Here is a 57,671-nt window from a genome sequence, read left to right on the forward strand (position 1 = left end):
CGCTGCCTAAGGCGGTCTTTGAGAATGGATGGCTTCCCTTGGGAGCTGTCTTTCCCATGGTCGATTCCTGGGAGGAAGGGGGAGCCTTATTACTGCCGAGTGGTGACATCGCTTGGCTTCCCTTCGGCGATATGTGGGAATGGCCCCATAAGAGATCCTCCGAAAATGATCGACCTATGGGGGAAGAGGTTCTCCAGACGGCGGCTCAATTTTTAGGTACCCCCTATCTTTGGGGAGGGATGAGCTGCCTAGGAATCGATTGCTCAGGGCTGGTGTTCATGGCCTATCGACTGCAGGGTATTGAGCTTCCGCGAGATGCCCACGAACAGTGGGAGGTTCTCGAACCTGTGGAAAAGGAGAAATACCTGAAACCGGGAGATCTGATCTTTTTCTCTACTGACGGAACTATCGCTGATCATGTTGGGATTGTCGGGGACGGGGGACAAGGACAATTTATCCACGCGTCCAGCAGTCTCGGCGGTGTTCAATGGTCAAATTGGAATGAACCGAGATGGAAGGATAGCTTATTCAGTTTCCGGCGAGTACAAGTGTCGACATAATTAAAAAAGTGATGGACCATCAATGAGGAGACTTCTTTTATTGAGCCTACGATTACTGATCATGTGGAGAGCTATTCGGGCGCAGAACCTTCTATTTTCCGAGGATTTACCCAGAGCGTCTGTTGATGATCATAGATGACAAAGCCCGGTTTTCCACCGGCCGGTTTCCGGACGAAGCGCCGTTCTGTGTAATCGACAGGCACCTTGTCGGCCTCCCGGCTGCGGCTGTAGTAAGCCGAATACATAGCCGCCAACTCAAGGACCGAATCAGGAAGGGTCTTTCGCTCTCGCATGGGTATGACGACGTGAGCGCCCGGAATATCTTTGGTGTGTAGCCAAATATCTGTATCTCGGGACATTTTCATGGTCAGGTAATCGTTCTGGCGGTTGTTGCGGCCGACCCAAATGGTCCAACCTTCCGGTGTCGTTAGGGTCAACGGCTTTGGAGCGGGGGCCGTTTCTTTAGCTGGACTTTTGTTTCCCTTGCCTGGCTTACCGCCTTTTTTGGGATGTCTCGCCTTTTCTTTCGGTTTTTCCCCGGGAAGGTAACCGCTTTGAACGAGTTCCTGCCGGATCTCTGCCAGATCATCAAGGTTTTCCGCTTGTTCCAGCGATATGAGCACCGAATCCAGGTAAGCTAGTTCCTGGGCGGTGCTCTCTTTTTGTTCCGTCGCCAGCAGAACCGTCTGTCTCGCTTTGTTATAGCGGCTGAAGAAAACTTGCGCGTTTTCTGCCGGAGTCAATGAGGGGTCCAATTCGATCTCAAAAGTCTTATCGGGGTCGACAAAGTCTTGAACAGTGATGGAACAGTCACCTGGCTGGACCCGGTACAAGTTTGCCATCAACAATTCGCCCCAACTGCGATAGACTAGGTCTTTTTCTGCCGCAGAGATGTCCTTTTCTTGGCTGGTTTTTCGGCGGTGTACCCGATCCCACTCAGCGGCGACCCGCTTTAACAGAGCGGAACGCATATTCGACAGCTTTTCTAGCTGGCTTTTGCTGTTATAGAAGAGGTCGATCGCCTCATTCACTGTGGCGTATCTTTCCCGCCGCAGCGATCGGCCCAAATGCAGCAGCGGCCAAGGGGCGAAGGCTTTTGGAGTCATGTTCTCCCAGACCACTTCAGGAGTGTATGTGCCTGCTTCGACCATAGCCAACAGGTCCCGGATCGCTAAGGCGAGGCGGCCGAATTCGTAACCGGCGCACTCTCCCGTGACGATCGTCTTGGCGATGCCGGCGCGGAAACAGATTTCCCGAGCCGTCTCGGGGCTGATCCCCATCAGGTGCTGCTGCAACGCTTTGTCTACAGGCGTTTTTTCCGATGCTTGATACAACAATTCCCCCAAACTTTCGTCGGTCACCGCTGGAGGCAGCAGTTTCTCCTGGGTAGGAGGGGCGATATAGGGACGTCCGGGGAGCACTTCCCGGTGGCGGCTGACAGCGTGACTGTACCTGCGGATGCCGTCTAGGATGGTCTCCGATGCGTCATCAACGAGAATGAGGTTGGAGTGCTTGCCCATGATTTCCAAGTACAAGCTTTTTTCGGTACGTCCCCCTAGTTCGTCGCTGCCTTCGATGCGCAGGCGTACGACCCGTTCCCAGGGGATTTGTTCTACGGCCCGGATTCGTCCACCTTCCAAATGCTTGCGCAGGACCATGCAGTAGAGCGGCGGTTGTGTGGGATTTGGCTTGTTCGTTTTCGTCAGGTGAATACGTCCCCCGGTTGGTGAAGCCGAAAGGAGCAATCGCCATGATTTGGGGCCGGTTCGGCCAATTAGATGTATCTCGTCGGTAAGGGGCTGCACGATACGGTCAATGCGCCCGCCTGTTAAAGCTGGGTGAAGTTCTTTTACGATCGTCGTTAGTGTCAATCCATCAAGAGCCACGGGACAAACCCTCCTTTGTGTCATTCATCATAGCACGGGATCTGTTGAGCCAGCAACGTCGGTATGATGCATGGACATGCCAGGTCGTTCATAGGTATAGGACAAGGGGGAGCCCGTCCCACGGGTGGAGCCCAGGAACATCTGACGATGGGGGAAACGAGGGAAGTGTATGAGTAAAAAACGTAGGGGAATGGGTGGACCAGAAACAGATCATGAACCGGACAAGCCCTGGCATCAGTTGGACAAGGCCGAGCTTTTCGGCGCTTTACAGACAGGCGTTGATGGATTGACATCGAGAGAGGCCCGGGAAAGGTTGTCCCAGATCGGCCCGAACGCACTCGAAGCTGCCGAAGCGACGCCGCTGTGGAAAAAGTTTTTCGCCCAGTTCCAAGATTTTATGATCCTCGTGTTGCTGGCGGCGACGGCCATTTCCGCATTTTTAGGGGAAATCGTCGATGCCGTCACCATTTTGTTGATCGTGGCCTTGAATGCGGTCTTAGGTTTTGTTCAGGAGTTTCGGGCGGAACAATCCTTAGAGGCTTTGAAAAAGCTTACGGCGCCCGAGGCAAGAGTGATCCGCGACGGCCAGGAGGTTCGCATCCGGGCCGACGAAGTCGTGCCGGGAGATATGGTGCTGTTGGAAGCGGGCGATCGAGTTCCGGCCGATATGCGCATCATGGAAAGCCACGAGCTTGAAGTGGATGAAGCTCCATTGACCGGTGAGTCTATGCCCGTCGCCAAACGAGCTGAACCGCTGACGACGCTCGGCCTCGGGATTGGAGACATGGCGAACATGGCCTTTTCGGGAACAATCGTCACCCGTGGTCGTGGACAAGGCGTCGTTACAGCCACGGGGATGAGGACTGAGATGGGACGCATCGCTTATATGATCGAATCGGTGGAAGATGAACTGACACCGCTTCAACGTCGCCTCGATGAACTCGGAAAAATCCTTGTGGCTGTCTGCTTGGCCATTTGCCTGGTCGTCGTCTTCATCGGCTTATGGCAAGGCGAACCAGTATACCGGATGGTGCTGACCGGCGTCAGCCTGGCTGTGGCTGCGATTCCAGAAGGCTTGCCGGCTATTGTGACGATCGTACTGGCGATCGGCGTGCAAAAGATGATCAAGAGCCGGGCCATCATTCGCAAGCTACCTGCCGTGGAGACTTTGGGATGCGCCACAGCGATCTGTTCAGACAAAACGGGCACATTGACTCAAAACCAGATGACCGTTCGGCAGGTCTACTTAAATGGCGATACGATCATGGTCGGCGGGCAGGGATATGAACCGAAAGGGGAGTTGATGGCTGCCGGCCGGAAGATACAAGTGACCGAGGGGAGCCGTGGCGGTACCGATTCGACCGACTTGAATACGCTGCTCTTGGCCAGCGTCCTATGTAATAATGCGGAAATCGTCAATCAGGGAATCGCTGAGCGCGGTTCGAACAGTTCCTGGTCCAAGAAGAAAGCGAAAACAGGCAGAGGAGAGTCGGCACACTGGACCATCAACGGCGATCCGACAGAGGGAGCCTTATTGGTTTTGGCAGCCAAGGGAGGATTTCACCGTCAAAATGTCGAACACGAGTACGAACGGATACAAGAACTGCCTTTTGATTCCGACCGTAAACGCATGGCTGTGATCATTCGTAACCGTACCCATAAAAAGTTATCCTTTGTCAAAGGCGCTCCGGAGACGATGCTAGCCCGTTGTTCTTCTATCCGTCAAAATGGTGTCGATGTTCCCATGACAGAGCAGAAGCGAAAGCAGATCCTATCGGAAAATGAGCGCATGGCCCAAGAGGCTTTACGTGTGCTCGCTTTGGCTTATCGAACTCTGCCGGAACATCTGACCGAGGAAGAATTAAAGGAGACCGTCGAAGAAGATCTCGTTTTTCTCGGCCTCGTCGGCATGATGGATCCGCCACGGCCGGGCGTGAAGCAAGCGGTGGAGCGCTGTGCCAAAGCGGGCATACGCACAGTCATGATCACCGGCGATCATCCGGTGACGGCCTTCGCCGTTGCCCGGGAATTGGGGATCGCCCAGCGGACCGAAGAGGTTATCACCGGTGCCCAGTTAGAAGAGATGGGCGAACAGGATCTGGTCGAAAAGGTATCTCGTATATCCGTCTTTGCCCGCGTGTCGCCGGCCCATAAACTTCGCATCGTCCGGGCTTTTAAAGGACGAGGCCATGTGGTGGCCATGACCGGTGACGGAGTCAATGACGCGCCAGCGGTAAAAGAATCGGACATCGGCATCGCCATGGGCCGTACCGGAACCGATGTGACCAAAGAAGCCTCGTCCATGGTCCTGTCTGACGATAACTTTGTGACAATTGTCGGGGCTGTGGAACAAGGCCGCGCCACTTACGACAACATCCGGAAGTTTGTTCGCTATCTTCTCTCCTGCAACGCCGGTGAAGTCCTGGTGATGTTCCTGGCCAGTCTCTTCGCCATGCCGCTGCCATTGCTGCCGGTACAACTGCTCTGGGTAAACCTTGTCACAGATGGTTTGCCGGCTATGGCGCTGGGGGTCGATTCTCCCGATCCGGACGTGATGAACCGCAAACCACGCCATCCGAAGGAAAGCGTGTTAGCGGGCGGGCTGGGACGCCGGATCCTGATCTGGGGTACATACTGCGGATTAGCTACACTCGCTGTTTTCTCCTGGGGCATCTATCTGGGCGATCTTCCCCTGGCGAGAACGATGGCTTTTTGTACATTGACCTTCTTCCAACTTTTTTACGTCTTTGACTGTCGATCTGACCGGTACTCCATTTTTGAACTAGGCTGGATGACGAACCCCCATCTACTTGCGGCCGTATTCCTTTCCGGTGCCATGCAATTGGCCGTCGTATATATCCCTTGGCTGCAAAAGATTTTTCAAACCGTTCCTCTCGAACCGTCCCACTGGCTCGTCGTCTTATTCATGGCCGGAGGCTGGCTGCTGGTTACCGGGTTGTGGCATCTGGTCAGCCGCCCCTTCAGCCAAAATCGCCGACGTCCTGTCCTTGGTCAGTGATGGGACGGGGAAGGGGAATGGGAAAATAGAAAGGTGGCTTTTGACAACATGGACTTTGTGAAAATGCATGGACTTGGCAACGACTTCGTTATTGTCAACGCCTTACATTCCCCTAACCTTGAACGCACTGATTGGGAAAAGGTGGCGGTTCGCTTATGCGACCGCCACTACGGCATTGGCGCCGATGGATTGATCATCATCTTTCCCTCGGAAAAAGCCGACATCCGCTGGCGTATCCTCAATGCCGACGGATCGGAAGCGGAAATGTGCGGCAACGGCATCCGCTGTGTCGCTCGGTACGTCTATGAGCGGGGAATTGTGCCGAAAGCCCGCGTAGAAGTGGAGACACTAGCCGGGATCATCGTTCCAGAGATCATCTTCGAAGACGGTGAAATTAAAGGGATACGGGTCGATATGGGCGAGCCTCGTCTGGAACGAAGCCAAATCCCCATGACTGGACCGCAGGGAAAAGTAATCCAGGAAGAACTCACTGTAGACGAAGAGACCTTTCCTGTCACCGCCGTTTCCATGGGGAATCCTCATTGCCTGATCTTTGTCGATGATATCGAGAAAGCTCCTGTGACCACGGTGGGACCGAAGGTGGAGAAACATAGCGCTTTTCCACAGAAAACAAACGTGGAATTTGTTCAAGTCTTAAACCACTCGGAAGTGAACATGCTCGTCTGGGAACGCGGGGTAGGACCCACCCTCGCCTGCGGCACCGGAGCTTGCGCCACCGCCGTCGGTTCCATCCTCAATGGCTATACAGGCCGCGAAGTAAAAGTACATCTAGCCGGCGGAACACTGCTTATTGAATGGAACGAAGTGAATAACCGGGTCTACATGACCGGTCCGGCTGTCGAAGTTTTTCAAGGTCAATATCCGATATAGGGAATCCTAACCGTATCGGCTGCATGCAATATGGGGAAGCCTATTCCTACAAAGGGCCACGATTTCGGCCCTTTTTTTGTTACATGGAAAAGGATTTATACAATTAAAGTCGAATAAAGTCCCGTTTGGAATTTATGGCAATCAGCAAAACGGGCCGTTAAAAGGAGCATGGAACGTGATCAAGAGCATGACCGGTTACGGCCGGGGCGAAGCCTGCGGAGCCGGCAAGCGGGTAACCGTGGAAGCGAAGGCGGTAAACCATCGCTACTCCGAAGTGATGGTGCGTCTGCCCAAGAGCTACATGGGCTTAGAAGATCTGATCAAGCGTATATTTTTACAAAAGGTTTCCCGAGGCAGGATCGATGTTTTTGTCAACTTTGAAGCGGACGGGGAAGAGACCAGCCAGGTAAAGGTTGACAAGCAATTGGCTGTTAGATATTATAAATCGTTGAAAGACTTGGCCCAGGAAATGGATCTCACCTTTGATCTCACCGTCTCTCATCTGATGGGTCTGCCCGAAGTGATTACTTTGGCTGAACCGGAAGAAGACATGGAGGAAGTGGCTCGTGTCGTCGAAGGAGCAACTCAGCAGGCCCTCGATGGCTTGGTGAGCATGCGGATGCAAGAGGGCAACTCACTGGCAGAGGACCTCTTCTTGCGCCTGACCTTTCTCCGGCAACGAATCAAAGCGGTAGAGGAACGAGCTCCCTTCGTGGCAGCAGAACATATGGAGCGCATGCGGGAACGCCTGAAAGAACTGCTGGGACAGGTTCCTGTCGATGAACAACGGCTGACCACAGAAATCGCTCTTTTTGCTGATCGTACCAACATAACGGAAGAACTAGTCCGTCTCGACAGCCACTTGGAGCAATTTCAAAGGGCATTGCGATCGCAAGAACCAGTCGGTCGAAAGCTCGATTTCTTGGTTCAAGAGATGAATCGGGAAGTGAACACGATCGGCTCGAAAAGCAACGACCTCGATATATCCCGACATGTTGTAGATTTAAAGAGTGAATTGGAAAAAATCCGCGAACAGGTGCAAAACGTCGAATAGCAGTGCCTGGACCCAAATTAGGAGGATCGTCATGGCTGTTCCCACATTAACTCAAGAACAAAAACAAGAAGCTCTAAAAAAAGCCCATGCCATTCGCAGCAGTCGTACACAACTGCGCAACCAGCTGAAGTCCGGCGTGATTACCGTCGAAACCGTCTTGAACCGGGAAGATGAAATCGTCAAGGGGATGCGGGTACTCTATCTGCTGGAGTCGCTGCCGAAAGTGGGGAAGCGGACTGCTCGACGCATCATGGCCGATATCGGCATTGACGAATCGCGCCGCCTGCAAGGTTTGGGAACTCGGCAACGAGATGCGCTGCTGTCGAAACTGACTTAGGAGGAACCGAAGTGGATATCAAATTGATCAATATCGGTTTTGGGAATATTGTTTCTGCCAACCGTATTGTCGCGATTGTCAGTCCTGAGTCAGCGCCGATCAAGCGCATCATTCAGGAAGCCCGGGACCGGGGGATGCTCATCGACGCTACCTATGGCCGGCGCACCCGGGCGGTAATAATCGCCGATAGCGACCATGTCATCTTATCGGCTGTTCAGCCTGAAACGGTGGCTCATCGTCTGTCGGCCAAGGAGACGGGTCATCATGGAGATGAAGGAACCGAATAAAGGGACTTATATTCTGGAATCCTGGCTAGCTCGGATGGGTCGCGGTGTACTTCTCGTCATCTCGGGACCTTCTGGAGCAGGTAAGGGAACTCTGAGCCGTTTGCTTCTGTCGAAGCAAAAACAACTGAAACTGTCCATTTCAGCGACGACAAGACCTCCCCGTTGCGGCGAAATCCACGGGGAACATTACTATTTTCTCAGTAAAGATGATTTTGAAGGGCAGATCGAAGAGAACAACTTCTTGGAATATGCCCAAGTATATGATAACTACTACGGAACACCCTTGAAACCGGTGGAAGAGTCACTTTCCAATGGGCAGGATGTACTATTGGAAATCGATATTCAGGGCGCTTTGCAAGTAAAAAGCCGTTACCCGGAAGCCGCCCTGATTTTTATCGCGCCACCGTCCCTCGATGAACTAGCAAAACGGATCTACGGGCGAGGCACCGATAGTCCCGAAGTGATTGAAAAACGACTAAGCCTGGCCTCAGCGGAACTGGAGTTCATCGACAAATACGATTACTGCGTGATCAACGACGATGCCGAATGGGCTACAGCCCGCCTCCAAGCGATTTTGGAAGCGGAAAAGAGCCGGGTCTATCGGAAATCGGAGTAGCCGGAGTAATATATTTTATTTCTTTTGTTACATTAGTCATGGAGCGATAGTCCCAAGACACGGCGTCGCTCTACATGGAGTACATTAAAAAGGCAATCCTTTTCTGAGCAGCTTCGGGAGGTGTGACCCTTGAACCAACCATCCCTTGACCGTTTGATGGAAAAAGTGGACAGCAAATACGCTCTGGTGGTGTTGGCTGCCAAACGAGCCCGCGCCATCACCGACAAATCAGAACCGATGGTAAGTACGTCCAAGTCGACCAAGCCGGTGAGCCTGGCTCTGCAAGAGATTGTGGAAGGCAAAATCCGTTTCCAACAACCGAAAGGCGGCATTAAGTGAGCCAGCCGATGATGAAACAATCGCTGCGAGACAAATTGATCGTAGTCGGCGTCAGCGGCGGTATCGCCGCCTATAAAGCTTGTGAACTGGTCAGTCGTTTGGTGAAAGCCGGAAGCCGAGTTCAGGTGATTCTCACTGAATCGGCCACGAAGTTTGTCGGTCCCTTGACTTTCCAAACGCTCTCCCAGCAGCCAGTGATTTTCGATATGTTTGAAGAACCGAAGCAGTGGAACGTGGCCCACGTGTCTGTCGCGGAAGCGGCAGACCTTTTTGTGTTGGCACCAGCTACAGCGAACATCATCGGTAAACTGCGCTCGGGCATCGCCGACGATTTTCTATCGACGACTCTGTTAGCCACGAAAGCTCCACTCGTGATCGCACCGGCGATGAACGTGAACATGTACTCCCACCCTGCCGTAGAAGAAAACATAGCAGTTCTTTGCCAGCGTGGAGCGATCATTGTAGAACCGGAGGTCGGGCGGCTCGCCTGCGGGACTTCCGGCAAAGGGCGCTTAGCCGAGGTGGAACGAATCTTAGCGGCCATCGAAGAAGCTCTATCGCCGTCAAAGGATATGGCAGGGCAACGGGTTTTGATCACTGCTGGCGGAACCCGGGAGGCGATCGATCCTGTTCGTTACATCACGAACCGTTCCTCCGGTAAGATGGGCTACGCCTTGGCTCAGGAGGCGCTACGGCGCGGTGCTCAAGTCACCTTAGTCACTGCACCGACTGGATTAGAGATTCCCGCCGGAGTGGAAGCGGTCATGGTCGAGTCGGCCGAAGAGATGCGCCGAGCTGTCTTAGAGCGCTTTGAACGAGTAGATGTCGTCGTAAAAGCGGCGGCAGTGGCTGACTACCGCCCCTTAATTCAACAGGACCAGAAACTTAAAAAGAAGACAGACCGCCTCCTTTTGGAAATGGTCAAAAATCCCGATATCCTTGCCGAATTAGGTCAGAAAAAAGATCGGCAAGTTTTGGTCGGATTTGCAGCCGAGACGAACGATGTAGAGACCTACGCACTGGACAAGCTGGGCCGCAAAAATCTGGACCTAATGGTAGCGAACGATGTCACTCAGCCTGGGGCGGGTTTTGGGACAGACACGAATATCGTTACGATTTTTAATCGCCAGGGCGACAAAGAAAAGTTGAACCTGATGTCAAAAACGGAAGTGGCCCGTCGTATCTTCGATAAGGTAATCGAAATCTTGTCGGCTCGTGTGTGATCAATCCCCTTGTATTTCATGCTCGTACTTGTTAATCTAGGTAAGAAAGACAAAGGGGAACATTTCCTCAACAATCTATCGAAATTCGGCTAAGGCCGTAAAGGAGGAAACACTATTGAACCGTAGACGCCTCTTCACGTCGGAATCTGTCACCGAAGGTCATCCCGATAAAGTGGCTGACCAGATCTCCGATGCCGTACTGGATGCGATCTTTACCCAAGATCCCATGGCTCGGGTAGCCTGTGAAACCTCTGTAACGACCGGTTTGGTACTGGTAGCTGGTGAGATCACCACCCAGTGCTATGTAGATATTCCGAAAGTGGTTCGGCAAACGATCCGTGAAATCGGCTATACCCGCGCGAAATTCGGCTTTGACTGTGAAACTTGTGCTGTTTTGACCTCCATCGACGAGCAATCGGCTGACATTGCCATGGGTGTGGACAAGGCTCTGGAAGCGAAAACCGGTGAAATGAGCGACTCTGAGATTGAAGCGATCGGCGCCGGTGACCAAGGTATGATGTTCGGTTATGCCACCAACGAAACACCGGAATTCATGCCGATGCCCGTTTCCTTGGCTCACAAACTCTCTCGCCGCCTCTCGGAAGTCCGGAAGACCGGTGAGCTGGAATACCTTCGCCCCGACGGCAAAACGCAAGTCACTGTTGAGTATGATGGGGACAAACCGGTCCGTGTGGACACCGTCGTCATCTCCACTCAACACTCTCCAGAAGTATCCCTGGAGACCATCAAGTCCGACTTAATCGAACGGGTAATCCTGCCTATCATCCCGCGGGAACTGCTCGACGAAAAAACTCGTTATTTCATCAACCCCACCGGTCGCTTTGTCATTGGCGGACCTCAAGGTGACGCCGGTCTGACCGGCCGGAAGATCATCGTCGACACTTACGGCGGTATGGCCCGTCATGGCGGCGGCGCCTTCTCCGGCAAAGACCCCACAAAAGTGGACCGCTCTGCCGCCTATGCCGCTCGGTATGTAGCGAAGAACGTCGTCGCTGCCGGCCTAGCCGACCGTTGCGAAATTCAAATCGCCTACGCTATCGGTGTTGCCCATCCCGTTTCTGTCATGGTCGAAACCTTTGGTACCGGTAAAGTGGACGAGGCTAAGATTGAAGAATGGGTTAAGCAAGTCTTTGATCTCCGTCCTGCCGGAATTATCAAAGAGCTCGACTTGCGCCGGCCCATCTATCGTCAAACTGCCGCCTACGGCCACTTTGGTCGCAACGATCTGGACCTCCCTTGGGAGCGTTTGGACAAGGTGGAAGCCCTCAAAAAACTGGCTGGCCTGTAATCGATATCAAACCACATATGACAACGCCCGGGGCTCTAGCTCCGGGCTTTCATCTTGCTTGACCCGATTTGATATAATGAAAACAACGATAACCTCGGGGTGAGCCGATGAAAGCAGACGATTCTTGTCGATGGGCCCAAGTCATCGTAGATATACCTCATCGAGACATAGACCGACCTTTCACCTACCGGATCCCGGAGACCTTGGGTCATTCCGTTCTTCCTGGCTGTGAAGTGTGGGTTCCTTTTCAACAACGAACCCTTCGCGGTTGGGTTCTTCATGTGCATGATCAACCACCAGAAAATAGAGGTCATTTTTCGAACATTGAGGCCTTTCATCCCGGTTACCGACTCGGTGAAGATCTGTTGGCCCTCGTCCCTTGGCTCGCGAGGGAAGTCCTCGGCACGATGGCCGACGTGCTGCGCTTGATGGCTCCACCGGGACCGTCTCTTAAGCCAGCCAAATGGGTTAAACTCTCCGAAAGTATCGGCAAGGAACAGATCGATCTGTGGCAAGGAATCGATCCCGAATGCGGCCAACTGCTGCAGCGGCTTTTTCGTGCCCCTCGCAAACAGATGAAATTTTCATCCCTCGTCGAAAAGAGCAAAAAAACGTCTCCTTCCTTAGAGCGGCTGCTAGAGGCTGGTTTGGTCGAACTAGTCCAACGGCTTCCTCCTTTTCGCTTCCCCGAAGAGAAGGACTTGGAGCCGTCGGAAGGAATTCCTTCTGTGGCAGAGCCGACCTTAAACCAGGAACAAGTTGCAGCAGTTCAGACGATCATAGCTGACTTGGAGAAGTCTCACCGAGACAAAAAGCCCTTCTTGCTCCATGGGGTTACCGGGAGCGGGAAAACGGAAATATATATTCAGGCGGCGAAAAAAGCCCTTTCCATGGGCCGGCAAGTCTTATTTCTGGTTCCGGAGATCGCCTTGACGCCGCAAATGGGACGGCGTCTACGGGAGCGGTTCGGCAGCGATGTTCTCCTATTGCATAGCGGATTGACGGAAAAGGTGCGGCGGAGCCATTGGTACCGGATCAGCCGGGGAGAGGCGTCCCTCGTCATCGGCCCTCGGTCAGCCGTCTTTGCACCGGTGCCAAACTTAGGTCTCATCATCGTCGATGAGGAACACGAGCCATCCTATCATCAGGAAAACGATCTCAAGTATCATGCCCGGGAAGTGGCTATCGAAAGAGCGAGCCACTGCGGAGCCCTTGTAATCATTGGATCAGCCACTCCGGCCATTGAAACATATTATAAAGCGATGGAAGGATCTTACCGCATCCTTCGATTGACGGAACGAGCCCAAGGGCAGCCCATGCCGGTCGTCGACATCGTCGACATGCGGGCCGAACTGGCTGAGGGAAACCGTGGGATGCTCTCGGCCTCGATGCTGCAAGCGATAGAGGAACGACTGCGAAGACGGGAACAGACTATCCTCTATTTAAATCGCCGCGGTTTCTCCACTTTTGTCATCTGCCGGGAATGCGGCACTGTCATCACATGCCCCCATTGTTCTATCTCCTTGGTCTATCACCGGGCCGGTGATCAGATGCATTGTCACTACTGCAACTTCCGTCGAGATGTGCCCCGCCAATGCCCTCAATGTACCAGCAAGTCGATACGCTATTTCGGCGCTGGAACACAGCGTGTGGAAGAGGAACTGCAAGCCCTGTTTCCCGGTATCGCCGTTCTGCGCATGGATCGGGACGTGGCAACCGAAGAGGGCATCGAACCGGTGCTTGAGGAATTTGGGCGGGAAGAGGCGCCTATTCTCGTGGGAACCCAGATGATCGCCAAAGGGTTAGACTTTCCCAAGGTTACCTTGGTAGGTGTTCTGGCAGCAGATGCTTCTTTGCACGTGTCCGATTTTCGGGCCGTCGAGCGGACCTACCAGCTCTTGTCTCAGGTTGCCGGCCGGGCCGGCCGGGCCAACCGCTCCGGACAAGTGATCCTGCAAACGTATTGCCCGGAACATTATTGTCTGCAAGCCGTACAAAATCATAATTATGAAGGGTTTTTTCAACGGGAAATCGAAATACGGCAACAGTTAGGTTATCCGCCCTTTTCCCGATTGGCCCGGATTTTATTTACTGGAACAGAAGACTCTCTTGTCCGAATGGTTGCCGATACGTGGACTGAGATGATCCGAGAGCATGCTCGGAAAAGTGTGGTCCCTCTTGATATCTGGGGACCGGCAACGGCTCCCGTGGCCAAAGTGGAAGATAAGTATCGTTGGATGCTCACGGTCCGCTTGGCCCAAAGGGGCAATGAACCTCTTCGATCCATTCTCAGCAATGTTCGACAAGATTATGATAGCCGGCGGGGAAGACCTCTGCCTGTGATCGCGACCATTACCCTGGACCCATAAGGAACAGGATAACTGCCTCGAAATCAGCACCGATTCAGCACATAGGAGGGATCTTATGGCCGTTTATGAGATCGTAAAAATCGGCGATCCGGTTTTGCGAGAAAAAGCAAAGACTGTAACGAAATTCAACTCTAACCTGGGCCGTTTGATGGATGATATGTATGATACGATGGTTGCTGCCAAAGGAGTAGGATTAGCGGCTCCCCAAATCGGCATCAGCAAACGTGTCGTCGTCATCGATGTCGGTGAAGGCCGCATCGAACTGGTGAACCCGGAAATCCTCGAAGCGGAGGGTAGCCAGATCGATATGGAAGGATGCCTGTCCATTCCTGACTTCCAAGAAGAAGTAAACCGTTCTCAGCGAGTGAAGGTAAAGGCACAGAACCGCAACGGCGAAGAGTATGTCATCGAAGGGACCGGGTTTTTAGCCCGTGCGCTTCAGCATGAAATCGATCACCTGGAAGGGGTTCTCTTTGTGGACCTGTTAGATAAAAGCTTGCCATCCAGGGAGAGATAATTCAGATGCGCGTAGTTTTCATGGGTACCCCCGATTTTGCCGTCCCTACATTGGAAGCGATCGTGGCTGCTGGTCATACAGTTTCCCTAGTTGTCAGCCGTCCTGACAAGCCGCGGGGACGAGGACAAAAACCGCTGCCGAGTCCTGTCAAAGCGGCTGCCTTGGCGATGGGTTTGCCTGTCGAACATCCGGTCAAACTGGATGGAGACTTTATCCAACAGTTAAAAGATTTAAAGGTTGACGTTGGTGTTGTGGCCGCTTTTGGACGGATCTTGCCGAAAGCGCTTTTAGAAGCCCTGCCGAAAGGCTGGATTAATGTGCACGCCTCCTTGCTCCCCAGTTTCCGGGGAGCAGCACCCATCCACCGGTCGGTGATCAACGGTGATGCTGAAACAGGCATAACGACGATGTTGATGAGCGAAGGTTTGGATGAAGGCGATATGCTCTTGCAAGCCTCCCTGCCGATCGGACCGAATGACAAGACGGGCCAAGTGCACGATGCTTTAGCCCAGTTAGGGGCTTGTTTGCTCGTGGAAACCTTGGATGGCTGGGAGAAGGGCACCATAAAGCCTGTTCCCCAAGATCACGCCCGATCGACCTACGCTGCTATGCTGACAAAGGCAGATGAGCAGATTCAATGGGAGCAGTCAGCCGAAGCCATTCATAACCGCGTCCGGGGCATGAACCCTTGGCCCGGTGCTTATACTATGGATCAAGGAAAAATCTTGAAAGTCACCGCTGGTCGCCTTCGCCGGGAAAGCTTCCCCTTGTCCCATAGTGGAGCACCCGGAGAAATTGTCGACGTTACAGGAGATGAAGTGGCCGTCGCAACCGGCTCCGGATTGTACTGGTTGGCAGAAGTTCGCCCTGCCGGGGGAAAAACGATGGCGGCAGGCGCCTATGTGCGTGGACGCAGGATTGGAACAGGGTTTCGGTTCGGCTGATAAAGATGATTCAGGAGAGTTGGAAAATGCCTATTCGCAAGCGATTATTTATTGGCTTGATGATCGCCAGCCTGTTCGCACTCATTGGCATTGCCAGCCTCGGTTGGTATCTTGTCAAATACCAAAACTACCCCTGGAATAAGGTGGTCATCGGGATACTTGGCCTCACCTTTTTGATCCTAGTGGGGCTCATCGCCTTTGGGATCGGCGGCATGGTGATTTCCATCTGGCAGGATCGGGCCATACCGTCCATGTACCGGTGGACCCGTATGGCCGTGAACATACTCTTTCCGCTGGCTCAAGTGATCGCCCACCTCTTTGGGATACCGATTGACCGCCTACGAAGCAGTTTCATTGAAGTCAGCAACCAGTTGGTTCGTCTCCGTCAAGTCGTGGTCACACCGGACAAGCTGATGATCTTAGGACCTCATTGCCTGCAAAAAACCACCTGTCCCTACAAAATATTTTTGGATATAAAAAACTGCAAACGCTGCGGCCAGTGCCCGATCCACGACTTGCGGAATTTGGCCGACAAGTATCAAGTCAACTTGACGATCGTATCCGGTGGGACCTGGGCGAGGAAGGCGATCATGGACAGCCGTCCTCGGGCGATCATCGCTGTGGCTTGTGAACGGGATTTGACGAGTGGAATTCAAGATATCGAACATCTCCCTGTCCTCGGGATCCTCAATGACCGTCCCGAAGGGCCCTGTTGCAATACTCGTGTAGACTTGGTCCGGGTGGAACAATCGATTCGTTATTTTCTTTACGGTGAACGTACCCATTGGATCAATGATGCCATCGGATCCATATTGGACAAGTCAACCTTACCGAAAGACCAGCATGTGGAGGTATCTTGATGCAGCCATCGTCCCGGGCCGTTGCCTACGAGGTCTTAACCGCTGTTGAAGAACGACAAGCTTATGTAAACCTGCAGTTGGCCCATTCCTTGGAGGTCAGCCGGCTGTCCCGGGTCGATCGCGGTCTCGTGTCAGAACTCGTGCTAGGCGTGTTGCGGCGCCAAAACCGCCTCGATTTTGCCCTCAATCGCTTTCTCAAGCGTCCCGCCGGAATACCGGCAGAGGTACGCAGGCTGTTGCGCCTCGGAGCCTACCAGATCCTTTTTCTCGAACGCATACCAGACTCAGCCGCCTGCAATGAAGCAGTCGAGCTGGCCAAACAGATTGGCCAGACACGGCTGGCGCCGGTGATCAACGGTGTGTTAAGGCAACTGGTACGCAAGCGCGACGAGATTCCCTGGCCATCATGGGAAAAGAACCCCGTCCTATACCTGACGATCATGGAGTCCCATCCGGAATGGCTCGTTAAACATTGGATCAAACAATTCGGCAAGGAACGAGCCCGTTCCATCTGTGAAGCGAACAACCGCCCTGTCGGTGTGGCCCTGCGGGTCAACAAGCTGCGAACGAACCGGGACGATCTTTTAGAAACCTTTCGAACCGCCGGGGTGGAAGCCCGACCTTCGGAGCTTTCTCCGGCAGGGATTCGCCTGCAAGCGGCTTCCGCCGTCACCGGTTTGCCTGGTTTTCAAGAAGGTCTCTTTTCTGTCCAAGATGAAAGCTCCATGTTGATCGCTCCTGTCGTCGATCCTCAGCCGGGTGAGCGGATCGTCGACGCCTGCGCCGCGCCGGGTGGCAAGACCACCCATATGGCCGAAAAGTCCGAAGACCGTGCGGAGATCCACTCCTGGGATATTCACACACACAAACTGGGATTGATTCGTGAAAACTGCCGCCGCCTGGGTATCGAAAATGTTCGGGTAAAGAAAGTGGATGCGCAGGGGCCTTTGCCCTCTGAACTGATGGGTCAAGTCAACCGGGTGCTCGTAGACGCGCCTTGCAGCGGGCTGGGTGTTTTGCGGCGGAAGCCGGAACTCCGTTACCGGATGACGCCAGAGAACATCGCCCAGTTAAAAGAACTGCAAGGCAAGATCATGGACAGTGTATCCGCCCTGGTTCGCCCAGGAGGGGTGCTCGTCTACTCTACCTGTACCATTGAGCCGGAAGAAAATTTTCAACAAGTGAAAGATTTTCTGCAGCGCCACCCCAATTTCATCGCTGATGATCTGGGTTCCTTTCTCCCGGAACTTGACTTTACCGATGAGGAAAAGCGCCAGATGGCAAAAGGGTATTTTCAAATTCTGCCGGATCGCTTTGATTCGGACGGGTTTTTTATCGCCCGATTGAGGAGGCGTGCATCTCATGACTGAAAAAACTGAACTGCGAGGTCTTCTTCCTGAGGAGATAGCGCAGACGTTGCAGGAATGGGGTCATCCTGCCTACCGGGGAAAACAGATCTTCAAGTGGGTTCAAGGCCGGGCCGTTCGGGAAGCGGCCGAAATGACAGACCTTCCGCAAGGTCTGCGCAGCAAAATCGATGCAGAGCAATGGCTCCGTCCTTTGGCACTGAGCCGTTGCCGTGTCTCGAAGGACGGTACAGAAAAATACCTTTGGCAGCTAGCCGACGGTGAATTGATCGAGACAGTGCTTATGCCCTATCTTCGGAGTCAGACTCGGGATCGAGTCACTGTCTGCTTGTCCACCCAAGCCGGCTGTCCCTTAGGATGTAAATTTTGCGCTACCGGCCAGCAGGGATTTCGGCGAAATCTCACGGCTGGAGAAATCGTCAGTCAAGTTTTAGATATTACCCACCGAAAACGGCAAAGCGATCCGGATTTTAAAGTGACAAACCTTGTCTTCATGGGAATGGGTGAACCCTTCTTAAACTACGATCAGGTGCGCCGGGCCATCGAGTTGTTCACCCATCCGGAGGGACAAAACATCGGCCAACGACGGATCACTGTATCTACCTCTGGCATCGTTCCCGGCATCGAACGGTTTGCTCAAGAGAACTGGGAGATTAATCTGGCCTTGTCTCTTCATGCCGCTGACGATCAATTGCGCAGCCAATGGATGCCGGTGAATCGCCAGTATCCCATCGAAAAGGTTCTTGATGCTTGCCGTCGTTACTGGGAGCAAGGAAGGCGCCGTCTTTCCGTAGAATATGCCTTGATCGAAGGGGTCAACGACCGCCTGGAAGACGCCCGTCAGTTGGGAAAACTCTTCACCCGGTGGCCGATTCACCTCAACGTGATTCCCGTCAATCCGGTCACCGAAAGCGGTGCCCGCCGTCCAGACAAGGCTCGGATGGTGCAGTTTCTCGATGAATTGAAACGTCAGGGCATCGACGCGGTCATTCGAGAGGAGCGGGGTGTAGACATTGAAGCGGCCTGTGGACAATTGCGCGGTGCCGCCCATGGGGAGGGAGAGACATGAACATCGTCGCTCGCACTGACAGGGGGCGAGTTCGACCGGTAAATGAAGACTGCCACTTTACCGACACGGTTCAAGGCATTTTTATCGTGGCCGACGGGATGGGCGGTCACGAGGCCGGTGAGGTGGCCAGCGCCATGGCGGTGCAAGCTTTTACAAGGTACTGGCAAGAACATAAATCGCAAGGCGAACCGGCACAAGTCCTGGCAGAGGCTTGTCGGGAAGCGAATCGGGTCATCTATCGGGAATCGATCAACAATCTGCAATGGACTGGCATGGGGACCACCTTAACAGCGGCATACCTTGATTCGGCTTCGATAGCCATCGCCCATGTAGGCGACAGCCGGGCCTACCTGTTCCGGGGCGGTCGCGTTCGCTTGCTGACGCGGGATCATTCTTTAGTCGAAGAGATGGTTCGCCAGGGGAAATTGACAGAAGCGGAAGCACTGTCTCACCCTCAGCGCAACATCATCACCCGTGCGCTGGGTACCCGTGAGGATGTGCAGGTGGACACCATCTTGGAACCGTGGATGCCGCGGGATATCTTAGTTTTGTGTACAGACGGTCTGACGAATTTAGTGACCGCCGATGAGATCGCAAATATGCTGAGCGGTTTAAGGGCTCATCAACCTGATGATATGGGGAAGGTTGCTGACCAATTGCTGCAGCTTGCCCTAGACCGAGGTGGATATGATAACGTCACTTTCCTTATTATCTGGCAGAGGGAAAGTGAGGGGTGGCAACAATGATGGGTCGACTATTTGGCAACCGCTATGAGATTGTAGAACTCTTAGGCAGCGGCGGTATGGCTCAGGTCTATAAAGCCTGGGACAAGCTGCTGGAGCGAGCTGTGACAATCAAGCTCCTCCGGGAAACGCTCACATCAGACGAAGAGTTTGTTCGTCGTTTCCGTCGAGAAGCCCAAGCGGTGGCAGGCTTGTCTCATCCGAACATTGTCAACGTCTATGATGTGGGCCGAGAAGGCGATATCGACTACATAGTGATGGAGTTCATCGACGGTCCCACATTGAAAGAAGTGATTCGCAGCCGCGCCCCTCTTTCTCCGGAAGAGGCCGTAGAACTGGGAAAACAGATCAGCGATGCCTTAGAGCACGCCCACGAACGAGGGATCATCCACCGGGATATCAAACCGCACAACATCTTGCTCAACCGGAATGGGCGAGTTAAGGTGACTGATTTCGGGATCGCTCGCTCTGTCGCTCAAAATACGATGACCATGGATCGATCTATCGTTGGTTCTGTCCACTATCTGTCACCGGAACAAGCCCGGGGGCTTCCGGTGGACGAAAAGTCCGATATCTACTCCCTTGGCGTTGTCATGTATGAACTGCTCAGTGGCCGAGTTCCCTTTCAGGGAGAAACACCAATCGCCGTGGCGCTGCAGCAGATTCAACAGACACCGCCTCCCTTGACGACCGTCAACCCGCGGATACCTCAAGCACTAGAGAATGTGATTTTTCGAGCCATGGAAAAGGAACCGTCTCGGCGATACGCAAACGCCCTGGCATTCCGCAAAGATTTAGAAAACGTCTTTTCGGGAAAAGTCGTCGGTCGCCTGCCTGTCAAGGATGATGACAGTCCCACCATGCGCTTTGACAATGTCATCGATACCTCCATACCTGTCCTAGCGAACGAAGAAGCTGAACCAGTGGAGGATGGGAAGGAAAAGGCAAAGGCGAAACCGAAGCCGCTGCAAAAACGCCAAATCGGTCTATGGGTCGGTTCGCTCGTTGCCTTAGCGATCGTCCTCTTTGGATTGACCTATGCCTGGCAGCAGTACATGAGTGTTCCCGAAGCAACCGTTCCGAAGGTAACGGGGATGCGCCACATTGATGCCATCAAAGCATTGCAAGCAGCCGGATTAGAATATCAGATCAACGAAGTCAATCACCCCGATGTCGCCAAAGAGATCGTTATTTCTCAAGATCCGCCGGAAAATACCAAGGTTAAAAAGACTCGTGTCGTTGTCTTGACGGTCAGCAAGGGTCAAAAAGTGGTCAAAGTACCTTCTGTCGTCGGCATGTCACAACGAGACGCCGTCGTAGCCTTGCAACAGGCCAATTTTAACGTAGAAGTGATTGAACAGAGCGATGATAAAACACCTCCGGGTACAGTCATCTCTCAAACGCCGGGGGCAAACGCTGAACAGCCTGTTGAGACGGTTGTCCGCTTGGCTGTGAGCAAAGGGCAGGGGCAAGATGCGAAAGGCACCATGCCTTCCTTGGTCGGTACAAAGCTGTCCGACGCCCGAGCAAAGCTTGAGCCCTTGAGCGTAGATCTGAAACTAAAAACCCAAGAGAATTCGGGACTTGAGGCTGGCACCATACTGGCCCAAGACCCCGCCCCGAATAGCCCTGTTAAGCCGGGGGATCCGGTCCTCTTGACCGTGAGCGGTACGGCAGCGCCGGCACCGACAACGAAAACGACCTCAGTCTCTTTTCTGATACCGAATGACGGAAAAGATCACATGGTCAAAATCGTTGTACAAGACAGCCGTGGAAACCGTGAGGTCTATAACCGGCAGCACCATGCCGGCGAGACGGTGAACCAGGAAGTGAGCTATACCGGTAAAGGGACAATCCAAGCCTATAGTGACGCTGTGATGGTACTGAACCGTCAGGTCGAGTAAGAGCGATTCTTGGAGGAAATGCTGTGACTCATAGGGAAACCGAGGGAACCATCGTCAGAGGATACTGCGGTTTTTATTACGTCCTCGCTGGAGAACAGACATACACCTGTTCTCTGCGAGGAAAATTCCGCCTAAAAGAAAATAACCGGGTCTTTCTGCCGGGCGATCGCGTTAGAATCCGGATTATCGAGGGAGATAAGGGTGTCATCGAGGATGTCTATCCTCGTCGAACAGAACTGTTGCGCCCGCCCATCGCCAACGTGGACCAAGTTCTTTTGGTCTTTGCTTTGGCCAATCCTGATCCCGATTTTGTCTTGCTCGACAGGCTGCTCATTTTGGCGTCTCAAGGCGGCGTTGAACCAGTCATCGTCTTCACGAAGGCCGATCTCGCACATCCCCAAATGATCGAAAAAATAAATGAGTTATATTCTGCCATCGATGCAAAACCTTTTGTCGTTTCTTCCAAACAACCGGACACGTTGGAACCGGTCCGGTCACTCCTAGACGGAAAGATCTCTGTCGTGGCTGGTCCCTCTGGAGCCGGTAAATCGACATTGCTCAACGGTTTATCGCCGGGGCTTTCCCTAAAAACAGGTGATGTAAGCGCCAAAATCGGACGAGGTCGTCATACGACCCGCCATGTGGAACTGCTCGTTCTGCCGACAGGAGCCTTGATCGCTGATACCCCCGGCTTTTCCACCTTGTTCTTACCGGACATCCCTGCTTACGAGTTAGGAAGCTACTTTCCAGAAATGACCGAGTTTCTGGGATGTTGCCGCTTTAACACATGCCTGCATAAGGCTGAACCGGATTGCGCCGTACGGGAAGCCTTAGAAAAGGGTCTCATTCACGAACAGCGATACGCACACTATCTGATTTTCTTGAATGAACTCGTAGACCGGGAACGAACGGCTCCGAAAGGAAAGAAATCATGATGATTAAAATCGCACCATCTATCTTATCGGCCGATTTCTCCAATCTCGGCTCCCAAGTGGCCGCTGTGGAAGCCGGTGGGGCAGAGTACTTGCACATCGATGTGATGGATGGACACTTCGTACCGAATATCACCATCGGCCCGCTCGTGGTAGCGTCACTGCGTCCACGGAGCCAAATGGTTTTTGACACCCACTTGATGATTGAAGAGCCCGATCGCTATATTCCCGATTTTATCAAGGCCGGTTCCGATTTAGTCACCGTCCACCAGGAGGCTTGCACCCACCTGCACCGTACCGTATCGCTGATCCGAGAAAAGGGCGCTAAGGCTGGAGTAGCCTTAAACCCGGCCACACCTTGGCAGTCGCTCGAATATGTGCTGCCCATGGTGGATCTGGTGCTCGTCATGTCGGTGAACCCTGGTTTTGGAGGTCAAAAGTTCATCAGCGCTGTCTTACCGAAGATCACTGAACTGGCTCGTTATCGCCAGGAAAATGGACTTTCGTATGAAATTCAAGTCGACGGCGGCGTTAACGGGCAGACGATCGCCCAAGTCGTTCAGGCTGGCGCAGATGTACTCGTCGCTGGCGCAGCTGTCTTTGGCGTCCCCGATCCTCAGGCTGAAGTCGCTCTATTGCGGGCGGCCGCATATTAAAATTGACAGGCTTAGTCGCCCTTTGATATAATTTTTCCTGTCAACCAAATAACATGTTTTCCTTGGGGTTGGGTGAAATTCCCTACCGGCGGTATAGCCCGCGAGCCCTTCTGGGCAGATTCGGTGTAACTCCGAAGCCGACAGTAAAAGTCTGGATGAGAAAGGAAAACGGAACAAGGGTCTGCTCTTTTTGCAGCAGCTTTGCTGTACGCTATTTTTCTCGCTGGTTAAGAGAAAAGAGTTGTTCCGTATCACCCCGGGGAAACTAATTCCCGGGGTGTTTTTGCGTTTCTGCCCAACTTTGATGACACATCGTGCCAAATGGAGTTGTAATGACTACGCTCGCTCCATGATGACAACCCTGATTTTACTTCGTCATCAGGGTGAAGAAAACTAATTTCCGAGGAATGACCGTTATGATCGATGACAAACAATATATGGCTCGCGCTTTGGAACTGGCGTCGCTCGCCCGAGGGCGGACGAGTCCCAATCCTGTCGTGGGCTGCGTGATTGTCAAGGACGGACAAGTCGTTGGTGAGGGGTATCATGAGAAGGCTGGGACCCCCCATGCTGAAGTGCATGCCTTGCGACAAGCCGGAGATAAAGCACAGGGAGCGACCTTATATGTAACGCTGGAACCTTGCTCCCACTACGGCAGGACACCGCCATGCGTGGAGGCCCTTATCGCCGCAGGGATCGGACGGGTTGTAGCGGCGGTGCCCGACCCTAATCCAAAAGTTGCCGGCAGGGGCTTCCGCCACCTTCAGGAGGCTGGCATTCCAGTGGATGTGGGCATCTTGGCGGAAGAAGCGTCTGCCATCAACCAGCCCTTCTTTACCTGGGTCACCCGGGGAAGACCTTGGGTGCTCCTGAAGTGGGCGATGACCCTAGATGGTAAAATCGCGACTGCCACCGGCGACAGCCGCTGGATCAGCGGAACCGAAAGCCGTCGTGTCGTTCATCAGTGGCGAAACATTTACGACGCGGTTCTCGTTGGCATTGGCACCTTGCTCGCCGACGATCCCGAATTAACGGTCCGGCTTCCTCAGTCAGAAGAAGGAACATATCGAAACCCGGTGCGCGTTATTGTCGATAGTCAAGCCCGCACCCCCTTGACCGCTAAAATCCTTTCTTCAGAGGCGCCAACCATCATCGCGACGAGTGAGCGAGCACCAGCTGAACGAATCCAGGCGTTAGAAAAGGCGGGTGCAGTCGTCCTCCCTTGTCCTACGAACGCTCAGGGGAAGGTAGACCTGCCGACACTCTTAAAAAAACTGGCTGATAGAGGCCTCACATCCCTCCTGGTGGAAGGGGGCGCACAGATCCACGGGTCCTTTCTTGAACAAAACCTGGTCGATCAGGTCGCTGTCTTCGTAGCGCCGAAAGTGGTCGGTGGAGACGGAGCGTCCTCGCCGGTGGGAGGAAGGGGAGTTTCCTTGATGAAAGATGCGAGACTGTTAACAAAAAGGACTTTCCGCCCCATTGGCGATGATTGGCTTCTCCAGGGGACGATCCAGGAGGTGAAACCGTGTTTACCGGAATCGTAGAGGAACTTGGCGTTATGCGGGCTATTCGTCGAGGGGCTCGTTCGGCTCAGTTGGTCATCGAAGCGAAAAAAGTCGTCGAAGATGTCAAACTGGGGGACTCTATAGCTGTCAACGGCGTATGCCTAACTGTTGTCGAATTTGATGGGCGAGGCTTTACGGCCGACGTGATGGCTGAGACTTTACAACGTACCTCTCTCTCGGAGCTCCAGCCTGGCCATCGGGTCAACCTAGAACGGGCTCTCCGTCTGAGTGACCGCCTCGGCGGCCATATCGTATCCGGTCACGTGGACGCCGTCGGCATTATCCGTAAACAAACCCGAGTCGACATCGCTGTGGTAACGGAAATCTCGGCGCCTCCGGAACTTCTCCGTTACGTGATCCCTAAAGGTTCTATCGCCATCGATGGTATCAGCCTGACTGTCGTCGACCTGTTGGAACAGAGTTTTACCGTATCGCTAATTCCCCACACGGCGGGATTGACGACCTTAGGTTTGAAAAAGATAGGAGAAAAAGTCAATTTGGAAGCCGATGTGATCGGAAAATATGTAGAGCGTCTGCTCACGGGTCGGGTATCGTCAGGGGAGAAACCGCTCTCAAGGATTTCGCGAGAGTTTCTTTTAGAACAGGGCTATTAACATCAACACAGAGAGGTGATTCCCATGTCGAAATTCCACAGCATCGAAGAAGCGATTGAGGATATTCGCCAAGGCAAAATGATCATCGTCGTAGACGACGAGGACCGTGAAAACGAAGGGGACCTGTTGATGGCCGCCGAACTGGCCACGCCGGAAACGGTGAATTTCATGGCTACCTATGGACGGGGGCTGATCTGCGTTCCCATGATCGGAGAACGGCTCGACGCCCTGGAACTGCATCCCATGGTTCAAGACAATACAGACCGTATGCAGACGGCCTTTACCGTATCGGTCGATGCCGCCACCTGTACGACCGGGATTTCCGCCTTCGAACGTCACCAGACGATTCAGGCTCTCTTAGATGCGAAAACGAAACCGGAAGACCTCCGGAAACCGGGACATATCTTCCCTTTGCGGGCGCGGGAAGGGGGCGTCCTCGTTCGCTCCGGTCATACAGAAGCTGCTGTCGACTTGGCTCGCATGGCCGGGCTCTATCCGGCAGGCGTGATCTGTGAAATCATGGCTGATGACGGAACCATGGCCCGGGTTCCGCAACTGCTGCCCTTTGCAGAACAACATAACTTAAAGATCATCACTATCGCGGACTTGATCGAGTATCGCCGTCGTACAGAAAAACTGATCCGGCGCGTAGAAACCATCAGTTTGCCCACCAAATACGGTGACTTTACGGCTGTCGCCTATGAAAGCCTTTTAGATAAACAGTGCCACTTAGCCATCGTCAAAGGAGATATCGAAGGTGAAGAACCTGTTTTGGTCCGGGTCCACTCGGAATGCCTGACGGGAGACGTTCTCGGTTCGAGGCGATGCGACTGCGGCGATCAACTGGCTACTGCCCTTCGACGTATTGAGCAAGAAGGTAGAGGTGTTGTCCTTTATATGCGTCAGGAAGGCCGAGGGATCGGGCTGCTCAATAAAATTCGCGCGTATAAACTGCAGGATATGGGGGCCGACACGGTTCAGGCGAACGAGATGCTTGGGTTCCCAGCCGATCTGCGCGACTACGGTACAGGCGCTCAAATATTGGCCGATCTAGGCCTGCGCAAAATCATGTTGATGACCAACAACCCGAGAAAGATCAAAGGCCTGGAAGGTTATGGCCTTTCTGTCGTTGAACGGGTCCCTATCGTCATCGAGTGTGTCCCCGAAAACGAGCGCTATCTAAGGACGAAAGAAGAAAAGCTCGGTCATATGCTATAAATGCCGGTTTCTCCTTTGGGAGGTACAGTCACGAAACTGCACTAACTGAATTGTAAGTCTTCAGTTTTACATGAGTCGAACACTTAAAGCTACATTCTTGGCAAATCGGGGTGTAATGACTCCGGTCGCTAAGGGCTTCGTGGCTGTTCGCTCGGTTGCTTCGCGGGCGCGCCAAACCTCTGGGCATTTCTGCATGTGAACCGTGGCGTGCTGATCCGCTCGCAACTTTCGCTCTCGACGCCGCTCCGCCCAAAACGCTCGCTACGTCTTTACACCCCAGATTTTGCTTTCGAGTTAGGATAATTCTCAAGTGTAATATATTTTTATCGAAAAGGAGCTAACTACCTTATGCCTAACCAGATTTACGAAGGCCATCTCCTTGGACAGGGATTGAAAATCGGTATCGTCAACGCCCGCTTCAACGAATTTATCACCAGCAAACTCCTCTCCGGTGCTATCGATGCGCTCCAGCGCCACGGAGTTCGAGAAGAAGATATCACCGTCGCTTGGACACCGGGTGCTTTCGAAATCCCCCTCGTCGCCAAAAAGATGGTTACCAAAGGCTTTGACGCTGTCATCTGTCTCGGTGCCGTCATCCGGGGATCGACACCCCACTTTGACTATGTCTGCAGCGAAGCGGCCAAAGGCGTCGCCCAGGTCGGACTTCAATCAGGCGTTCCGACCATTTTTGGAGTATTGACGACGGATACGATCGAGCAGGCCATCGAGCGAGCCGGAACTAAAGCGGGCAACAAGGGATGGGACGCAGCCATGTCAGCTATCGAGATGGCTAACCTCATGCGCAGCATGGAAGGATAAAGATGGAACGGATTCCTTCGGTTCTCTCCGTACAGAGCATGGTGGCCCGGGGATTTGTCGGCAACTCAGCCGTCGTCCCGGGCCTTCTGGCCTGCGGGATTCAACCCTTTCCCATCCACACGGTGATGTTAGGCGCACATGGCGCCGTCCGGCCGAGGCGGGGCGGAACCGTTCCAGATGCTTTGTTCTACGGTTTACTCAAATCTCTGGAAGATACCCCTGTAGATCATGTCCTCAGCGGTTATCTCGGTTCAGCCCGGCAAGGCAAAATACTCTCTCGTTGGCTGATGGAACGACCAGACATACCTTACCTGCTGGACCCTGTGCTGGGTGACGATCCGCACGGGGCTTATGTTGTTCCTGAAGTTGCCCGGGTGGTCCGTGAAGACTTGCTCCCCTTGGCGTCGGTAATCACCCCGAATCCCTTTGAGGTTTTCTTGTTGGCCGGCATCGATGGAGACAAGCCGCCCGTAGGGGTAGCTCGAGGGCGTGACAGCCGGAAAATTCTTGAGGCGGCTAGACATCTCCTAGACTCCGTAAGAAAAGAGTCTCTTCAAAAGGGCCGAGCGGGGTTGAAAGCGATTGTCGTCACGGGCTGGCGCCGGGAGAACGATCGAATTTACACCTTGATTCTCGAGCAGGAAAAGGCTTGGGAAATAGGTACAGCCCTCGTTCCCTGGGCTGCTTATGGCACGGGAGACCTTTTTGCTGCCATCTTGGTTGCCGGTATCTGTCACGGATATGATGTTTCCCGGTCCTGCATGGGGGCATCCCGAGCCGTTGCGGCGGCACTAGAGCAATCCCAGAGATATGAATTAGATACAGTCGCTCCGATTCATCTTCCAAAGGACTTATTCGAAGAGGAAAAAACAGAAACGGAGACGTTTACGCCGATTATCTGAAAGGAAGAGCCATTACGTGCAAGATGAATTAATTCGGGCAACAGCCGATCAAGGCAAAATCCGCTTTATCGGTGCGCGGACGACTCGTCTAGTCTCCGTAGCCCAGCAAAAACACCAAACTTGGCCTGTAGCCACGGCGGCTTTAGGTAGAACCTTAACGGCTTCAGCTCTCATGGGATCCATGCTGAAAGCAGAGGACCGAATGACTTTACGCATCCTCGGTGATGGTCCTTTAGGGGCGATTGTCGCCCAAGGCGATGCTAAGGGGCAGGTGCGCGGATATGTACAGAACCCGACGATTGAACTGCCGCCTACACCGGAAGGAAAGCTCGATGTGGGACGCGGGGTCGGCAAAGAAGGTCATATTCATGTCACCCGTGACCTGGGTTTGAAAGACACCTTTACCGGTACGTCCGCCCTGGTTTCTGGCGAAATCGCTGAAGATTTGACACACTACTTTTTTACGTCTGAACAAACGCCTAGTGCGGTAGCCCTAGGTGTGCTCATCGATGTAGACGGCTCTGTCCTCGAGGCAGGCGGTTACATCGTACAACTGATGCCGGGAGCTGATGACAAGACGATCGACCTCCTTGAGCAATGTATTGCCCGTTTAGGACCGATCAGCAAATATCTAGCCGACGGAAAGAGCACGAAAGAGATGATGGAAGACTTGTTGGGAGAGCTCGACCCGAAAATCTTAAACAGCTACGAGCCTGAGTTTTCTTGTGGTTGTGATCGAGAGCGGCTATCGGCACTGTTGAAAAGCTTCGGTCCTGATGAACTGGCCGATATGCGCCGGGAGCAGGGAGGCGCCGAAGCGATCTGCCATTTCTGCAGCGAAAAATATCAATTTTCCGCCGATGAGCTCCTCGCTTGGGAACAAGAGCTGAGGGAAACGTAAAAAGTCCTTTGACCATCTGGTCAAAGGACTTATTTACTCACTCGCCCATTGGGGGCGCTACCTTTTCAAGCCGGACAATTACACAGAACGCTGAACCTTGCCCGAACGGAGGCAGCGGGTACATACGTTCAAACGAACAGGAGCACCTTTTACAACAGCGCGAACACGCTGGAGGTTAGGGGACCAGGTTCTTTTTGTGCGGATGTGGGAGTGACTGACTTGCATCCCGGTTTGTACCCCTTTGCCGCAAATGGCGCATTTCCGTGCCATGGTTCCACCTCCTTGGGGTCAGAAAAATCACTATTACAGTCTAGCAGATTCGATCTGCTTTGGCAAGAACTTGACGAAGAAAAAGGAATTCCTTCTTGAACGACGAATAAAGCTAAACAAATGAAACGATTAAGGGGGGGCTGACTTGGGTAAGATCACCAAAGATATGTCTTTAATGGAACTGTTGCAGACTTATCCCGGGGCAAAAGATATTCTGGCCCGCTACGGTATGGGATGCCTAGGTTGCATGGGTTCCACCATGGAAACCATTGAAGGCGGTGCGCGCATGCACGGGATTGACCTTCGGAACCTCCTCGACGAATTGAGCTGCTTGGAAGAGAAGGGACCTGAATAAGGTCCTTTTTTTTGAAGGGAGTGACCCAAATGACTGTGAAAAACGCATCCGATTTCGGTCGTGTCACCATTGCCGATGATGTGATCGCCAATATCGCCGGGCAAGCGGTGGCGGAATGTTACGGTTTAGTCGGTATGGCTGCCAAAAGCCCTCTCGCTGGAATCAGTGTGAAACGGGGCGACAATACGGCCCGGGGAATTTATGTGACCGCTTTTGACGACTTTTCTGTTACCTTGGATCTGCATGTACTCGTCGCTTATGGAGTTCGCATACCGGAAGTCGCTCGGACGGTGATGGAAAGAGTCAAAATATCTGTAGAAAATCAACTGGGTTTAACCGTCCGCGAGGTGAACGTGCATGTTCAAGGAATCAAAGTTGCCGACTAAAGATCATCGACGACTCAATGGGATAGAAGTAGCCCAACTGATTCGCAGCGGTGCTGTCCAAGTGGAACAGAACCGCCAGTATGTCGATCGTTTAAACGTGTTTCCTGTTCCTGATGGTGATACCGGTACGAATCTAGCTTTGACCTTACAAGCCTGTGCCGAAGCAATGCCGAAAGAAGAGCCTTCCGTTGGAAAAGTCGCTTCGGCGGCAGCGAAAGGCGCCCTGCTGGGCGCACGAGGCAACTCCGGTGTAATCTTCTCCCAGCTTTTCTGGGGATGGGCAAAGGCGATGGAAGAGACTGAAACCGTCTCCCCCCGTGAATGGGCGCAAGCGATGGAAAAGGGTGTGGAGAGAGCCTATAAAGCCGTCATGAAGCCCGTGGAAGGAACTATCTTAACCGTGGCCAAGATGGCGGCACGAGAAGCTCTTGCAGCGGCCCGCCGCGGCAGCGATATGGAGGAGGTCTTAGCCGCGGCCATTGAAGCTGGAAAAAGGGCTCTCGCCAAAACGCCGGAACAACTACCTGCCCTCAAAGAAGCTGGTGTCGTCGACGCTGGTGGCCAGGGTTATTTATTCTTCTTGATAGGCTGTCATCAGGCGCTTGCAGGCGAAGCAGCCTCTGCCCCAAATGGCACCTTCGAACCATCCGAATCTCCTTACTTTGATGAAAAAGACAGGTCCTCTTCTACGGCACTTATCGAAAGCTCTCCTCATCGAGAGGAAAATATGGAGTTTCCTTACTGCACCGAATTCATCCTCCGGGGGCAGAACCTCCCTTTAGAAGCTCTTCAAGAGAGCCTCAAGCCCTTAGGGGATTGCTTGCTCGTGGTTGGCGACAGGGAAACAGCAAAAATCCATGTACATACCAATCATCCCGGCGTGGTGCTGGAGAAAGCCTTAGCCTACGGCTCACTTCACCAGGTACACATCAACAACATGGCCGAGCAAGCCAACAACAGGGCTGAACAAGCAGAGGCCGAGCAAGAAATTCCGCCGCAACGACCGATTGGTTTTATCGCCGCCACACCCTCAGAAGGATGGGCAGCCCTGTACCGAGAACAAGGAGCGATGGGGATTATCGATGGGGGGACCAGTTGCAACCCCAGTGCCCAAGATTGGTTGTCAGCCGTAGAAAAGGCAAATGCCGATTTTTGCTTGCTCTTACCGAACCATCCCAACCTGATCATGGCGGCCCGTCAAGCCGTACAGATGATCGGAGAAGATAAAGCGACCGTTATCGGGACTCGACATCTACCGGGAGGATTGGCAGCGAGCCTCGCTTTCGATCCGGACAAGTCTGTCGAAGATAATATCAAAATGATGGAAGCGGCTGCTGGAGCGGTGCACAGTTTGGAGATCACCTGGGCTGTGCGGGACGCTTCGGTCAACGGTCGAGATGTGAAAGAAGGGGACCTCCTCGGGATCTTCGATGACAAACTCGTTTCCTGTGGAAATTCTGTCCCACCAGTGGTTTTAGAGGCGCTCGACCGCTCTGAAGAAGAGTGGGAATTGATCACTATATATACGGGGGAAAACGTATCCGACGAGGATGTGGAAACGTTAAAAGATGCGATTGGCTCAGCTTATCCCAATGTAGAAGTGCATCGGATACAGACGGGACAACCTCTTTATCCCTATATCTTTGGTCTGGAGTAAGAAACGATGAGTTGGCAACCCCTATGGCAAAGTCTGCGCCGGGCGATTGACGCCGAGCGCAATCTCGGATACACGGACGGAGGCGTCGTCGGCGGTTTTTCCGCCTACGCCTATGCTTCCTTGGCTGCTCTTCGGCAGGCTCTATCGGCTCATCCCGGTCCTTGGGGAGCTCGGCTTGCTCTTTGGGAAGGCCAGATGAGTCACTACCGGCGATTAACTCCGCCGGAACGGCGCCATGTGGTCGATCAGATGGCCCAGAGCATCGGGGAATTGGAATTGGAATTGCCGACGACCGAAGCGAGGAAGAAAGTTTCTCCCAATCCAGGGTCAGACGATAGCAGCGTCAAGAAAAAACAACATGAAACGGCCCCCCGGAACCTGAAAGGCCCTGGTACGGCGATTCAGTTTCTCCGAGGCGTAGGACCTCAGCGGGCGGCTGCCCTTAAAAGGCTTGGCATCGAAACGATTCAGGATTTGCTTTTTCATCTGCCCCACCGCTATATCGACCGCAGCCAGTTGCTCAGCATTGCTCAAATACGTTATCCCGGTGATTATAACGTATCCGGTGTCATTCGAGCCTACCAGCAGTATAATCCTCGCCGCGGATTGGCTGTTATCAAAGGTCAGTTGGACGATGGTACAGGCCTATTGCCGATCGTCTTATTCAACCGCAAGCAATTGACCGCCAAATACCCTCCCGGCACGGCAGTCATCGTATCAGGGAAAGTGGAGTTTCGCTACGGAAAGGCGGAACTGCATGTAGAGGAAATGGAAAACCAAGCAGAAGCGGGATTGCATACCAACCGAATCGTACCGGTCTATCCGGCTACGGAAGGGTTGAACCAGCGATTCTTGCGGGGACTCTATGAACAGGTCGTTCCTCAGTATGCCCCTCAAATGAGTGATATCGTGCCAAAGGGACTCGACAGTTCGACAAACCTACCTACCTTGAATCAAGCCGTTCAATGGGTTCATTTCCCCGATTCCCTTGAACAGGCTGAATTCGGCCGGCGCAAACTGGCTTTTAACGAAGCCTTTTTGCTGCAAACGGCTTGGCAGTTCATTCGCCGTCGTCGGAACGTCCCTATCGAAGGTATTGGTCACAAGCCTGCCCAGGAGGAACTGAACAAGCTATGGTCCCTCTTGCCTTACGAGTTGACGACGGCCCAAAAACGGGTCGTTCGGGAGATCGCCGCCGACATGGAAGCGAATCGACCGATGAACCGGCTTCTCCAGGGAGATGTGGGAGCCGGCAAGACGATCGTAGCGGCTTCCGCCGTCGTCAAAGCGGTCGCATCAGGTTACCAGGCGGCGCTGATGGCGCCGACAGAAGTTCTCGCCGAACAACACGCCATCAGCTGGCAGCGATTGCTCGCCGAGATGGCTATACCAGTGGCCCACCTTTCCGGTTCGCTGACGCGCCGCAGAAAAGAGGAAGTTCTCAAAGGTCTATCGGAAGGCACTTTTCCGGTCGTTGTGGGGACCCATGCGCTGTTGCAAAAAGAAGTAGTCTTCCAGCGCCTCGGGCTGGTCGTCATTGATGAACAGCACCGCTTCGGTGTTCGCCAGCGAGCTGCCCTTTGGGAAAAAGGCCAACAGGCAGACCTCCTCGTCATGACGGCCACACCGATACCGCGAACATTAGCCATGACCCTGTATGGCGATCTCGATGTATCCATCCTCAATGAACGCCCTCCCGGTCGGCAGGAAGTCAAAACGTATCATGTAGGCAGTGATACATGGCCCCGGGTGTACAATCTGATCCGCCGTGAAGTGGCCCAAGGGCACCAGGCTTATATCGTCTGTCCGGCCATCGAAGAATCGGAAGAGATGGACTTGGCAGCCGTGGAAGAACGCTATGGCACCCTCACTCGAGACGTCTTCCCGGATCTAGAGGTAGGCATCCTGCACGGCCGGATGAAAAAGGAAGAAAAAGCTGCCGTCATGGAGCGTTTTTACCGGGGAAATACAAAAGTCCTCGTCGCGACGACCGTCATCGAGGTTGGCATCGATGTGCCGGCAGCAACGGTGATGGTAATCGAAGGGGCCGAACGATTCGGGTTAGCCCAACTCCACCAATTACGTGGTCGTGTCGGACGGGGGCAGGCCCAGTCCTTCTGCATCCTCATCGCCGATAAACTTTCCGACGAGGGAAAAAGGCGCATGAAGGCCATGGAAGGAACGAACGATGGTTTCCGCCTCGCCGAAGAAGATCTCAAACTGCGGGGCCCCGGAGAATTTTTGGGGACCCGCCAGAGCGGTATCCCTGCGTTTAAGGTCGCTGACTTGGTCAAAGATGCTGATCTATTAGAACAAGCCAAGAGCGCATCGGAACTGTGGACCGCTCAAGATCCGGCCCTGCAAAGACCGGAAAGCCGAGAACTGGCCCGCAAGGTCAGGGAGACTTTTCAAGGATTGGATTTGTTATAATCGGTGGATCCTAACGGCGAGGAGGTGAAAAGCCTTGCCTGATCGGGATCGTGACGAACTGTCGCCGAATATGGAAGACTTCAAAATGGAAGTGGCCCAGGAACTTGGGTTGTCCCATCGAATAAAATCCGTGAACAAAGACAAGAGCGACTCAAAGCAATAAGCAAAGAGTGATTCCCGGTTGGATCACAGCCGATCAACGAAGCTTACGTGCAAAAAGCGATGGAGTGTCGAACAATGGTAGCCGGCACTCCATCGCTTTTAAAGACGGTACTATCGAAGATGACTAGAAGGGTAGATTTAGCTGTAATCGGGCTTCGAGTTTTTATTGAATACGAAGACGATAAGTGGCAAGTCACAAAAACGGAAAGAACATGGATCAGTTGAGCATTATAGGGATAACCGCTGTGGTTATCCCTATAGTCGTCTATAGCCGCTGCCTTTGTCTTTATGATAGATACTGGGTCCACTGTTCCGGTGTAATCGATGGATGCAGCGATTGAGCGATTCCTGATGCCACCACTTTAGACGTTTGCTGAATCAACTGGTCGATCTCTTTCGGTGTCATGATCAGATCGCGGGTATAAGGTCCTAAGACCTGCTCGATGATCTGCTGCATAGCGTCAGGGTTCAGTCCCTTATAGAGCTTATATAAGGTGGGGCTTGTTTGGAACTGCTCCATCAGTTTTTCAATGGCTTCATGGGCAATGATACCGGCATGCATCACCGTCGGGATGCCCAAGGCAATCACAGGAACGCCCATCGTCTCCAGGTTGATGCCAGCACGCTTGTTGCCTACACCGGATCCGGGATGAATTCCCGTATTGGCCAACTGAACGCTTGTAGCGATGCGATCGACGGAACTGGTTGCCAAGGCGTCGATGGCGATGACCAGATCAGGGCGGGTTTTTTCGACGATCCCTTTGATGATCTCTGCGGTCTCAATTCCCGTCAATCCGAGCACACCGGGGGCGATAGCGCTGACCGGCCGCAATCCGCCAGCCAATTCTTCTGGTGCATACTGGTGCAGATGGCGGGTCACCATGGTATAATCGACGACTTTTGGCCCCAGCGCATCCGGGGTGGCGTTCCAGTTACCCAAGCCGACCACGAGGACAGAACCGTCCGGTCTTAACCGGAGCAGACCTGTCAATTCCTTGGCTAAGATCGAAGCGATTTGTTGATGAACTTCCCGGTTATTATCGCGCAACTGCGGTGCATCAATGGTTACGTAGGTGCCGACAGGTTTTCCCATGGATTGCTCGCCTTGAACGTTTTCCACGATGACCGTCGTCACCGTCGCTGTCGGGTGCTGCGTTTTAAAGACCTTTACACCGGGAATATCGGAACCTCTTTCTTGACGAATCACGTCATGGGCTTCAACAGCCATATCGAGCCGAATGCCGAGATTTCCGTAAAGTTGAGAACGGCTCATCGCCAAACCTCCCTTATTCCATCCATTAAGAATCAATGTACCACTAGGACAGTGGTACCATTCCTCTTTTGCTAGAATTGTCGAACGGGGGAGGGCATGTTATAATTTGGGTAATGTCGTCGAAAGGGGAAGGAAATGCGTATCATTGCCGGTCAAGCACGCGGCCACCGATTGGCTGCTGTGAAGGGCTCCAAGACCCGCCCAACAGCAGACCGCGTTAAAGAAGCTCTATTCAATGTACTTGCTGGGCGTATCCCCGACGCCCGATGTCTTGATCTGTTTGCAGGGACCGGCGCACTTGGATTGGAAGCGTTAAGCCGTGGTGCTGAACAAGTATATTGGGTCGAAAAAGACCAAGAAGCCTGTCGAGTCATACAGAAAAACATGGATACAACTGGCCTTGCGAATGGAACGATTATGAGGCAAGACGTTTATTCGGCATGCCGGATGCTTTTACAGCAAGGAAAACGGTTTGACTTGATTTTTGCCGATCCCCCCTACAAACAAAATCTTCTGCCGGAAGTGTTGGAATTGGTCGCCCAAGGTCTGCTTTCTGCCGATGGCGTTCTGATTCTTGAGACAAGCCGCGATGAGACATTGCCTGAACGAATAGGCCGACTCGGTCATATACGTTCAAACCGTTACGGCGATACAATGATTCATTATTATCAGTGGCTAGAATCGTAAGGAGGCTGCTCTGTGGCAATCGCCGTTTATCCTGGAAGCTTTGATCCGATCACCAAGGGACACATGGATATTGTGGAAAGGGCGGCACAAATCTTTGACGAACTGATTGTAGCTGTCGTTCACAACCCTAGCAAAAAGCCTTTGTTTACGATGGAAGAGCGAGTGGAAATGATCCGCGTCGCTTCCCAGCATCTGACGAATGTGACGGTGAAGTCTTTTTCCGGGCTGCTTGTAGACTTCGCCAAAAAAGAGAAGGCCAACGCGATTGTTCGAGGCCTTCGAGCCGTGTCTGATTTCGAGATTGAATTTCAAATGGCCTTGATGAATAAAACACTTTACCCTCAGGCGGAAACGGTTTTCCTTGCTACGACTACAGACTACGCCTTTATTAGCAGCTCCATGGTAAAAGAAGTCGCCTCCTTTGGCGGCGATGTACAGGAATACCTGCCGCCGATTGTACAGGAACGCATGGCCGAAAAGTATGGTAAAAAAGGTACCTGATGATAACAGGATAGACTGAAGGGGGGACAAAAATGGAGCGTTCAGTATCTTTTGAGGGGACAGCTGCTCGTCTGACCGATGGCAAAGGAAGCATTTTGCGCATCCTCGATGAAATCGAGGAAATGGTGGAAACGGCGACTCGCATTCCTATGACTGGGAAAGTCCTCGTGGACGATCATGCCTTGCTAGACAGCATCGATCGCATCCGCACCGGCCTGCCGGAAGAATTGCGCCAAGCCAAATGGCTCACGAAAGAACGGCAGCGGGTTATCCAAGAAGCGGAAGCAGAATGTGAACGCATGATAGAAGAAACAAAAACTTATGTAGCGAAGATGGCCGGCGAGACAGAGATCGTTCGCATGGCTCAAGCCAAAGCGGAAGAGATATTGGCAGAGGCGAAACGAACTGCTAATGATCTGAAGGTGGATGCTCGTGATTATGCCGACGAAGTGCTTCGCCAAATGGAGCAAACGCTAACCAAGTCGATCAATACGGTTCGCAAAGGTCGAGAGGAACTACAAGAACACTGGGGACGAGAGCGGGAAGAAGAATATTAACATACGGTTATGTATAGTTTAGTAGACAGAGGGTGTAAAACTTTACACTCTCTTTCACTTTTTTCTTGCACCTTTGATGAAAATCATAGAAAATATCAGCATAATTCCTATCAGCCCATAGACAAGGCCGCTTTTACCAGGCCAGATCCACCAAAGGTTAAATTCGGCTAGAGGAGGGATGTAGGAAGAGGACATAGGGAGGGGAAGATAGAGAAGCAGCACATAGAGAATCGCCATGGAGAGAAAACCTTGCGCTAATCGAGCTAGGAGATACCGGCTGAGGCGAACCCCTGTGCCTGCCAAAAAGGTAGACACCTGAGCTTGAATCGATATGCCGCTCCAGGCCAGAATAAACGATGTCATCATTAGTCGTTCAGTTAAAGGAGCATGGGCCGCCGCGATCTGTTGACAGCCGATGCTCATCTCCAACAGACCGGCAATCATTCCGGGAGCCAGGGTCGGGGTGAGGCGCAACCATGGAAGAACCTCTTCCAGACCGCTCAGCAGGGGAGTGATCACGTCTCCGGCCAATAAAAGGCGGAAAGTGACGACGAAAAACATCATATATCCGCCGATGGCCAAGATGTTGTTCATCCCACGGGTAATTGCCGTTCCCAGAATTTCTCCAGGCGGTTTAGACTGCAGCGAAAAAAGCTTCCACTCTGCCTCAAGCCGCTTCCACAGGCTGGACCCTCTCCCGACCGTGGAAAAGGAACGAGGTGGTGGAGGGAGTGTTCGAGTATATAACCAACCCACCGCCAAGTTAGCGCCATAATGGGCTGCTGCAAGCATCAGACCGGCTTCAGAGGAACCAAAAAGGCCGGCTCCGACGGCACCGAGCATGAACAAGGGGCTGGCGTTGTTCGTAAACAGGGCGAGACGTTCTCCCTCTGTCGTCGTCAAAGCGCCTTCCCGGATCAAACGGGCCGTCATGATGGCACCCACAGGAAATCCGGTCGTAAAGCCGATCGCCACGACGACGGCTGCAGTACCAGGCAGTCGGAAAAGAGGACGCATCAATGGCTCCAACATGACACCGACCAGACGGGGCAGGCCCATTCCTAAAATCAGTTCTGCAACGACTAAAAAGGGGAACAAGGCAGGTAACAAGACAGTTAACCACAACTGTAATCCTTCCCGGGCTGCCGACAGAGACTCTGAGGGATAATAAACCATAAGAGGTGTCAGCAGAAGAAAATATAGGAAAAGGGCGATGGGACCTTTACCCATAAAACACCAAACCTCCAATATAACAAATTTTCTGAAAGTTTTGCACCTAATTCGACGAAATAGTCTTATTAAATGACAACCGCTAAGCCATTGGGTATAGTAATAATGAAAAAAAAGACAAGTCACAAAAGCATAAGGAGGATTTCAATGATTATCTTAGTTATCAACTCTGGAAGTTCTTCGCTCAAATATCAAGTTTTTGATATGCAGAACGAAACTCTTCTGGCCAAGGGACTTGTCGAAAGGATTGGGCTTAACGGTTCCTTGTTAACCCATCGTCCTTCCGGGAAAAATCCCGTCGTCATGGAGACGGACATTCCAAATCATGACACAGCGATTCAGATGACCGTGGACGCCTTAATTCATGAGGAGTATGGTGTTATCAAATCGCTGCGGGAAATCAACGCTGTCGGTCATCGCGTTGCCCACGGCGGAGACAAGTTTTCCGATTCGGCCGTTATCGACGAGAAGGCTCTCGCAGACATTCGCGCCCTCTTCGAAGTAGCCCCCTTGCATAACCCACCTGCCGTTATGGGGATCGAGGCATGCCAGCACATGCTGCCTGGTGTTCCGCAAGTAGCTGTCTTCGATACAGCTTTCCATCAAACCATCCCCGCAGAGGCTTATATGTACGCCTTGCCTTATGAGTTGGCCAAAAAATACTCCCTTCGCCGCTATGGATTTCACGGAACTTCCCACAAATATGTGGCTCAGCGGGCCGCAGCTATGCTCGGTCGCCCCTTAGAGGAACTGAAGATCATCACCTGTCACCTGGGCAATGGTGCCTCTATCGCTGCCGTACTTAAGGGCAACTCGGTAGATACGTCCATGGGCTTCACGCCCCTGGAAGGTCTGGTGATGGGCACTCGCGTCGGCGATATGGATCCGGCTGTGGTTCCTTTTATTATGGAAAAAGAAAACATGACGCCGGCTCAAGTGAGCGACTTTATGAATAAAAAATGCGGCGTCCTCGGTGTATCCGGTGTTTCCAGCGACTTCCGTGACTTAGAGGAAGGAGCCGACAACGGGAACGAACAATGCCGCTTGGCCCTCGATATGTTTGCCTACCGTGTTAAAAAATATATTGGCGCTTACGCTGCCGCTATGAACGGTGTCGACGCCATCGTCTTTACAGCAGGTTTGGGAGAAAACTCGTCGTCTATGCGCAAGACCGTCTGCAGCGGGCTGGAATACCTCGGTGTGAGACTGGACGAAGAGAAAAACAAAGGACGGGGAGAAGCGGACGTATCCCTGCCCGGTGCCGCCTGTCGCGTCATGGTGATACCGACGAACGAAGAGTTGATGATCGCCCGGGACACTTTCCGCCTAGCAAAATAACTTCTCCATTGACAGTATAAGCAGGCCTTTGTATAATAATGGCTGGTTCTTTTCTAAAGAGGTGGAGAATATGCGAGTCGATGAGGGTTTATTACGAAAGGTCCGTGAACGGTGGCAGCCGCTTCCCTGGTCCGGTCAATGGGAAGAAGTGGAATTGGAAGAAGACCTCCGTCCTGTGATGCCAGCCCATGTCGAAGGGAAAGTATCTCGGGAAGAAGGCGGGTACCGGTTTCAAGGAACCCTGTCGGCTCGGTTGACAGCCCCTTGTCATCGCTGTTTGCGTCCGGTCGAGTTTGCCCTCGACGTTCCCGTAGAGGCTCTTTTTACGACATCCCCTGTGGATGAAACCTCGGAAGAAACGATGCCGGAGGGTGACATTCCTCGATATCCCTTGGAAAGCGAGAGGGTTTTGGACCTATCTCCTGCCCTTCATGATGCCCTCGTATTAGCTTTGCCCATGAAAGTTTTGTGCCAAGAGGATTGTCCGGGTCTCTGTCCGCACTGTGGTGCCCTTCTGGAAGAAGGCCCTTGTGGTTGTTCTGAAGGCCCTGCAGACCCCCGGATGGCCCCTCTCCTGGCCTTGCTGAATGGCAACGAACGTTCTCAAAAATAAAAGGAGGTGTAGGAGATGGGTGTTCCTCAGCACCGGAGATCGAAGTCGCGCAACCGTCAGCGTCGTGCGGCACAGAAGTTGGAACCGGTTTCTTTCGGTTCCTGCCCTCAATGCCATGAACCCAAAATGCCCCACCACGTTTGCCCGAGCTGCGGGTATTATCGTGATCGGGAAGTTGGCAAAAAAGCCGAATAAGTTTCCAGTTCAGAAATGGCCTATCGTTGTATAGGCCATTTTCTTTTGGTATAATAAGGAAATATAAGGAAAAATACATCGATTAGACTTGCAAAATGAAAAAAACGGAGGTATACTTTGAATTAGTAGCAGCTACTATAAAAAACTGTACTCTGCAGGGGGAATAGCGATGGGGGCGCGAGAAAAAAAGGAAGTGCGCCTGGCCAAATTGGAGAAGATACTGCAGGAAAACCCCTTACATTCTGATGGGGAACTGGCCCGGAGACTCGGTGTCAGCATACAGACCGTTCGCTTAGACCGCCAACAGATCGGGATACCGGAGTTGCGTGAGCGGGCGCGCCAGGTCGCTGTGGAGCACTTAAAGGACACTCGTACCTTTACCGGGGAAGAAATCGTCGGAGAAGTGACCTATCTGATCGTCGGAAAAGAAGGGACTTCCCAACTTCGCTTTACCGAAGCGATGCTGCAGAGTTCATCCGTAGCCAGAGGGCATTACCTCTTTGCCCAAGCAAATTCCCTAGCGGTAGCTATCGTGGACGCGCCTACAGCTATGACAGCTCTGTCTCGCGTCCGTAACCGCCGCCCTGTACTATTGGGCGAGGTCGTCGAAGCCAAAGCCCATATCGTCAAGGTTGTCGGCGCTCGGAATATTATCCGTGTCGTCAGCCGTGTGGGAAATGAGATTGTATTTTCTGGCAAATTTTACATTATAGCTCGAGATAGGCTATCCCGACCATAAGGAGGAAATACTTTTGCGCATTGCGCTGGACGCCATGGGCGGGGATCATGCACCGGAGGAGATCGTAAAAGGGGCTATTGAGGCAGCTTTAGAGATGGATATCAACATCTTTCTGGTAGGCCGGCCTGAAGCGATCGAACCGCTGCTTCAGCAAGCTCCCACAACCGTCCGTAAGCGGATAGAAATCGTCGCCGCGTCGGAAGTTATCGCCATGGATGAATCACCGGCCACAGCCCTGCGAAAAAAGAAAGACGCTTCCATTGTCGTTGCCACCCGCCTTGTGAAGGAGGGGAAGGCCGAAGCTCTCGTCTCCGCAGGTTCGACAGGTGCCCAGATGGCTGCTTCACTTCTCGGACTCGGGCGGATTTCAGGCATTGATCGCCCGGCAATCGCTACCATTCTTCCTACCTTGGAAGGTGGCAAACTGCTCCTCGATGTGGGGGCCAATGCAGAAGCAAAGCCGAAAAACTTACTTCAGTTTGCTATGATGGGCAGTGTCTACGCCGAAAAAGTTATGGGGATCTCCAATCCTCGGGTAGCCCTGCTCAATATCGGTGAAGAAGAAACGAAGGGCAATGAATTAGTCCTCAGCACCTACGGGATGCTGAAAGAAGCGCCCATTCGTTTTATCGGGAACGTGGAAGGCCGAGATTTGTTTTTTGGCCGTGCCGATGTGATCGTCTGTGACGGCTTTGTGGGTAATGTCGTCTTAAAATTCGGTGAGGGCATGATCGGTGCCTTGACCAAAATGATCAAAGATGAACTAAAAAACAGCCGGTTGGCCCAACTCGGTGCGCTGCTGGCTACACCGGCACTGCGGGAGATGGGCAAACGGCTCGATTATGCTGAATACGGCGGTGCACCTCTTTTAGGTGTCAACGGCGTGTCGATCATCTGTCACGGCTCATCGAAAGCGAAAGCCATCAAGAACGCCTTGCGAGTGGCACAGCAGGGCGTTGAGGAACGATTCATCCAAGCGATTAAAGAGCATATCCCGGGAAGGGGGGAGCCGGTTTGATTAAGCTACAATCCGTCGGAATCTGGGGTACCGGTTCTTACCTGCCGGAAAAGATCATGACCAACAAAGACTTTGAGTCCATGATCGAGACGAGTGATGAGTGGATTGTCACTCGAACAGGGATTCGCGAGCGCCGTGTCGCCAAACCGGAAGAAGCCGTAAGCGATCTGGCTTACGTAGCCGGTCAGCGAGCCTTAGAGGCAGCGGGAGTACATCCCGAAGAGCTGGATCTGATCATCGTTGGCAGTTGTACCTTTGATGCTTACCTGCCTGCCTCGGCTTGTCTGGTTGCTGATAAACTGGGTGCCAAGAGGGCAGCCGCTTTTGACCTCGAGACAGCCTGTACCAGCTTTATCTACGGTTGTGCCGTAGGATCTCAGTTCATTGCCACCGGAACTTACCGGAGGGTACTCGTGATTGGGGCAGAGGTACTCTCGAAGTTTATGGATTATAGCGATCGCAACACTTGTGTGCTCTTTGGCGATGGTGCTGGAGCGGCTGTCTTAGGTCCTGTAGAAGAGGGGGCCGGTATTAAAGCGGTTCACCTCGGCGCTGATGGGTCAGGGGGAAAAGATCTCGGCGTACCCGCCGGCGGAAGTCGACTTCCTGCGACGGCGGAGACAGTGGAGCAACGGCAGCACTACGTCAAAATGAACGGGAAAGAAGTGTACAAATTCGCCGTTCGCATCATGGGCGATGCTGCTGAAAAGGCTTTGGAGATAGCTGACTGGGAGAAAGAAGACATCGACTTCTTCATTCCTCACCAAGCGAATATGCGTATCATTGACTCAGCTGCCAAAAAGTTAGGTATCGGTATGGATCGGGTGGCTGTCAACTTGGATCGTTACGGTAACATGTCGGCGGCTTCGATTCCGGTGGCCCTTGACGAAATGGTACGGAGCGGACAGATTCAGCCCGGACACCGATTGATTATGGTAGGTTTTGGTGCTGGACTTACCTGGGGAAGTATGGCAGTAGAGTGGGCGATACCGAAAGGGTAAAGCCGCGGCGTAGCAGGGTAAAGGAGGAAACTTGTGAGAACCGTTTTATGTGACCTTTTGGGGATTGACTATCCGATTATGCAAGGCGGAATGGCTTGGGTAGCCACTGCCGAACTGGCCGCGGCTGTATCTGAAGCAGGCGGGTTGGGAATTGTAGGTGCCGGACAAGCTCCCGCCGAATGGGTTGAAAATGAGATCGTTAAAATTAAAGAACGAACCTCCAAACCCTATGGTGTGAACGTGATGCTCATGTCTCCCCATGTGGACGATATAATTGAAGTGATCATCAAGCACCGTGTGCCTTTGATTACGACGGGCGCCGGAAACCCTGGAAAATATATTCCCCGGCTGAAAGAAGTAGGAACCAAGGTCATCCCTGTTGTCTCTTCAGTGGCACTGGCTCAACGTCTGGAAAAGTCGGGTGTAGACGCCCTTATCGCCGAAGGGATGGAATCTGGCGGTCATGTCGGTGAACTGACGACCATGTCGCTGGTGCCGCAAATCGTCGATGCCGTCAACATCCCTGTCATCGCTGCCGGAGGCATTGCCGACGGACGCCAGTTTGTCGCTGCCTTAAGCCTTGGTGCTGTCGGGGTGCAGATGGGTACTCGCTTTATGTGTGCCAAGGAATGTGTCATCCATCCCAACGTAAAAACAGCCGTTCTCAAGGCGAAAGATCGCGATACGGTCGTTACGGGACGTCCCACCGGTCATCCAGTCCGTTGTTTAAAAAACAAACTCGTCCGCAAGTTTGATGAGTTGGAGCGAAAAGCGGCTCCAGCGGAAGAATTCGAAAAACTTGGCGTCGGAAGACTTCGTTTAGCCATGGTGGAAGGCGATGTAGAACTGGGTTCGGTCATGGCCGGTCAAGTGGCAGCCATGGTATGCCGAGAGGAAACAGCTTCTGAAATCATTCAAGATATTATTATGCAAGCGGAAAAAGTGTTTGCAAATATGAACGGTCGGATTCAAGCAGGCCGTTAGGAGGACTTATGACACAAATCGCATTCATGTTTCCCGGCCAAGGCTCCCAATTCGTCGGCATGGGTGCCGACTTGGTAGCCCAATTTCCCTTGGCAAAAGCTGTCTTCGACGAAGCCGATGAAGCGCTAGGCTTTTCTTTAAGCAAGTTGTGCTTTGAAGGACCGGAAGAGGAATTACGCTTGACAGCGAACACCCAACCGGCCTTGTTGGCCACAGCGGTGGCCGTCTATCGAGTCTTGGCTGCTAACGGATTTCGTCCGGACTGGGTCGCCGGACACAGCCTGGGCGAGTATTCCGCTCTCGTAGCGGCTGGCAGTCTTACCTTGGTCGAAGGGATTCGCCTCGTTCGCCAGCGCGGTCTTTTTATGCAAGATGCTGTACCGGCCGGCCGTGGAACGATGGCCGCCATCATGGGGTTGGAGGCTGAAGCTGTGGAAGCCCTTTGCCGGGATGCGTCAACTGCCGGTGTTGTCGAACCGGCTAACTTTAACGGTGCCGGCCAAGTGGTTATCGCCGGGGAAGTGGCAGCGGTGGAACAAGCCGTTGCTTTGGCAAAAGCGGCAGGGGCAAAACGCTCGGTCATGCTCAATGTGAGTGCTCCTTTTCATTGCTCTTTGATGAAGCCGGCGGCAGAGCGCATGACAGAAGTCCTGCACGCGGCGAATATCTCCGATCCGACGATTCCTTTGGTCGCGAACGTGACGGCTCAACCAGCCACCAGCGGGGAAGCTGTCCGGAAAAACCTCATCCTCCAAGTGGATCATCCTGTTCGTTGGGAACAGTCGGTCAAGTTTCTCGCCGATGCGGGAGTCCAACGGTTTATCGAAGTGGGACCCGGAAAAGTGCTCACCGGTTTAGCTCGGAAGATTGTCAAAGGCTCTGAGACAGCCGCGATCGGCGATGTAGACACAATCCAAAAGGTCCTTGCATCTTAGGGGGAGAGTGGATAAAATGGGTGTAGACCTGCGGACAGCCTTAGTTACCGGGGCTTCCCGGGGGATCGGGCGAGCGATTGCCTTGCAATTGGCTGCTGACGGCTTTGCGGTCGCTGTCAATTATGCCGGAAGCGAAGCAAAAGCAAATGAAGTCGTCGAAGAGATTATCTCGGCTGGCGGGAAAGCTTTTGCCATCCAAGGGGATGTTTCCCGTTCCGATCAAGTTGATGAAATGGTCCAAAAAGTCCTGGCAGAATTTGGTCGCATTGATGTACTGGTGAATAATGCGGGCATTACCCGGGATAATCTGTTAATGCGCTTAAAGGAAGAAGATTGGGACGCCGTTCTCGATACGAATCTAAAGGGCCTATTCCTTTGCTCGAAAAGCGCCATCAAGCCCATGATTAAACAGCGCTCTGGGCGCATCATAAACATCACCTCCGTTGTCGGTCAAATGGGCAACGCCGGGCAGGGGAACTATGCGGCAGCCAAGGCCGGTGTCATCGGTTTGACCAAGACATTGGCGAAAGAACTCGGTTCTAGAAACATAACTGTAAACGCCGTCGCTCCCGGTTACATCCAAACCGATATGACCGACAAGCTCTCTGACGAGGTACGAGAAAGTTTAGCAAAAACGATTCCCTTAGGTAGACTTGGACAGCCCGAAGATGTGGCGAAAGTTGTCGCTTTCCTTGCATCGGAGAGCGCCAAATACATTACTGGTCAAACCATCAATGTCGATGGCGGCATGGTAATGGCGTAGTAGTTTCTAAAGGAGGTGAAAGACGTGTCATCTATTTTTGAAAAAGTCAAAGCCATCGTGGTAGAACAATTGGGAGTTGACGAAGAAGAAGTCAACATGGAGACTTCTTTTGAAGACCTGAACGCCGACTCTTTGGATATTGTTGAACTGGTCATGGCGTTGGAAGAGGAATTCGATATCGAGATTCCTGATGAAGATGCTGAAAAGATCAAAACCGTCGGTGCGGCTGTTGATTACATCAAAGAAAACCAGTAGGTATAAAAACTTAACTTGGCAAGTATTTCGGAAGTCCCGTAGCCATACGGGGCTTCCTGCCTATAGAGGACGAAGCCCTAGCGAACTGTAGGGGCATTTGGGGGAGTAGTAGGTGAAGCTACCGGAGTTGAAAATCGGCCATTTAGTGGCCAAGCTACCGATCGTACAAGGCGGCATGGCAATACGTATATCCATGGCTCCTCTAGCAGCAGCAGTGGCCAATGAGGGCGGGATCGGGCTGATCGCGGCGACAGGCCTGACCGAACAAGAGTTGCGCAGTGAGATTCGTGAAGCTCGCCGATTGACCAAAGGCATTATCGGCATCAATTGTCTTTTCGCCGCGCGGGACTTTGCTAAACTGGTGCAGACGGCTATCGACGAAGGGATCGACCTGGTCGTTTCAGGGGCTGGTTTTTCTCGAGATATGTTTCAATGGGGAAAAGAATCGGGAACTCCGATTGTTCCTATCGTCTCTTCGGCTCGCTTGGCGAAACTGGCCCAGAAGCTGGGTGCCGCCGCCGTCGTTGTCGAAGGTAAAGAAGCAGGCGGCCATCTGGGCACCGATGAGTCCATGAAGAAAATCGTGCCGGAAGTTGTTGCTGCCGTAGATATCCCTGTCATCGCCGCCGGTGGAATTATCGACGGTCATGATATCGTAGACGCCTTCAAAATGGGGGTCAGCGGTGTTCAAATGGGAACACGCTTTGCAGCCAGTGAAGAGTCCGGAGCAGCTCCGGAATTTAGAGAGCTTTACCTGCGCTCCACCCATGATGATGTAGTTCTAGTCGACAGCCCCGTAGGTCTGCCGGGTCGCGGTCTGAAAAACCCCTTTTGGAACAAGCTGAACTCTGATGAAGATAATTCTCCGAAGCGCTGTAATGGTTGCTTGAAGCATTGCTCAAAGTCCTTCTGTATCGTAGAAGCGCTTAACCATGCCCAACAAGGCAACATGGAATCGGGGTTGGTCTTCTCGGGAGAGCATGTGGAGAGAATCAAAGAGATCTTGCCTGTCCGTGTAATTGTAGAGAATCTTCTACGGGAAATAGAAGCCTATTCATAAGGAGCGTGTACAAAGAACATGAAAAAACGCGTGGTCATTACGGGCGTCGGTGTCGTGTCACCCGTAGGGACAGGCAAGGAAAAGTTTTGGGACTCCTTGACCTCCGGTGTTTCCGGCATCGGTCCTGTGACCCGTTTTGACGCCACCGACCTACCGACGCGAGTTGCGGCGGAAGTAAAAGATTTTGATCCGACTAAGTTTTTGGATCGGAAAGAAGCTCGTCGTATGGACCGCTTCGCCCAGTACGCCGTAGCTGCGGCAAAGATGGCCATGGAAGATTCCGGTCTCGATATGGAAAAGGCTGACCGCGAACGAGCAGGTGTCATCTTGGGTTGCGGTATCGGCGGCATGGAGACCTTCGAAGATCAAGCCAAGGTGATGATCAACAAAGGGAACGGTCGGATCAGCCCCTTTTTCGTCCCGATGATGATCTCTAACATGGCTGCCGGCCATATATCCATGCAACTGAACTTGAAGGGACCGAGTGAAACGGTGGTCACCGCCTGTGCCTCGGCGACGAACGCTTGCGGTAGTGCTCTCCGCTTGGTTCAACATGGTGATTGTGATCTGGTGTTTACGGGGGGAACCGAGGCTTCTATCATCCAACTGTCTTTTGCCGGCTTCTGTGCGATGAAAGCCATGTCCACCCTGAATGACGAACCGGCAAAAGCCAGCCGCCCCTTTGACCGGGAGCGCAGCGGCTTTGTCATGGGTGAAGGCGCCGGGATTCTCGTTTTTGAGGAACTGGAACATGCCTTAGCCCGGGGTGCACATATCTATGCGGAAGTCGTCGGTTACGGCTCTTCCTGTGACGCTTATCATATCACCGACCCGGCGCCCGACGGAGAAGGAGCTGCCCGAGCTATGCGGGGTGCCTTAAAGGATTCGGGCTTGAAGCCGGAGGACATAGATTACATCAATGCCCATGGCACGGCGACTGAAAAGAACGACTATTACGAAACACTGGCGATCAAGTCTGTTTTTGGCGATCATGCACAGAAAGTGGCTATCAGCTCGACCAAATCGATGACAGGCCACCTGCTTGGCGCTGCCGGCGGCATCGAACTGATCGCTACAGCCTTAACCATTCATGATGGTATCATTCCCCCAACGATCAACTTGGATAACCCTGGTGAGGGCTGTGATTTGGATTATGTTCCCCATGAAGCGCGCAAAATACCGGTAGATGCGGCTATCTCCAACACTTTTGGTTTTGGAGGACACAACGCCACCGTCGCTCTTCGCAAATACCGGCCTGGGGAATAACCTCCAAACCCGGCTTTGCCTAAATCGATCCTGTTATGACAGCCCGATCGACCCCCGAGCCCGTTGGGTGATGGGGGTCTTTTATTTGAGGTGAATCATGAAAAAAGCCAAACCGGGATTACACAAACCACGGGCACTGGCGGAACTGGTTGGAATTGGCGACGCCAACTTACACCTCTTGGAAACCGCCTTAACGCATCCATCCTTCTTTTACGAAAACCCTTCTGCCCCGCAGGAACACAACCAACGGCTGGAGTTTTTGGGCGACGCCGTATTAGGTCTCATCGTGGGGGAACAACTGTATCAACGGTACTCGACCTGGCCTGAAGGAGAGTTATCCCGTCGAAGGGCGGCCATCGTCTGTGAAGCCAATCTGGCAGCCGGTGCCCGTCGTCTGAACCTTGGCGTCTGGCTTCGCCTAGGACGTGGTGAAGAGAGCAGCGGAGGCCGTGACAAGCCATCGATCTTAGCCGATGCTTTGGAAGCAGTCATCGGCGCGATCTATCTGGCGAGCGGCCTCGATACTGCCCGCAAGTTTGTCCTCGGTCTTTTCGGCACAAACATTGAAAACGTACAAAGTGTCTTTACGGGAGATAACAAGACCGCCTTCCAAGAATGGGTCCAACGCAAAGGGCCTGTCGATATCCGCTACCGGATCCTCGAGGAATCGGGGCCGGACCATGATAAACGTTTCATCGCAGCGGTCTATGTGAACGGAGCCCAGATCTCTTCCGGTCAAGGCCGGACGAAAAAAGAAGCGGAACAACAAGCAGCAGGACGGGCCCTGCGCTTGTTGACAGAAGAGAAGGGGATGACACCATGATCATCCCTCTTTTTTTACCCCAACAAGGCTGCCCCGATCGGTGTATCTACTGCAATCAAGAGGGATTGACCGGAGCAAAGGGTCTTCCCGGGCAGGACGATATCGATGAAACGATCAACAAGTACTTGGAGAGTTACAAAGGGGAAGACGGACAGGCTGATCATGAGATCGCCTTTTACGGCGGCAGTTTTACCGGTTTGCCTGATAGGGTGCAAGAAAAACTGCTCTCTCTTGTCTACCCTTGGGTCGGTCAACGAGGGATCGGAGGACTTCGACTGTCCACTCGACCAGACAAAGTCGACGAGAAGACAGTGGCCCGTTTAAAAGCTTACGGGGTGGCAACAGTCGAGGTGGGAGCCCAGTCCATGAACACTCAGGTCTTGGAGAACATCGACCGTGGACATGGCCCGGCAGCGACGGTGCAGGCGGTTCGGCTCTTAAAGCAAGAGGGCATTAAGGTGGGACTACACCTGATGACCGGTCTGCCCGGCGATAATGAGGCGATGAGCCTCTTTTCACTGCTTGAATGCCTCTGGTTGAGACCGGACTTTCTGCGCATTCATCCGACCTTGGTCCTAAAAGGCAGTCCACTGGAACAGCGGTGGCGCTCTGGAGAATATGCGGTTTGGTCCTGGGGGAGGACATTGCGCCTTCTTACTCAGATGGCCCTCTTGTGTGCCCGACATGGTGTGCCTGTGATTCGCTGGGGACTGATGCCGGGAGAATTGTGCGCCAATAGTTGCTTAGCGGGACCTTATTCTCCGAGCTTGGGAGAATGGGTCCGCCGCGGCGTAGCTTTTCACTATGTCCTGGCGATGGTCAGGGCCTTTGAAAAAGAAAGCAGGAATTTTTGTTTAAAGAGCGAAACATTTGACGATGCCATGCAACTGCTGATCCCTCCTCAGGATTTATCTCTCGTTCATGGTCATAAGCGATGGCTGTTGCGGCATATGTATGGAATTAGCTCCCTTAAAATTTGTGAGGCGATCCCCTTGATAGCCGCAGGTCCGGTTAAACCTGGCTTGCCTTTACACGGAAATTGGGCACTAGCGTCGGGGGGGAAATCAATATTCATTTTTACTCAAGAGGAATATATAGCCAATTGGCGAATATAAGAATATAATAGGGGAGAAGATCGCTGGAATCAGCGGTCGGGGAGTATAGGAGGGAACGTAGGTGGAAGGACTCAAAGTATCTGCGCAATCCAATCCCAAATCGGTAGCTGGAGCATTAGCCGCCATCCTCCGAGAAAAAGGCCGAGCCGAGATTCAAGCGGTAGGCGCCGGGGCGGTTAATCAGGCCATTAAAGCGATTGCAATCGCTCGTGGGTTCGTCGCCCCGAATGGCATCAACCTCATCACCATTCCCGCCTTTGTGGAGATTGCCATCGATGGGGAAGAAAGAACTGCGATTAAGTTCATCGTGGAACCGCGGTAAGTCACTCAAGTCAGGAAAAAACGCTGCCCGAAACCGGGCAGTTTTTTCTTTTCCCCACCGTTGCTTGTTCGCCAATTTCGCCTATGCTACAATGAAGAGGAATTTTTCGGGAGGAATTGGGATTGGCCCTTAAGCGAATTGAGATAAACGGTTTTAAATCTTTTGCCGATAAAACAGATATCGTCCTCTCTCCAGGACTGACTGTCGTCGTAGGGCCTAACGGATCGGGCAAGTCCAACGTGGCTGATGCCATTCGCTGGGTTCTCGGAGAACAGAGCCCCCGTTCCTTGCGGGGCGCCAAGATGGAGGATGTCATCTTCGCCGGATCTGATCGCCGCAAGCCGGTGGGCATGGCAGAAGTATCGATCACTTTAAATAACGAAAAAGGCCTGTTGCCTGTCGATTTTCGGGAAGTGACGGTAACGCGCCGCGTCTTCCGTTCCGGCGACAGCGATTATCTCCTGAACCGCAGCCCCTGCCGGCTCAAAGACTTGCAAGAACTGTTTGCAGATACCGGTTTGGGACGAGAAGGGATCTCGATCATCGGACAGGGAAAGGTTGATGAGGTGCTTTCCTCTCGCCCGGAAGAACGGCGGGCCATCATCGAAGAAGCCGCCGGCATTGTCCGCTACCGGAACCGCAAGCGTGAGGCGGCGAAAAAACTGGAAGAGACCCAACAGCACATCACTCGCTTAGACGACATCATCGGTGAACTGGAACAACAGCTCGATTCCATCCGTGAACAAGCGGAAAAAGCCCGTCGCTATAAAAAGATCGATTCGGAGCTAAAACAGTTGGAACTCGGGCTGCTTGTTTTAGATTTTGCAGAAATCACTGAGAAGACATCGACGACCCGGCTAGAGTTAGAAAAACTCAGCAGAAGCCTCTGGGAGAAAGAAGCTCAACTGGCTACCGTCGAAGGGGTGGAAGCTGCGGCGGCTTTGAAAGCTCGTCAAGCCGAAGAAGCCCTGACAGCGGCCCGTCAAAAGGCTCACCTCCATTCGGAACAGGTGCTTTCCCTTCAGGGGCAAATCAACGTCGTCCGGGAGCGCCTCAAAGGTCTGCAAAATCAGTTGCAGATCGTCACCAAAGAGATGTCTCTTTCTACATCGGCCTTGGAAGATATGGGTCGCCGCCAAAAGGAACAGACGTTGCGGAGAGAACATGTTCTCGCTGAACTCGAATCGGTTCGCCGCGAGGTCGAAGAACGTCTGAGCAAGGGAAAGGCCTCACGGGAAGAAGTCACTGCGTCAGAAGCAGAAATTCAGCAAATGCGCCAGCAGATGTTTTCCCTGGCGCAAGAGCTGACGACTCTGCGAGCCCAATTGCATGAAGTGGAAATCAACCATACGCGGATTGAAACCCAATCCCACCGCCTTGACGATGAGGTTAGCCGGACTGATTCTCGAACCCGTGAGTTGATGGAGGGAATCGCAAACTGCCGCACTAAGACCGATGATGCCCAAAGCTTATGGGAAAGGGTCCGCCAAGAACTGACCTCTTCCGAACAAGAAAAGTCGCAACTGCAAGGCCAGCACACCGAGTTAGAACACGGGCTGACCCAGACGATGCGCCGTTGGCAGGAAGTATCCGCCCGCCGTAAAGCACTCGATTCGATGGATAAAAACCATGAAGGGTTCGCTCTGGGCGTTCGGGAGATTCTCTCCCAGTTGAAGGCAGGCAATGGGCAGATGAAGGGCATTCATGGGGTCTTTAGCGATCTCATCCAGGTGCCCTCTGGATTGGAAGTGGCCCTTGAAGTGGCCCTCGGCGGCGCGATGCAGAATATCGTCGTCGAAGATGATGATGCCGCCCGCCGTGGCGTCGAGCATCTGAAAGCCTGCCGCAAAGGGAGGGCGACCTTTCTTCCCCTCCGGAGCCTTCAAGTCTATGGAGGTCCCGGTCGGGACGTGCTGAATATGGCTGGTGTCATCGGTTGCGCTGCCGATCTTGTCCAATGCGATGCTGCCTACATGCCGGCAGTTCGTTTTCTGTTGGGGCGTACCCTGGTCATGGAAGACTTGCCGGGGGCCTTGCGTTTAGCGAAGCAAACGCGCTATCACTGGCGCATCGTCACTCTGGAAGGAGAGATACTCCAGCCGGGGGGAAGTGTCACCGGAGGAAGCCTCAACCAGAAAGGCGGCGGCCAGACTTTTTTGCGCCGTCGCGAGATGGCCATGCTTGAAGAGGAAGAAAAGAGCCTCGGAACAGCCATCAGCAGCTTTAAGCAACAACGAGAAGAGTTGGCTGAACAGATCAGCCGATTATCCATGCAGATACAGGAATTAAACAGGCGAATACTTACCGTCGAAGCAGAAAAGAACAGTCTCGAGATGGAAGCAGTTCGCCTGCAGCGGGCCGTGGAACAAGACCAGGGGCTGGTGGAAAAACACCGGCAAGAACAGAAACTGCTCCAGGAAGAGTTAGTCAAAATGGCTGGGCAAAAAGAGCTGCTGCAGGAAAAGCTCAGCGCCGCTGAAGCAGAGAATCAGGAACTGGAATCGACGGTGAACCAGAAGCTAGAGGCCCTTTCCCAACTCCGTATCGTCGGAGAAACGGATCGGGAAGAGCTGAATCGCTGGCAGATGACTGGTGCACGATTGGAAGAAGAACTGAAAGGCCTCGAACAAGCGATCCTCTCTATAGAGGAAGAAACCAGCCGAATCGAGCGGGAAGCGAAGGAAAAAGAGGAACGATCCCAGAGCACTTCGGAAGAGATTGCCGACTGTGAAAAGGAAATCACCGAACTGGAGCGAAATTTGGCCTGTCGCATGGTGGAAGAAGCGGAAGTGCAACAGGAAGTCTCTCTCTGCCGGCAGCTTCAGGAAGAGACAGCCAGTGAACTTCAGAACAAGCTGGAAGAGCGTAAGCATTTGACCGGTGAGATCACTCCGCTTCGCGAAAAGGTTCACCAGTTGGAAGTTCAACTGGCCCGACTGGAAGCGGAAGCGAACACGATCACCCAGCGCTTGGCTGAACAATGGGAATTGACACCGGAACAGGCTACGGAAAAAGGAATCGCTCCTCAAGATCGCCGGGCATCGCAAAAAGAGATGAATCAATATAAAAATCTCCTCAGAGAGATGGGGGCCGTCAACCTTTTGGCGATTGAGGAAGAACAACGGCTCGAAGAACGGCTCTCCTTCCTGCAGCACCAGTTCGAAGATCTGCAAACGGCCAAAGGGACTCTCGAACAAGTGATTCAGGAAATGGAAGAGATCATGATCCGTCGTTTTGGACAAGCTTTCGCCGAGATTAACAGCAAATTCCGGCAGGTATTTACGGATCTCTTCCGCGGTGGTTCAGCTGAACTGGTGTTGAGCGATCCGAACGACCTGCTGACGACGGGTGTAGACATCTTGGCCCAACCGCCTGGGAAGAAATTGGTGAACTTGTCTCTCTTATCCGGCGGAGAGCGGGCGTTGACGGCCATCGCCCTGCTCTTTTCCTTGCTGCAGGTGCGGCCTAGTCCCTTTTGCGTGCTAGACGAGATCGAAGCCGCCCTCGACGAGGCGAATGTGGCTCGCTTTGCCCGGTACTTACGCAGTCTAACGGAACAGAGCCAATTCATTGTCATCTCGCACCGAAAGGGAACGATGGAGAGCGCCGATTTTCTCTACGGAGTAACCATGGAAGAAGCCGGTGTTTCCAAGTTGATCTCGGTGCGGATGACGGAGTCGGCGGCCATGTAGCTGCTCACTCCATCATTACACCCCAGATTTTCCTTCAGCTCAATAGTCCTTTGATTACATTGTGGTAAATCGGCGTGTAGTGATTCCTTTCGCTTAGTTGCGAATTACAATTTTTCGGAGGTGGTACGTTGACTGGCTTTTTTAATCGACTCAAGGAAGGTCTGACACGAACCCGTCAAAATCTCGTCGATAAAGTGGAAGCGCTGGTGACGGGGCGAACGAAGATCGATGACGAACTTTATGACGAACTGGAAGAAGCGTTGATCAGTGCCGATGTGGGCGCCGAAACGTCTATTGAACTGGTGGAACGACTGCGCCGCAAGGTGAAAGAACAAAAAATCAGCGATCCTTCGTTGTTGCAAGGTCTTTTGCAGGAAGAGATCGCCGCCATATTGGGTGGGGAAGCTATCCCAGTAAACTTAGGTAATCAACCGACGGTGATCCTGATCGTCGGCGTCAACGGCGTCGGCAAGACGACGACCATCGCCAAACTGGCGCACCGGTGGAAGCAGGAAGGTCGTAAAGTGCTCCTCGCCGCCGGAGATACCTTCCGGGCTGCGGCGATCGATCAGTTGGAGATCTGGGGGCAACGGGTCGGTGTGGAAGTGATCCGCCACCAAGAAGGTGCCGATCCGAGTGCGGTTGCCTTTGATGCCGTTCAAGCGGCCAAAAGCCGGGAGAGCGATGTGTTGATCATTGACACGGCAGGACGGCTCCATAACAAGTCCCATTTGATGAACGAATTGAGCAAAATCAACCGGGTCTTGGATCGGGCTATGCCGGGAGCGCCTCACGAAACCCTGCTTGTTTTAGACGCCACGACCGGCCAAAATGCGCTTAGCCAAGCTCGCATCTTCGGGGAAGCCGTCGGCTTGACCGGACTGGTCTTAACCAAGCTGGATGGAACGGCGAAAGGCGGTGTCATCTTGGCCATCCATTCAGAACTGCAGACACCAGTCAAGTTCATCGGGATCGGCGAGAAAATGGATGACCTGCGCGATTTTGATCCCGGCGAATTTGCGAAAGCCTTGTTCGGTAAAGAGGAATAAAGGAATACTAATAGTATTGCTACAATAAAAAGGAGGAGTTACTCATGCCTATCGTCAACATCACCATGCTGGAAGGCCGCACAGAAGAACAAAAACGGAACATGGTCAAAGCAGTCACCGAAGCTATCGTCGAAACCAGTGGAGCTCGTCCTGAGAATGTAACCATCACCATTGTCGATGTTCCGCCGACGAACGTAGCGACCGGCGGTGTGCTTAACAGCGATAAGAGGAGGAATCCTGCTTGAATTTGAATGTGCCCATCGCCATCATCGGTGGAACCGGCGTCTATGATCCGTCCATGCTGGCGGAACCGCGCCAGGTAAATGTGCAGACCCCTTATGGAAACGTGTCTTTACGGCTCGGCAAATACGCCGGTAAAGATGTGGCTTTTCTGAACCGCCATGAGGAGGGCCATTCGGTTCCTCCTCATCTCGTCAATTACCGCGCAAACATTCTCGCCTTAAAACGAATCGGTGTCCGCCAGATCATCGCCACCGCTGCCGTCGGATCTTTAAATGAAAACATGGGTCCGAACCAACTAGTGATCATCGACCAGTTTTTAGACTTTACGAAAGTCCGGCCGAGCACCTTTTTTGACGGCGGTCAAAACGGCGTGATCCACACCGATTTGACCTATCCTTATTGCCCTCGCTTACGGAAGGTCTTGTTACAGGCGGCTGCCGATAAGAACCTGAACGCCCACGACGGCGGTGTCTATGTCTGCACGGAAGGTCCCCGCTTTGAGACGCCGGCGGAAATTCGCATGTACAAGCAACTCGGTGGCGACCTCGTCGGCATGACCAGCGTTCCTGAAGCCGTCTTGGCCCGGGAAGCGGAGATGTGTTACGCCACTGTTTGCATGGTCACCAACTTTGGTGCCGGTATCTCGCCGGAGGTCTTGACCCATATGGAAGTGCTCGATGCTATGAAAGCAAACATTGAAAACATCAAGATTCTCGCCATGCGGACGATTGAACTGATGGATTCGCAGGCAGGCTGTGATTGCCAAGAGGCGCTGAAGGAATTTGGCGGCTTTAAGCTCTAAAAAGATATAAAGCATAAGTCTTTTGACCGGAAAGGGGACCGACGTGGATACTTTACGCTGGCAAGAAGATCACCTTTTGCTCTTAGATCAGACCAAACTACCCCTCGTAGAAGAATATATTGAATGCTGGGACCACCACGTTCTCGGAGAGGCCATCAAAAAACTGCGTGTGCGAGGAGCCCCAGCCATTGGGGCTGCTGCTGCCTTCGGTGTTGCCTTGGCCGCCTTAAACTATCAGGGGGAAGACCCGCAGGAATTGGAGGCCGAGATCAAGCAGGCTGTAGACGACCTGGCTAAAACCCGGCCGACGGCCGTCAACTTGTTTTGGGCCTTAAAACGAATGCAAGCTAAAGCGGAAGCTCATCGTGGGGCGACCGTTGAAGATTTAAAACATATCCTTCTAGAGGAAGCGAAAACGATTTCCGAAGAAGACCGGGCGATGAACGAGCGTATGGGGCAGTTCGGGGTAGAACTCATTCCCGAAGGCGCTGGAATCCTGACTCACTGCAACGCCGGCGCCTTAGCCACCGCCGGATTTGGCACCGCCTTAGGCGTCATCCGGGCGGCCCATCATGCGGGAAAGGAAGTCAGCGTCTTCGCTGACGAGACCCGGCCTTTGCTGCAAGGAGCCCGTCTGACCGCATGGGAATTGATGCAAGACGGGATTCCGGTCACCTTGATCACCGACTCCATGGCGGCCTACGTGATGAAACAGAACCTGGTCGACCTGGTCATCGTCGGTGCTGACCGCATCACCGCCAACGGAGATGTGGCCAACAAGATCGGAACGTACGGGGTGGCCTTAGCGGCGAAAGCCCACGGCATTCCCTTTTATGTGGCGGCACCTGTCTCGACCTTCGACTTGTCTCTAAAGACCGGTGCAGAGATTCCCATTGAAGAACGGGATCCCGAAGAAGTGAGAGGCTTTGGCGACGCTGTAACGGCGCCTCCCGGTGTACACGTCTATAACCCGGCCTTTGATGTGACACCGGCAGAACTGGTTACCGCCTTCATCACCGATAGGGGAATTTTCCGCCCCCCTTACG

At 53.1% G+C, this 57,671-nt stretch carries 58 protein-coding genes and 1 riboswitch (2 of these 59 cut by a window edge); of the genes, 54 read left to right on the forward strand and 4 right to left on the reverse strand.

Features of this window, described 5'->3' with window-relative positions:
* Positions 1-560, forward strand: partial view of an NlpC/P60 family protein gene (locus H1S01_RS02160; RefSeq protein WP_188038457.1) — the 3' portion only. Its footprint begins 232 nt before the window's first position; the window shows 560 of its 792 coding nt (coding positions 233-792); its start codon lies beyond the left edge, outside the window; its stop codon occupies positions 558-560.
* 71 nt (positions 561-631) lie between these two features.
* Here H1S01_RS02160 and H1S01_RS02165 read toward each other — a convergent pair whose 3' ends face one another.
* Complete coding sequence (locus H1S01_RS02165; RefSeq protein WP_188038458.1) at positions 632-2,446, reverse strand: NFACT RNA binding domain-containing protein; 1,815 nt, start codon at positions 2,444-2,446, stop codon at positions 632-634.
* Positions 2,447-2,615: 169 nt separating this feature from the next.
* Between H1S01_RS02165 and H1S01_RS02170 the strand changes: the two genes are divergently transcribed.
* From H1S01_RS02170 to hslO, 25 genes are all read left to right on the forward strand, one after another.
* A complete protein-coding gene (locus H1S01_RS02170) occupies positions 2,616-5,465 on the forward strand; it encodes a cation-translocating P-type ATPase (protein ID WP_243236881.1) in 2,850 nt (949 codons plus the stop codon).
* A 48-nt stretch (positions 5,466-5,513) separates the two neighbouring features.
* A complete protein-coding gene (gene dapF, locus H1S01_RS02175) occupies positions 5,514-6,356 on the forward strand; it encodes a diaminopimelate epimerase (RefSeq protein ID WP_188038459.1) in 843 nt (280 codons plus the stop codon).
* Between the two features lie 175 nt (positions 6,357-6,531).
* Complete coding sequence (locus H1S01_RS02180) at positions 6,532-7,410, forward strand: YicC/YloC family endoribonuclease (RefSeq protein WP_188038460.1); 879 nt, start codon at positions 6,532-6,534, stop codon at positions 7,408-7,410.
* 31 nt (positions 7,411-7,441) lie between these two features.
* On the forward strand, positions 7,442-7,747 hold the full coding sequence (gene mihF, locus H1S01_RS02185) for an integration host factor, actinobacterial type (protein ID WP_188038461.1): 306 nt from the start codon (positions 7,442-7,444) through the stop codon (positions 7,745-7,747).
* Positions 7,748-7,758: 11 nt separating this feature from the next.
* Positions 7,759-8,034: an extracellular matrix/biofilm regulator RemA gene (gene remA, locus H1S01_RS02190; RefSeq protein WP_188038462.1), complete on the forward strand. Its 276-nt coding sequence runs from the start codon at positions 7,759-7,761 to the stop codon at positions 8,032-8,034.
* 34 nt (positions 8,035-8,068) lie between these two features.
* Entirely contained in the window at positions 8,069-8,650 is a 582-nt protein-coding gene (gmk, locus tag H1S01_RS02195) for a guanylate kinase (RefSeq protein WP_188038615.1), read from the forward strand.
* A gap of 129 nt (positions 8,651-8,779) precedes the next feature.
* A complete protein-coding gene (gene rpoZ, locus H1S01_RS02200) occupies positions 8,780-8,989 on the forward strand; it encodes a DNA-directed RNA polymerase subunit omega (protein WP_188038463.1) in 210 nt (69 codons plus the stop codon).
* Between the two features lie 11 nt (positions 8,990-9,000).
* A complete protein-coding gene (gene coaBC / locus H1S01_RS02205) occupies positions 9,001-10,212 on the forward strand; it encodes a bifunctional phosphopantothenoylcysteine decarboxylase/phosphopantothenate--cysteine ligase CoaBC (protein ID WP_207732155.1) in 1,212 nt (403 codons plus the stop codon).
* Between the two features lie 115 nt (positions 10,213-10,327).
* A complete protein-coding gene (gene metK / locus H1S01_RS02210) occupies positions 10,328-11,521 on the forward strand; it encodes a methionine adenosyltransferase (protein ID WP_155474725.1) in 1,194 nt (397 codons plus the stop codon).
* 107 nt (positions 11,522-11,628) lie between these two features.
* Entirely contained in the window at positions 11,629-13,890 is a 2,262-nt protein-coding gene (gene priA, locus H1S01_RS02215; protein WP_188038464.1) for a replication restart helicase PriA, read from the forward strand.
* Between the two features lie 55 nt (positions 13,891-13,945).
* Complete coding sequence (gene def / locus H1S01_RS02220) at positions 13,946-14,407, forward strand: peptide deformylase (protein ID WP_188038465.1); 462 nt, start codon at positions 13,946-13,948, stop codon at positions 14,405-14,407.
* Positions 14,408-14,412: 5 nt separating this feature from the next.
* Complete coding sequence (fmt, locus tag H1S01_RS02225; protein ID WP_188038466.1) at positions 14,413-15,351, forward strand: methionyl-tRNA formyltransferase; 939 nt, start codon at positions 14,413-14,415, stop codon at positions 15,349-15,351.
* 26 nt (positions 15,352-15,377) lie between these two features.
* Positions 15,378-16,211 carry a DUF116 domain-containing protein gene (locus tag H1S01_RS02230; RefSeq protein ID WP_188038467.1) on the forward strand — a complete coding sequence of 278 codons (834 nt, stop codon included), beginning with the start codon at positions 15,378-15,380 and terminating at the stop codon, positions 16,209-16,211.
* Complete coding sequence (gene rsmB, locus H1S01_RS02235) at positions 16,211-17,581, forward strand: 16S rRNA (cytosine(967)-C(5))-methyltransferase RsmB (protein WP_188038468.1); 1,371 nt, start codon at positions 16,211-16,213, stop codon at positions 17,579-17,581. Before H1S01_RS02230 ends, rsmB begins: the two co-directional genes overlap by 1 nt.
* A complete protein-coding gene (gene rlmN / locus H1S01_RS02240) occupies positions 17,574-18,647 on the forward strand; it encodes a dual-specificity RNA methyltransferase RlmN (protein ID WP_188038469.1) in 1,074 nt (357 codons plus the stop codon). Before rsmB ends, rlmN begins: the two co-directional genes overlap by 8 nt.
* Positions 18,644-19,393 (forward strand): Stp1/IreP family PP2C-type Ser/Thr phosphatase, encoded by a 750-nt coding sequence (locus H1S01_RS02245; protein ID WP_188038470.1) that lies wholly within the window; start codon positions 18,644-18,646, stop codon positions 19,391-19,393. Before rlmN ends, H1S01_RS02245 begins: the two co-directional genes overlap by 4 nt.
* Entirely contained in the window at positions 19,393-21,294 is a 1,902-nt protein-coding gene (gene pknB / locus H1S01_RS02250; protein WP_188038471.1) for a Stk1 family PASTA domain-containing Ser/Thr kinase, read from the forward strand. Before H1S01_RS02245 ends, pknB begins: the two co-directional genes overlap by 1 nt.
* Positions 21,295-21,317: 23 nt before the next feature.
* On the forward strand, positions 21,318-22,229 hold the full coding sequence (gene rsgA, locus H1S01_RS02255; RefSeq protein ID WP_188038472.1) for a ribosome small subunit-dependent GTPase A: 912 nt from the start codon (positions 21,318-21,320) through the stop codon (positions 22,227-22,229).
* Positions 22,229-22,882: a ribulose-phosphate 3-epimerase gene (gene rpe, locus H1S01_RS02260; RefSeq protein ID WP_188038617.1), complete on the forward strand. Its 654-nt coding sequence runs from the start codon at positions 22,229-22,231 to the stop codon at positions 22,880-22,882. The genes rsgA and rpe overlap by 1 nt, the downstream gene beginning before the upstream one ends.
* Before the next feature lie 54 nt (positions 22,883-22,936).
* Positions 22,937-23,053: riboswitch (FMN riboswitch) on the forward strand.
* A 245-nt stretch (positions 23,054-23,298) separates the two neighbouring features.
* A complete protein-coding gene (gene ribD, locus H1S01_RS02265; RefSeq protein ID WP_188038473.1) occupies positions 23,299-24,429 on the forward strand; it encodes a bifunctional diaminohydroxyphosphoribosylaminopyrimidine deaminase/5-amino-6-(5-phosphoribosylamino)uracil reductase RibD in 1,131 nt (376 codons plus the stop codon).
* Positions 24,411-25,064 (forward strand): riboflavin synthase, encoded by a 654-nt coding sequence (locus H1S01_RS02270; RefSeq protein WP_188038474.1) that lies wholly within the window; start codon positions 24,411-24,413, stop codon positions 25,062-25,064. The genes ribD and H1S01_RS02270 overlap by 19 nt, the downstream gene beginning before the upstream one ends.
* A 24-nt stretch (positions 25,065-25,088) precedes the next feature.
* A complete protein-coding gene (locus tag H1S01_RS02275) occupies positions 25,089-26,282 on the forward strand; it encodes a bifunctional 3,4-dihydroxy-2-butanone-4-phosphate synthase/GTP cyclohydrolase II (RefSeq protein ID WP_188038475.1) in 1,194 nt (397 codons plus the stop codon).
* Between the two features lie 348 nt (positions 26,283-26,630).
* Positions 26,631-27,101: a 6,7-dimethyl-8-ribityllumazine synthase gene (ribH, locus tag H1S01_RS02280; RefSeq protein WP_188038476.1), complete on the forward strand. Its 471-nt coding sequence runs from the start codon at positions 26,631-26,633 to the stop codon at positions 27,099-27,101.
* 2 nt (positions 27,102-27,103) lie between these two features.
* Positions 27,104-28,003, forward strand: coding sequence for a bifunctional hydroxymethylpyrimidine kinase/phosphomethylpyrimidine kinase (locus H1S01_RS02285; RefSeq protein WP_188038477.1), 900 nt, complete (start codon positions 27,104-27,106; stop codon positions 28,001-28,003).
* A 16-nt stretch (positions 28,004-28,019) separates the two neighbouring features.
* The gene (hslO, locus tag H1S01_RS02290) at positions 28,020-28,904 is read left to right on the forward strand and encodes an Hsp33 family molecular chaperone HslO (protein ID WP_188038478.1); all 885 of its coding nucleotides are present in this window, start codon (positions 28,020-28,022) and stop codon (positions 28,902-28,904) included.
* A 78-nt stretch (positions 28,905-28,982) separates the two neighbouring features.
* Here hslO and rpmB read toward each other — a convergent pair whose 3' ends face one another.
* On the reverse strand, positions 28,983-29,174 hold the full coding sequence (gene rpmB, locus H1S01_RS02295; RefSeq protein WP_155474739.1) for a 50S ribosomal protein L28: 192 nt from the start codon (positions 29,172-29,174) through the stop codon (positions 28,983-28,985).
* A gap of 145 nt (positions 29,175-29,319) precedes the next feature.
* Here rpmB and H1S01_RS02300 point away from each other — a divergent pair, with 145 nt between their 5' ends.
* The 5 genes from H1S01_RS02300 to H1S01_RS02320 are packed head-to-tail and all read left to right on the forward strand — an operon-like array spanning position 29,320 to position 34,165.
* Positions 29,320-29,529 carry a DUF1858 domain-containing protein gene (locus H1S01_RS02300; RefSeq protein WP_243236882.1) on the forward strand — a complete coding sequence of 70 codons (210 nt, stop codon included), beginning with the start codon at positions 29,320-29,322 and terminating at the stop codon, positions 29,527-29,529.
* Positions 29,530-29,558: 29 nt separating this feature from the next.
* Positions 29,559-29,915, forward strand: a complete 357-nt coding sequence (locus H1S01_RS02305; protein ID WP_188038479.1) for an Asp23/Gls24 family envelope stress response protein — start codon at positions 29,559-29,561, stop codon at positions 29,913-29,915.
* Positions 29,887-31,572 carry a DAK2 domain-containing protein gene (locus H1S01_RS02310; RefSeq protein ID WP_188038480.1) on the forward strand — a complete coding sequence of 562 codons (1,686 nt, stop codon included), beginning with the start codon at positions 29,887-29,889 and terminating at the stop codon, positions 31,570-31,572. Before H1S01_RS02305 ends, H1S01_RS02310 begins: the two co-directional genes overlap by 29 nt.
* Positions 31,573-31,578: 6 nt before the next feature.
* Positions 31,579-34,002 carry an ATP-dependent DNA helicase RecG gene (gene recG / locus H1S01_RS02315; protein ID WP_188038481.1) on the forward strand — a complete coding sequence of 808 codons (2,424 nt, stop codon included), beginning with the start codon at positions 31,579-31,581 and terminating at the stop codon, positions 34,000-34,002.
* 34 nt (positions 34,003-34,036) lie between these two features.
* Positions 34,037-34,165, forward strand: a complete 129-nt coding sequence (locus H1S01_RS02320; protein ID WP_188038482.1) for a small, acid-soluble spore protein, alpha/beta type — start codon at positions 34,037-34,039, stop codon at positions 34,163-34,165.
* 285 nt (positions 34,166-34,450) lie between these two features.
* On the opposite strand, the gene gpr is transcribed toward H1S01_RS02320, so the two are convergent.
* Positions 34,451-35,437: a GPR endopeptidase gene (gene gpr, locus H1S01_RS02325; RefSeq protein WP_188038483.1), complete on the reverse strand. Its 987-nt coding sequence runs from the start codon at positions 35,435-35,437 to the stop codon at positions 34,451-34,453.
* A gap of 135 nt (positions 35,438-35,572) precedes the next feature.
* Between gpr and rsmD the strand changes: the two genes are divergently transcribed.
* From rsmD to H1S01_RS02340, 3 genes are read left to right on the forward strand one after another with little or no spacing between them, the layout of a single operon-like run.
* On the forward strand, positions 35,573-36,124 hold the full coding sequence (rsmD, locus tag H1S01_RS02330) for a 16S rRNA (guanine(966)-N(2))-methyltransferase RsmD (RefSeq protein WP_188038484.1): 552 nt from the start codon (positions 35,573-35,575) through the stop codon (positions 36,122-36,124).
* A gap of 12 nt (positions 36,125-36,136) precedes the next feature.
* The gene (coaD, locus tag H1S01_RS02335) at positions 36,137-36,625 is read left to right on the forward strand and encodes a pantetheine-phosphate adenylyltransferase (RefSeq protein ID WP_188038485.1); all 489 of its coding nucleotides are present in this window, start codon (positions 36,137-36,139) and stop codon (positions 36,623-36,625) included.
* 32 nt (positions 36,626-36,657) lie between these two features.
* Positions 36,658-37,182 (forward strand): ATPase, encoded by a 525-nt coding sequence (locus tag H1S01_RS02340; RefSeq protein ID WP_188038486.1) that lies wholly within the window; start codon positions 36,658-36,660, stop codon positions 37,180-37,182.
* A 54-nt stretch (positions 37,183-37,236) separates the two neighbouring features.
* On the opposite strand, the gene H1S01_RS02345 is transcribed toward H1S01_RS02340, so the two are convergent.
* Positions 37,237-38,412, reverse strand: a complete 1,176-nt coding sequence (locus tag H1S01_RS02345) for a nucleoside recognition domain-containing protein (protein ID WP_188038487.1) — start codon at positions 38,410-38,412, stop codon at positions 37,237-37,239.
* A 147-nt stretch (positions 38,413-38,559) separates the two neighbouring features.
* Here H1S01_RS02345 and H1S01_RS02350 point away from each other — a divergent pair, with 147 nt between their 5' ends.
* From H1S01_RS02350 to mtnA, 20 genes are all read left to right on the forward strand, one after another.
* A complete protein-coding gene (locus H1S01_RS02350) occupies positions 38,560-39,750 on the forward strand; it encodes an acetate/propionate family kinase (protein ID WP_188038488.1) in 1,191 nt (396 codons plus the stop codon).
* Positions 39,751-39,820: 70 nt separating this feature from the next.
* Positions 39,821-40,363, forward strand: coding sequence for a YceD family protein (locus H1S01_RS02355; RefSeq protein WP_188038489.1), 543 nt, complete (start codon positions 39,821-39,823; stop codon positions 40,361-40,363).
* A 15-nt stretch (positions 40,364-40,378) separates the two neighbouring features.
* Entirely contained in the window at positions 40,379-40,558 is a 180-nt protein-coding gene (rpmF, locus tag H1S01_RS02360) for a 50S ribosomal protein L32 (protein ID WP_155474750.1), read from the forward strand.
* A 169-nt stretch (positions 40,559-40,727) separates the two neighbouring features.
* On the forward strand, positions 40,728-41,297 hold the full coding sequence (fapR, locus tag H1S01_RS02365; protein WP_188038490.1) for a transcription factor FapR: 570 nt from the start codon (positions 40,728-40,730) through the stop codon (positions 41,295-41,297).
* Positions 41,298-41,310: 13 nt separating this feature from the next.
* Entirely contained in the window at positions 41,311-42,315 is a 1,005-nt protein-coding gene (gene plsX, locus H1S01_RS02370; RefSeq protein ID WP_188038491.1) for a phosphate acyltransferase PlsX, read from the forward strand.
* Entirely contained in the window at positions 42,312-43,316 is a 1,005-nt protein-coding gene (locus H1S01_RS02375) for a beta-ketoacyl-ACP synthase III (protein ID WP_188038492.1), read from the forward strand. The genes plsX and H1S01_RS02375 overlap by 4 nt, the downstream gene beginning before the upstream one ends.
* 33 nt (positions 43,317-43,349) lie before the next feature.
* Positions 43,350-44,300 carry an enoyl-[acyl-carrier-protein] reductase FabK gene (gene fabK, locus H1S01_RS02380; protein WP_188038493.1) on the forward strand — a complete coding sequence of 317 codons (951 nt, stop codon included), beginning with the start codon at positions 43,350-43,352 and terminating at the stop codon, positions 44,298-44,300.
* Positions 44,301-44,308: 8 nt separating this feature from the next.
* Positions 44,309-45,235 (forward strand): ACP S-malonyltransferase, encoded by a 927-nt coding sequence (fabD, locus tag H1S01_RS02385; RefSeq protein WP_188038494.1) that lies wholly within the window; start codon positions 44,309-44,311, stop codon positions 45,233-45,235.
* Positions 45,236-45,251: 16 nt separating this feature from the next.
* Positions 45,252-45,998 carry a 3-oxoacyl-[acyl-carrier-protein] reductase gene (gene fabG / locus H1S01_RS02390; RefSeq protein ID WP_155474944.1) on the forward strand — a complete coding sequence of 249 codons (747 nt, stop codon included), beginning with the start codon at positions 45,252-45,254 and terminating at the stop codon, positions 45,996-45,998.
* Positions 45,999-46,022: 24 nt separating this feature from the next.
* Positions 46,023-46,253, forward strand: coding sequence for an acyl carrier protein (gene acpP / locus H1S01_RS02395; protein WP_170291556.1), 231 nt, complete (start codon positions 46,023-46,025; stop codon positions 46,251-46,253).
* A gap of 112 nt (positions 46,254-46,365) precedes the next feature.
* On the forward strand, positions 46,366-47,313 hold the full coding sequence (locus tag H1S01_RS02400) for a nitronate monooxygenase (RefSeq protein WP_188038495.1): 948 nt from the start codon (positions 46,366-46,368) through the stop codon (positions 47,311-47,313).
* Between the two features lie 18 nt (positions 47,314-47,331).
* Positions 47,332-48,579 carry a beta-ketoacyl-ACP synthase II gene (gene fabF / locus H1S01_RS02405; RefSeq protein WP_188038496.1) on the forward strand — a complete coding sequence of 416 codons (1,248 nt, stop codon included), beginning with the start codon at positions 47,332-47,334 and terminating at the stop codon, positions 48,577-48,579.
* A gap of 97 nt (positions 48,580-48,676) precedes the next feature.
* Positions 48,677-49,402 carry a ribonuclease III gene (gene rnc, locus H1S01_RS02410; protein WP_188038497.1) on the forward strand — a complete coding sequence of 242 codons (726 nt, stop codon included), beginning with the start codon at positions 48,677-48,679 and terminating at the stop codon, positions 49,400-49,402.
* Positions 49,399-50,517 (forward strand): elongator complex protein 3, encoded by a 1,119-nt coding sequence (locus H1S01_RS02415; RefSeq protein ID WP_188038498.1) that lies wholly within the window; start codon positions 49,399-49,401, stop codon positions 50,515-50,517. The genes rnc and H1S01_RS02415 overlap by 4 nt, the downstream gene beginning before the upstream one ends.
* 61 nt (positions 50,518-50,578) lie before the next feature.
* A complete protein-coding gene (locus tag H1S01_RS02420) occupies positions 50,579-50,839 on the forward strand; it encodes a stage V sporulation protein S (RefSeq protein WP_012283228.1) in 261 nt (86 codons plus the stop codon).
* A gap of 122 nt (positions 50,840-50,961) precedes the next feature.
* Positions 50,962-54,531, forward strand: a complete 3,570-nt coding sequence (smc, locus tag H1S01_RS02425) for a chromosome segregation protein SMC (protein ID WP_188038499.1) — start codon at positions 50,962-50,964, stop codon at positions 54,529-54,531.
* 128 nt (positions 54,532-54,659) lie between these two features.
* Positions 54,660-55,580, forward strand: coding sequence for a signal recognition particle-docking protein FtsY (gene ftsY / locus H1S01_RS02430; protein ID WP_188038500.1), 921 nt, complete (start codon positions 54,660-54,662; stop codon positions 55,578-55,580).
* A gap of 44 nt (positions 55,581-55,624) precedes the next feature.
* Positions 55,625-55,825 carry a 2-hydroxymuconate tautomerase gene (locus H1S01_RS02435; RefSeq protein WP_155474760.1) on the forward strand — a complete coding sequence of 67 codons (201 nt, stop codon included), beginning with the start codon at positions 55,625-55,627 and terminating at the stop codon, positions 55,823-55,825.
* A 2-nt stretch (positions 55,826-55,827) separates the two neighbouring features.
* Positions 55,828-56,625 carry an S-methyl-5'-thioadenosine phosphorylase gene (mtnP, locus tag H1S01_RS02440; protein ID WP_155474947.1) on the forward strand — a complete coding sequence of 266 codons (798 nt, stop codon included), beginning with the start codon at positions 55,828-55,830 and terminating at the stop codon, positions 56,623-56,625.
* Positions 56,626-56,668: 43 nt separating this feature from the next.
* Positions 56,669-57,671: the 5' portion of an S-methyl-5-thioribose-1-phosphate isomerase gene (mtnA, locus tag H1S01_RS02445; protein ID WP_170291559.1), read on the forward strand. The gene runs 35 nt beyond the window's last position; 1,003 of the gene's 1,038 nt are visible here — the first part of the coding sequence; the start codon lies at positions 56,669-56,671; the stop codon falls past the right edge of the window.

This window comes from Heliobacterium chlorum (assembly GCF_014502795.1).
GTDB classification, from domain to species: domain Bacteria; phylum Bacillota; class Desulfitobacteriia; order Heliobacteriales; family Heliobacteriaceae; genus Heliobacterium; species Heliobacterium chlorum.

What these genes read in the sequence shown, in the direction of transcription:
- H1S01_RS02170 (WP_243236881.1), top strand. Translation starts at nt 2,616, where the DNA reads ATGAGTAAAAAACGTAGGGGAATGGGTGGACCAGAAACAGATCATGAA.
- dapF (WP_188038459.1), top strand. Translation starts at nt 5,514, where the DNA reads ATGGACTTTGTGAAAATGCATGGACTTGGCAACGACTTCGTTATTGTC.
- mihF (WP_188038461.1), top strand. Translation starts at nt 7,442, where the DNA reads ATGGCTGTTCCCACATTAACTCAAGAACAAAAACAAGAAGCTCTAAAA.
- gmk (WP_188038615.1), top strand. Translation starts at nt 8,069, where the DNA reads ATGGGTCGCGGTGTACTTCTCGTCATCTCGGGACCTTCTGGAGCAGGT.
- coaBC (WP_207732155.1), top strand. Translation starts at nt 9,001, where the DNA reads ATGAAACAATCGCTGCGAGACAAATTGATCGTAGTCGGCGTCAGCGGC.
- priA (WP_188038464.1), top strand. Translation starts at nt 11,629, where the DNA reads ATGAAAGCAGACGATTCTTGTCGATGGGCCCAAGTCATCGTAGATATA.
- def (WP_188038465.1), top strand. Translation starts at nt 13,946, where the DNA reads ATGGCCGTTTATGAGATCGTAAAAATCGGCGATCCGGTTTTGCGAGAA.
- fmt (WP_188038466.1), top strand. Translation starts at nt 14,413, where the DNA reads ATGCGCGTAGTTTTCATGGGTACCCCCGATTTTGCCGTCCCTACATTG.
- H1S01_RS02230 (WP_188038467.1), top strand. Translation starts at nt 15,378, where the DNA reads ATGCCTATTCGCAAGCGATTATTTATTGGCTTGATGATCGCCAGCCTG.
- rsmB (WP_188038468.1), top strand. Translation starts at nt 16,211, where the DNA reads ATGCAGCCATCGTCCCGGGCCGTTGCCTACGAGGTCTTAACCGCTGTT.
- rlmN (WP_188038469.1), top strand. Translation starts at nt 17,574, where the DNA reads ATGACTGAAAAAACTGAACTGCGAGGTCTTCTTCCTGAGGAGATAGCG.
- H1S01_RS02245 (WP_188038470.1), top strand. Translation starts at nt 18,644, where the DNA reads ATGAACATCGTCGCTCGCACTGACAGGGGGCGAGTTCGACCGGTAAAT.
- pknB (WP_188038471.1), top strand. Translation starts at nt 19,393, where the DNA reads ATGGGTCGACTATTTGGCAACCGCTATGAGATTGTAGAACTCTTAGGC.
- rpe (WP_188038617.1), top strand. Translation starts at nt 22,229, where the DNA reads ATGATTAAAATCGCACCATCTATCTTATCGGCCGATTTCTCCAATCTC.
- ribD (WP_188038473.1), top strand. Translation starts at nt 23,299, where the DNA reads ATGATCGATGACAAACAATATATGGCTCGCGCTTTGGAACTGGCGTCG.
- H1S01_RS02275 (WP_188038475.1), top strand. Translation starts at nt 25,089, where the DNA reads ATGTCGAAATTCCACAGCATCGAAGAAGCGATTGAGGATATTCGCCAA.
- ribH (WP_188038476.1), top strand. Translation starts at nt 26,631, where the DNA reads ATGCCTAACCAGATTTACGAAGGCCATCTCCTTGGACAGGGATTGAAA.
- H1S01_RS02285 (WP_188038477.1), top strand. Translation starts at nt 27,104, where the DNA reads ATGGAACGGATTCCTTCGGTTCTCTCCGTACAGAGCATGGTGGCCCGG.
- rpmB (WP_155474739.1), bottom strand. Translation starts at nt 29,174, where the DNA reads ATGGCACGGAAATGCGCCATTTGCGGCAAAGGGGTACAAACCGGGATG.
- H1S01_RS02305 (WP_188038479.1), top strand. Translation starts at nt 29,559, where the DNA reads ATGACTGTGAAAAACGCATCCGATTTCGGTCGTGTCACCATTGCCGAT.
- H1S01_RS02310 (WP_188038480.1), top strand. Translation starts at nt 29,887, where the DNA reads ATGTTCAAGGAATCAAAGTTGCCGACTAAAGATCATCGACGACTCAAT.
- recG (WP_188038481.1), top strand. Translation starts at nt 31,579, where the DNA reads ATGAGTTGGCAACCCCTATGGCAAAGTCTGCGCCGGGCGATTGACGCC.
- gpr (WP_188038483.1), bottom strand. Translation starts at nt 35,437, where the DNA reads ATGAGCCGTTCTCAACTTTACGGAAATCTCGGCATTCGGCTCGATATG.
- rsmD (WP_188038484.1), top strand. Translation starts at nt 35,573, where the DNA reads ATGCGTATCATTGCCGGTCAAGCACGCGGCCACCGATTGGCTGCTGTG.
- H1S01_RS02340 (WP_188038486.1), top strand. Translation starts at nt 36,658, where the DNA reads ATGGAGCGTTCAGTATCTTTTGAGGGGACAGCTGCTCGTCTGACCGAT.
- H1S01_RS02345 (WP_188038487.1), bottom strand. Translation starts at nt 38,412, where the DNA reads ATGGGTAAAGGTCCCATCGCCCTTTTCCTATATTTTCTTCTGCTGACA.
- H1S01_RS02350 (WP_188038488.1), top strand. Translation starts at nt 38,560, where the DNA reads ATGATTATCTTAGTTATCAACTCTGGAAGTTCTTCGCTCAAATATCAA.
- H1S01_RS02355 (WP_188038489.1), top strand. Translation starts at nt 39,821, where the DNA reads ATGCGAGTCGATGAGGGTTTATTACGAAAGGTCCGTGAACGGTGGCAG.
- rpmF (WP_155474750.1), top strand. Translation starts at nt 40,379, where the DNA reads ATGGGTGTTCCTCAGCACCGGAGATCGAAGTCGCGCAACCGTCAGCGT.
- fapR (WP_188038490.1), top strand. Translation starts at nt 40,728, where the DNA reads ATGGGGGCGCGAGAAAAAAAGGAAGTGCGCCTGGCCAAATTGGAGAAG.
- fabD (WP_188038494.1), top strand. Translation starts at nt 44,309, where the DNA reads ATGACACAAATCGCATTCATGTTTCCCGGCCAAGGCTCCCAATTCGTC.
- fabG (WP_155474944.1), top strand. Translation starts at nt 45,252, where the DNA reads ATGGGTGTAGACCTGCGGACAGCCTTAGTTACCGGGGCTTCCCGGGGG.
- fabF (WP_188038496.1), top strand. Translation starts at nt 47,332, where the DNA reads ATGAAAAAACGCGTGGTCATTACGGGCGTCGGTGTCGTGTCACCCGTA.
- rnc (WP_188038497.1), top strand. Translation starts at nt 48,677, where the DNA reads ATGAAAAAAGCCAAACCGGGATTACACAAACCACGGGCACTGGCGGAA.
- H1S01_RS02415 (WP_188038498.1), top strand. Translation starts at nt 49,399, where the DNA reads ATGATCATCCCTCTTTTTTTACCCCAACAAGGCTGCCCCGATCGGTGT.
- H1S01_RS02435 (WP_155474760.1), top strand. Translation starts at nt 55,625, where the DNA reads ATGCCTATCGTCAACATCACCATGCTGGAAGGCCGCACAGAAGAACAA.